A 44504-nucleotide genomic window follows, 5' to 3' on the forward strand; every position below is an offset into this window, starting at 1 on the left:
ACGCCTGTCGGCCTCGCCTTAGGTCCCGACTTACCCAGGGCAGATTAGCTTGACCCTGGAACCCTTGGTTATTCGGCGGACGGGTTTCTCGCCCGTCATTCGCTACTCATGCCTGCATTCTCACTCGTGTGGCCTCCACGGCTGGATCACTCCGCCGCTTCCCTGGCCACACGACGCTCCCCTACCCATCAACACGCTTGGACCGTGGATCCTCAGATGTCACGGCCGGGCAAAGTGTCAATGCCACAGCTTCGGTGGTGTGCTTGAGCCCCGCTACATTGTCGGCGCGGAATCACTTGACCAGTGAGCTATTACGCACTCTTTAAAGGGTGGCTGCTTCTAAGCCAACCTCCTGGTTGTCAATGCAACTCCACATCCTTTCCCACTTAGCACACGCTTAGGGACCTTAGATGGTGGTCTGGGCTGTTTCCCTCTCGACTACGGAGCTTATCCCCCGCAGTCTCACTGCCACGCTCTCACTTACCGGCATTCGGAGTTTGGCTAACGTCAGTAACCTGGTGAGGCCCATTAGCTATCCAGTAGCTCTACCTCCGGTAAGAAACACGTGACGCTGCACCTAAATGCATTTCGGGGAGAACCAGCTATCACGGAGTTTGATTGGCCTTTCACCCCTACCCACAGCTCATCCCCTCAGTTTTCAACCTAAGTGGGTTCGGTCCTCCACGACGTCTTACCGTCGCTTCAACCTGGCCATGGGTAGATCACTCCGCTTCGGGTCTAGACCCAGCGACTAAATCGCCCTATTCGGACTCGCTTTCGCTACGGCTTCCCCACACGGGTTAACCTCGCCACTGAGCACTAACTCGCAGGCTCATTCTTCAAAAGGCACGCTGTCACCCCACAAGGAGGCTCCAACGGATTGTAGGCAAACGGTTTCAGGATCTATTTCACTCCCCTCCCGGGGTACTTTTCACCTTTCCCTCACGGTACTTGTCCGCTATCGGTCACCAGGGAATATTTAGGCTTAGCGGGTGGTCCCGCCAGATTCACACGGGATTTCTCGGGCCCCGTGCTACTTGGGATACTTCTCTGGAGTTCGCGTCATTTCGTCTACGGGGGTCGCACCCTCTGTGCCGGGCCTTTCAATGCCCTTCGACTATAACGCGAATTTTTGACTCCATGTCAGGATGTCAGTCCTGACCGAAAAGTCCCACGACCCCGACCATGCAACGCCTGACAGCTATCACACATGATCGGTTTAGCCTCTTCCGCTTTCGCTCGCCACTACTCACGGAATCGCGGTTGCTTTCTCTTCCTGTGGGTACTGAGATGTTTCACTTCCCCACGTTCCCTCTACCCGCCCTATGTGTTCAGGCGGGAGTGACTGGACTTGCCTCCAGCCGGGTTTCCCCATTCGGAAATCCTCGGATCACAGTCTGGTTATCGACTCCCCGAGGCTTATCGCAGATTCCTACGTCCTTCTTCGGTTCCTGGTGCCAAGGCATCCACCGTTTGCCCTTATAAACTTGAGTTTACAAAGATGCTCGCGTCCACTGTGTAGTTCTCAAGGTACGGGCGGCCCCTCCCCTGTTTCGGTGCCTACCGCTGGTCGCTGTACAACAGCACCGTGCGGCGGTTCATCCGTGGGGAGGGTCCTGGCCGATCTACCGGCCTGAGGTTCAAGCTTTCGCCCGAAGCCCTCAGGACCCAACAACGTGTCAGGCGCCGGCACCCTCTCGATTGCGTTCCACTGTCAGGTCCGAGGACCTGACTTGTACTTGCGACACGAGTCGGTGTCAGCGCCAAATAATCGATGTTCCACCCTTGAGCTCCTGGTGTAGGACATACGCCTACAGACCAGGCTCTGGATCGCTTTCGCGACCAGTGCTCCTTAGAAAGGAGGTGATCCAGCCGCACCTTCCGGTACGGCTACCTTGTTACGACTTAGTCCCAATCGCCAGTCCCACCTTCGACGGCTCCCCCTCAAAGAGTTGGGCCACCGGCTTCGGGTGTTACCGACTTTCGTGACTTGACGGGCGGTGTGTACAAGGCCCGGGAACGTATTCACCGCAGCGTTGCTGATCTGCGATTACTAGCGACTCCGACTTCATGGGGTCGAGTTGCAGACCCCAATCCGAACTGAGACCGGTTTTTTGGGATTCGCTCCACCTCGCGGTTTCGCAGCCCTTTGTACCGGCCATTGTAGCATGCGTGAAGCCCAAGACATAAGGGGCATGATGATTTGACGTCATCCCCACCTTCCTCCGAGTTGACCCCGGCAGTCTCCTATGAGTCCCCACCATTACGTGCTGGCAACATAGAACGAGGGTTGCGCTCGTTGCGGGACTTAACCCAACATCTCACGACACGAGCTGACGACAACCATGCACCACCTGTATGCGAGTGTCCAAAGAGTTCTGCATCTCTGCAGCGTTCTCGCATATGTCAAGCCTTGGTAAGGTTCTTCGCGTTGCATCGAATTAATCCGCATGCTCCGCCGCTTGTGCGGGCCCCCGTCAATTCCTTTGAGTTTTAGCCTTGCGGCCGTACTCCCCAGGCGGGGAACTTAATGCGTTAGCTGCGGCACGGATCTCGTGGAATGAGACCCACACCTAGTTCCCAACGTTTACGGCATGGACTACCAGGGTATCTAATCCTGTTCGCTCCCCATGCTTTCGCTTCTCAGCGTCAGTAGTGGCCCAGAGACCTGCCTTCGCCATCGGTGTTCCTCCTGATATCTGCGCATTTCACCGCTACACCAGGAATTCCAGTCTCCCCTACCACACTCTAGTCTGCCCGTACCCACCGCAAGTCCGAGGTTGAGCCTCGGATTTTCACGGCAGACGCGACAAACCGCCTACAAGCTCTTTACGCCCAATAATTCCGGACAACGCTCGCACCCTACGTATTACCGCGGCTGCTGGCACGTAGTTAGCCGGTGCTTCTTCTGCAGGTACCGTCACTTTCGCTTCTTCCCTGCTGAAAGAGGTTTACAACCCGAAGGCCGTCATCCCTCACGCGGCGTCGCTGCATCAGGCTTTCGCCCATTGTGCAATATTCCCCACTGCTGCCTCCCGTAGGAGTCTGGGCCGTGTCTCAGTCCCAGTGTGGCCGGTCGCCCTCTCAGGCCGGCTACCCGTCGTCGCCTTGGTGAGCCATTACCTCACCAACAAGCTGATAGGCCGCGAGTCCATCCCAGACCGAAAAACTTTCCAGACGATAGCCATGCAGCTTCGTCTCGTATCCGGTATTAGCTCCGGTTTCCCGGGGTTATTCCAGAGTCTGGGGCAGGTTACTCACGTGTTACTCACCCGTTCGCCACTGATCCGGTAGGAGCAAGCTCCCACCATCACCGTTCGACTTGCATGTGTTAAGCACGCCGCCAGCGTTCGTCCTGAGCCAGGATCAAACTCTCCATTGATGTTTAGCTCGTGATCCGAGGACCACGAAACTGTTACCCAAGAAGGGTTGTTTCGCTGACTGAGCAAGAACAACTAGCTATTGCTAGAAATTCATTGTCAACCAAAGGATTTTCGTTCGACGTGACTGCATCCCCAGACCTTTGGCCTGGTTCGCTGCCACCTCGAGACGAGGTAATTGGCATCGATTTTTGACACGCTGTTGAGTTCTCAAGGTTCGGACGCGCACCATCCGCTGACCTTCCGGTCGGCGTTCGGGGCAACCCTTCAAAGTTACTCGCTTCGCTCTTGGGCGTCAAATCCTTGCGCTTCCTGCTGGAAGCGGTGGATTGAGCGCGCTTGGCTCTCCGCGAGGTGTTCCACTGTAGCAGGCTGGCGATGTTCCAAAAACTCAGCGTTTCCAGAAACTCACTAGCCGGCGTCCAGCAGCCCTTCCGGGCCGCCCAGATGCCCTCCGGCGAACCGGATGCTTTTCTGTGGAGCGCCCACTGTAGCAGCCTCTCGGCCCGCCTCTGACCACCCTTGCGGGCGCTCCGGAGCGTCTGGTTTCCCAGGTGCTTTTCGGTGGGATCTGCCCCGGGACCGGCCTACTTCGCGCGAACTTTCGTTCACCGCGGTGGTGTCCGTTCCTCCCTGTCGGGCTGACGTCGAGAACATTAGACGGGGCTTCCCGCAAAACACAAATCCGCAGGTCAGCGACCTGTTGGGGTCACGTGGCGCGGCGGCCGGCGGCCAGGGACTTGCGTCCTCGACGCAGGAGGGCGACGCGTCCGTGCAGGAAGTCGGACTCCTCAAGCACCTGCTCGGGGTCGGCCAGCTTCACGTTGTTGAGCGAGGCGCCGCCGTCACCGATCGCCCGGCGCGCGGCGTTGCGGGAGTCGACCAGACCCACGGCCACGAGGGCATCGGTCACCGACATCCCCACCGAGACCTCTCCCCCGGGCAGCTCCCCCGTGGCGTCACCCAGGGTGCCGGCGTCGAGGGCGGTGACGTCGCCCCTCCCGAAGAGCGCTTCGGAGGCGGCCTGCACCGCTGCGGTGGCCTCCGCGCCGTGCACGAGCGTCGTGACATCGGCCGCCAGGGTCTTCTGGCACTCACGGAGGAACGGCTTCTCGGCCAGCGACTGCTCGAGTCGCGCGATCTCGTCGGCGGTGCGGTCGGTGAACACCTTGAGTAGCTTGACCACCGAGGCGTCCTCGGTGTTGATCCAGTACTGGTAGAACGCGTAGGGGCTGGTCATTTCAGGGTCCAGCCAGATGGCGTTGCCCTCGCTCTTGCCGAACTTGTTGCCGGCCGCATCGGTGAGCAGGGGTGTGGTGAGGAGGTGGACCGACTTCCCCTCCACCCGGTGGATGAGGTCGGAACCGGCGGTGAGGTTGCCCCACTGGTCCTGCCCACCCGTCTGCAGGGTGCAGCCGTAGTCGCGGAAGAGCTGGAGGTAGTCGAGTCCCTGCAGCAGCTGGTAGCTGAACTCCGTGTACGAGATCCCTTCCTCCGAGTTCAGCCGTGCGGCCACCGCGTCCTTCTTGACCATCTGGTTGACGCGGAAGTGCTTGCCGATGTCGCGCAGGAAGTCCAGGGCCGACAGCGGCTCCGTCCAGTCGAGGTTGTTGACGAAGACCGCCGGGTTGTCACCCTCCACCGACAGGAACGGGCGCACCTGCCGCTCGATGTTCGCGACCCACTCGGCCGTCTGTTCCTTGGTCTTGAGGATGCGTTCCGACGACGGACGAGGGTCGCCGATGAGACCCGTCGAACCACCGACCAGGCAGATCACCCGGTGGCCGGCCCGTTGCAGGTGGCGCAGCACGACCAGCTGCACGAGGTTGCCGAAGTGCAGGGACGGAGCGGTGGGGTCGAAGCCGCAGTACGCCGTGATCGGCCCGTCGGCGAGGGCGTCGCGCAGCGCGGACTCGTCGGTGGTCTGGGCCACCAGTCCTCGCCACTGCAGCTCGTCGAGGATGTTGCTCACGGTGGGTCGCTCCTTCGCGTCGCACGTCGTGCCGCGCTGTCGCGGCACGACCACAGCCTGCCCTATGCCCCGTGCCTGCGTGCACGGGACGTGGTTGGTCGATTCGGTGCCGGTCGGTACACCGACACCGTCGGCTCGCCGTCCAGCCAGAACCGCCACGGGTACGCCGCCGCGTCACCGCCTGCTCCCGACACCCCCACGCGCGGGCCGGTGCGGATGGCCCGGGCGGGCGTGGGGCGCGGGGCGGCGTGCAGCGCGACCGGGCCCGCCGGGGCGCACGCGTCGAGACCGGACTGCTCCCCACGCAGCCCGAGGGTGGTCGCGAGCCGGGCCGGCCCCCGCGCCCAGTCGCGTCGGGTCACCCCGGTGCGGCGGGCGGCGGCCACGTCCTCACCCGCCACGACCTCCCCGGCGCGCAGGAGGACTGCGCTGGCCTCCCCCTCCGGGCCACACACCAGGTTGGCGCACCAGTGCATGCCATAGGTGAAGTAGACGTAGAGGTGACCCGCGGCGCCGAACATGACCTCGGTGCGCGGCGTGGGGCCGCGAAAGGCGTGTGACCCCGGGTCGGCCGTCCCGGCATACGCCTCGACCTCGGTGAGCCGGAGCGTGACGCCCGCGTGCGAGATGGTGGCCCCGAGCAGCGCCGGAGCGACGTCGAGGACGTCCTCCGAGAAGAAGTCTCGCTCGAGCCGGTGGCCTAGCTCGACCGACGACGGATCTTGTTGCCCAGCCACACGACGGGATCGTAGTGACGGTCGACGACGCGCTCCTTCAGCGGGATCAGCGCGTTGTCGGTGATCTTGATGTGCTCGGGGCAGACCTCGGTGCAGCACTTGGTGATGTTGCAGTACCCGAGCCCGTGCTCCTCCTTGGCCGCGGGGCGGCGGTCGGCGGTGTCGAGAGGGTGCATGTCGAGCTCGGCCACCCGCATGAGGAATCGCGGTCCGGCGAAGTTGGTCTTGTTGTCCTCGTGGTCACGGACGACGTGGCAGACGTCCTGGCAGAGGAAGCACTCGATGCACTTGCGGAACTCCTGGCTGCGCTCCACGTCGACCTGCTGCATGCGGTAGTCGCCCGGCTGGAGGTCGGCAGGCGGGCTGAACGCCTGCACCTCGCGCGCCTTCTGGTAGTTGAAGGACACGTCGGTCACGAGGTCGCGCATCACGGGGAAGGTGCGCAGCGGCGTCACCGTGATGACCTGCTCCTCCGTGAACGTGCTCATCCGCGTCATGCAGAGCAGCCGTGGCTTGCCGTTGATCTCCGCACTGCAGGAGCCGCACTTGCCGGCCTTGCAGTTCCACCGGACCGCGAGGTCGGGGGTCTGCGTCGCCTGCAGCCGGTGGATGATGTCGAGGACGACCTCGCCCTCGTTGACCTCCACGGTGTAGTCCTCGAGACCGCCCCCCGAGGCGTCCCCGCGCCACACCTTGAACCTGGCGTCGTAGCTCATGACCGGTCGCTCCCGTCGGCGCTGCCCTGCTGGGCGGACGTGCCGCCCGCGTCCAAGCGGGACAGCTCTGGTGCGGTGAGGTACTTGGACAGCTCGGTGCGCTCGAACAGCTCGAGCAGGTCCTGGCGGATCTCGGGGACCGGCCGGCGCTCGAGCTGGACGGCGTCGGACCCGTCGAGCGTGCAGATCAGGTTGACCCCCCTCCACTCAGGGTCCATGCCGGGGAAGTCCTCGCGGGTGTGGCCGCCACGCGACTCCGTGCGCTCGAGGGCGGCCAGGGCGACGCAGCGGCAGACGGCGAGCATGTTGCGCAGGTCGAGGGCCAGGTGCCAGCCGGGGTTGAACTGCCGATGTCCTTCCACCCCAACGGATTTCGCACGCTCGTCGAGGTCGTCGAGCATGTCGAGTGCTTCGCGGACCTCGCCCTCCCGGCGGATGATCCCGACCAGGTCGTTCATCTTCTGCTGGAGCTCCTGGTGAAGCGAGTAGGGGTTCTCCGAGGCGTCGCGGAACGGCGCCAGGGCGGTCTCCGCCGCCTGGTCGACGTCTGCGTCCTGAATCGCGGGACGCGAATCACCAAGCGTTGCAATGTATTCGGATGCACCCACTCCGGCGCGGCGGCCGAAGACCAGCAGGTCGGAGAGGCTGTTGCCGCCGAGCCGGTTGGACCCGTGCATGCCCCCCGCGACCTCGCCCGCGGCATACAGGCCCGGCACGGAGGTGGCCGCGGTGTCGGCGTCGACCTCGACGCCACCCATCACGTAGTGGCAGGTGGGGCCGACCTCCATCGGCTCTGCCGTGATGTCGACGTCAGCCAGCTCCTTGAACTGGTGGTGCATCGACGGCAGCCGCCGCCGGATCTCCTCGGCCGGGAGCCGCGTCGACACGTCGAGGAAGACGCCGCCGTGCGGTGAGCTGCGCCCCTCCTTGACCTCGTTGTTGATGGCGCGGGCGACCTCGTCACGCGGCAGGAGCTCTGGGGGTCGCTTGTTGTTCTCGGGGTCCTTGTACCAGCGGTCCGCCTCCTCCTCGCTGTCGGCGTACTGGCCGCGGAAGACGTCGGGGACGTAGTCGAACATGAAGCGGTTGCCCTCGGAGTTGCGCAGCACTCCCCCGTCGCCGCGCACCGACTCGGTGACGAGGATGCCCTTGACCGACGGCGGCCAGACCATGCCCGTGGGGTGGAACTGGATGAACTCCATGTTGATGAGGGAGGCGCCCGCGCGCAGGGCCAGGGCGTGCCCGTCGCCGGTGTACTCCCAGGAGTTGCTGGTGACCTTGAAGGACTTGCCGATGCCACCCGTGGCCAGGATGACGGCCGGTGCGGAGAAGAGCACGAACCGGCCCGACTCCCGCCAGTAGCCGAACGCGCCGGCCACGGCGCCGTCGGCCTTGAGGATGTCGGTGATGGTCAGCTCGGCGAACACCTTGAGCCGGCCCTCGTAGTCGCCGGTCTCGCGGTGGTCCTCCTGCTGCAGGCTGACGATCTTCTGCTGGAGCGTGCGGATCAGCTCCAGGCCGGTGCGGTCACCGACGTGGGCGAGCCGCGGGTACTCGTGGCCACCGAAGTTGCGCTGGCTGATGCGGCCGTCGGGCGTGCGGTCGAAGAGCGCGCCGTAGGTCTCGAGCTCCCACACCCGCATGGGGGCCTCCTTGGCGTGCAGCTCGGCCATCCGCGGGTTGTTGAGGAACTTGCCCCCGCGCATGGTGTCGCGGAAGTGGGTCTGCCAGTTGTCCTTCTCGTTGGCGTTGCCCATCGAGGCAGCGATACCGCCCTCGGCCATCACGGTGTGGGCCTTGCCGAAGAGGCTCTTGCAGATGATCGCCGTCCGGAGCCCCTGCTCCCTCGCCTCGATCGCTGCACGCAGCCCGGCGCCACCCGCCCCGATGACGATGACGTCGTAGTCGTGCCTCTCGAGGTCGGTCACTCGCACTCCTTGGGTCTGTCGTGGCCCGTGGGCCGGTCACGTGGGCGGGGGGCTAGTTGATGATGCGGAAGTCGCCGATCGTGCCCGCCGAGACGAGGGCGATGTAGGCGTCGGTCACCACGAGGCTGCCGAGCGTCACCCACGCGAACAGCATGTGGCGGGCGTTGAGCTTTCCCACCAGGCCCCACGCCTTGTAGCGCAGCGGGTGCTTGCTGAAGTGGTTGAGCCGGCCGCCGACGATGTTGCGGCAGGAGTGGCAGCCGAGGGTGTAGCACCAGAGCAGCACGACGTTGGCCAGCAGGATGAGCGTGCCGAGACCGAGGCCGAAGCCACCGTCCTTGCCGCGGAACGCGTGCAGCACGTCGTAGGTGTTGATGAGGCTGATGACCACCGCCGCGTAGAAGAAGTAGCGGTGCAGGTTCTGCATGATCAGCGGGAACCGGGTCTCACCGGAGTACTCCCGGTGCGCCTCGGGCACCGCGCAGGCCGACGGCGAGTTCCAGAACGAGCGATAGTAGGCCTTGCGGTAGTAGTAGCAGGTGAGCCGGAAGAGTAGGAGGAACGGCAGCGTCAGCGCCGCGAAGGGGATGAGCGCCGGCCACTCCCCGAACGGCGTGCCGAAGTGGGTCGAGCCCGGCACGCAGGACGTCGACAGGCACGGCGAGTAGAACGGCGTCAGGTAGCCGTAGTCGGCGACGAAGTAGTCCTTCTGCAGGCTGGCCCGCACGAGGCCGTAGAGCAGCCAGGCCGAGAAGCAGACGAACGTGACGAAGGGCTGGAGCCACCAGCGGTCCTCGCGGAGGGTGCGCGCAGCGATGCGGGCCCGACCGGGGGCATGGACGCCTCCGCTGAAGGGGACGTTCGACACCTCAGTGGCCCCGGGAAGGGCCGACGCCCTCGTCCTCGGCATCGGACCACAGCGAGGGGTCGTACTCCTCGTCGGTGATGAAGACGATCTCGCCCGGCCCGCCGGCACGGTCCTGGGAGCCGACCCCGGCTCCGCGCGCCACGAGGTCGACGTCGTCGGCGAGGCGCACCACGTCGTCTCGCAGTCGTTGCACGTCGATGGTGTTGCCGAGCTCCTTCGAGAGCGCGGTCACTGCCCGTCGCAGCCCGGCCACGTGACCTGCAGCCGCTGTGAGGTCGTCGCTGACGCCCATGACACCGTCCCTTCGCAACGCGGATGCGGGTCGCCGGTGACCCGCATCACGAACCTATCGCGTGCTTCCCGAGATTTCTCGGAAGCGGACGGACGGGTATGCCGTCAGCGCACCCGGATCGGTGCGCCCGCCCAGGCGCGGGCCTCGGTGACCGTCGCGGCCACGCGGTCGCGCTGCTCCGCGACGCGGTCCGGGGCGGTGCCACCCCGGGCGTTGCGGGAGGCGAGCGAGCCCTGGACGCTCAGGACGTCGCGGACGCCGGGTGTGAGGTGCTCGGAGATGCCGGCGAGGTCGGCGTCGCTGAGGTCCCACAGCTCGATCCCACGGTCCTCGCACGCTCGCACGCAGGCTCCGGCGACCTCGTGGGCCACGCGGAACGGCACCCCCTCGCGCACCAGCCACTCGGCGATGTCGGTGGCCAGCGAGAAGCCTTGCGGCGCGAGCGAGGCCAGCCGCTCGGTGTCGAAGACCAGGGTGGCCACCATGCCGCTGAACGCCGGCAGCAGGACCTCGAGGGTGTCGACGGCGTCGAACACCGGCTCCTTGTCCTCCTGGAGGTCGCGGTTGTAGGCCAGCGGCAGGGCCTTGAGCGTCGTCAGGAGTCCGGTGAGGTCCCCGACGAGCCGGCCCGCCTTGCCCCGCGCGAGCTCGGCGACGTCCGGGTTCTTCTTCTGCGGCATGATGCTCGACCCGGTCGAGTAGGCGTCGTCGAGCGTGACGAACGAGAACTCCTTGGTCGCCCAGAGCACGACCTCCTCGGCGAGTCGTGAGATGTCGATCGCGGTCATGGCCGCGATGAAGGCGAACTCGGCCACGAAGTCCCGTGACGCGGTGCCGTCGATGGAGTTCTCGACCGACGTGGTGAACCCCAGGTCGGCGGCCACCGCCTCGGGGTCGAGCCCGAGGGACGAGCCCGCGAGGGCACCCGACCCGTAGGGAGAGACCGCCGCACGGACGTCCCAGTCCTGGAGCCGCTGGACGTCGCGCAGGAGCGGCCAGGCGTGGGCGAGCAGGTGGTGGGCGAGGAGCACCGGCTGGGCGTGTTGCAGGTGGGTGCGGCCGGGCATCGGCACGTCGGCGTGGCGGGTGGCCTGGTCGACGAGGGCGTCGACGACGTCGAGCACCAGGCCCGCGACTGAGCGGGCGTGGTCGCGCAGGTACATGCGGAAGAGCGTGGCGATCTGGTCGTTGCGTGAGCGACCGGCCCGCAGCCGCCCTCCGACGTCGGACCCGGCCCGCTCGATCAGGCCGCGCTCGAGGGCGGTGTGGACGTCCTCGTCGTCGTCACCGGGCAGGAAGGCCCCGGACGCGACGTCGTCGGAGAGCGCCGCCAGCCCGGCCAGCATCGCGTCGAGGTTCGCGTCGTCGAGCAGCCCGGCCGCGTGGAGCACCCGGGCGTGGGCGCGCGACCCGGCGATGTCGTACTGCGCCAGGCGCCAGTCGAAGTGGGTCGACTTGCTGAGCGCGGCGAGCGCGTCGGCCGGACCGCCTGCGAAGCGTCCGCCCCAGAGACTGACCTTCTCCTGGCTCCCATCTGGTGTCACAGCCGGGCTCACTCGTTCTCCTCGGTAGTCGGGCTGGCGCGGCCGAGCAGGTCGCCGGCGACCTTGCGGCTCGCGGCTGCGCCGGTGGTGATGACCATGATGGTGTCGTCGCCCGCGATGGTGCCGAGCACCCCGGTCAGTGCGGCGTGGTCGATGGCCGAGGCCAGGTAGTTCGCGGCGCCCGGTGGCGTGCGCAGCACGACCAGGTTGTGCGACGGCTCGGCGGTGACCAGCAGCTCCTCGCACACGCGTCGCAGCCTCGCGGTGAGCGCGGTGCCGTCCGGCGCCGGGCGGGCGGTGCGGTCACCGCCTTCTCCCGGCACGGCATACACGAGGGTGCGCCCGGAGCGCACCTTGACGGCGCCGATCTCGAGGAGGTCCCTCGACAACGTGGCCTGGGTGACGTCGATGCCGTCGTCGGCGAGGAGGTCGAGCAGCTCGTTCTGCGAGCGCACCTCGGTGCGCCCGAGGATCGCGACGATCCGCTGCTGGCGTCCGGTCCTGGTGGCGGCGATGCTCATCCGGCTCAGGCCCCCTCGAGGAGGAAGGACAGCAGCGCCTTCTGCGCGTGCAGGCGGTTCTCCGCCTCGTCCCACACGACCGACTGGGGTCCGTCGATGACCTCGGCCTCGACCTCGAAGCCGCGGTAGGCCGGCAGGCAGTGCAGGAAGATCGCGTCAGGAGCAGCCTTCGCCATGAGGGACTGGGTCACGGCGAACGGTGCGAACGGGCTCTGCGCTCCCTGGCGGTCCCCCTTCTCCCCCTCCATGCCCATCGAGACCCAGGTGTCGGTGACCACCACGTCGACGCCCTCGACCGCGGCGACGGGGTCGTCGGTCACGAGGACCGAGCCACCCTGCGTCGCCGCGAGCTCCCGGGCCCTGGCGAGGATCGCCGCCGCCGGCTGGTGGGCGGCGGGGGTGCCGATGCGCACGTGCATCCCGGCCAGCGCGCACCCCAGCAGGTAGGAGTGGGCCATGTTGTTGGCGCCGTCGCCGACGTAGCCGAGGGTGCGGCCGGCGAGGGTGCCCTTGTGCTCGAGCACGGTGAGGAGGTCGGCGAGGATCTGGCAGGGGTGGAAGTCATCCGTCAGGGCGTTCACGACGGGGACACCGGCATGCGCGGCCATCTCCTCGATCCGGTCCTGGCCGTAGGTGCGCCAGACGACCGCGGCCGACTGCGGGCCGAGGATGCGGGCCGTGTCGGCCACCGACTCGCGGGTGCCGATCTGCGCGAGGTTGCCGTCGACGACGAGCGGGTAGCCGCCCAGGGCGGTGATGGCCCCCGCGAAGGAGACCTGGGTGCGCAGGGTGGGCTTGTCGAACACGACGGAAACGGTGCGCGGACCCTCGAGCGGGCGCCGTGAGAAGGGCGCGGCCTTGAGCTCGACGGCGCGCCGCAGGACCAGGGCCTGCTCCTCGGCCGTCAGGTCGTCGTCGCGCAGGAAGTGTCGGAGGGTCATGACGCGTCCTCGGAGGTGGTCTCGTGGGGGGTGGCGGGGCTCGTGGTGCCGGCGCTCGTGGTGGGGGCGCTCGTGGTGCCGGCGCTGGCGGCGGCCGACGCCGCGTCGAGCAGAGCGGGCAGGGCGTGCACGAAGGAGTCGAGCTCCTCGGTGGTGACGACCAGCGGCGGGGCGAGCCGGAGCGCGTCCGGAGCCACCGGGTTGACGATGAAGCCGGCCTCGCGCGCGAGCGCGGCGACCTGGGCCGCTACGGGCTCGGTCAGGACGATGGCGCGGAGCAGCCCGGCCCCCCTCACCTCAGCCACCAGCGGGTGACCCAGGGCCGTCACCGAGTCGACCAGGTGCTGACCGGCCTCGGCGGCGTGGGCGAGCAGCCCCTGCTCCTCGATGGTGTCGAGCACCGCGAGGCCCGCCGCGGCGGCGAGGGGGTTGCCTCCGAACGTGCTGCCGTGCTGGCCGGCGGTGAGCAGCCCGGCGACCTCGGGGCCGAAGGCGACCAGGGCACCGATCGGCACTCCCCCGCCGAGCCCCTTGGCGAGCGTGATGGCGTCCGGCACGATCCCGGCCTGCTGGAAGGCGAACCACGTGCCGGTGCGGCCGATCCCCGTCTGGATCTCGTCGAGGACGAGCAGGGCGCCGTGCTGCTGCGTGAGCTGGCGGGCGAGCTGCAGGTATGCCGTGCCCGGGCTGAGCACGCCGGCCTCACCTTGCACCGGTTCGAGCACGACGGCAGCGGTCTCGGAGCTGACCGCTGAGCGCAGGGCGGCCTCGTCGCCGAAGGGGACGTGCGTGACGCCGGGGATGAGCGGTTCGAAGGGCTCGCGGTAGGCGAGCTTGTGGGTGAGCGCGAGGGCTCCGGTGGTGCGGCCGTGGAACGCGCCCTCGGCCGCGACGATGCCGCTGCGCCCGGTGCGACGGCTCAGCTTGATGGCGGCCTCGATGGCCTCGGCGCCGGAGTTGGCGAAGAAGACGGCCGAGCCCTGCGGAGCCCCGGCGAGCGCCACGAGCCGTTCGGCCAGCGCGATCTGGCCCTCGGAGGTGAACAGGTTCGAGACGTGGATCGCCTCACCGGCCTGCTTGCTGATGGCAGCGACCAGGGCCGGGTGACCGTGGCCGAGCGCGTTCACCGCGATGCCACCGACCAGGTCGAGGTAGCGGTTGCCGTCGACGTCCCACACGTGGCACCCGCTGCCGTGCGACAGCACCAGGGGTGGCAGCCCGAAGACCCCCATGACCGAACGCTGGTAGCGCTCCAGCAGCTCGTCGTTGCGCGCGCCCATCAGGACTCCTCGTCGGCGACGATCATGGTGCCGATCCCCTCGGAGGTGAAGACCTCGAGGAGCAGCGAGTGGGGTTGACGACCGTCGATCACGTGGGCCTGCGGCACTCCGCCCTGGACCGCCCGGATGCACGCCTCGAGCTTCGGGATCATGCCGGCGTCGACCCGCTCCAGCAGCTCCTGGGCACCCCCGACCGTCAGCGACGACAGCAGCGAGTCACGGTCGGGCCAGTCGGCGTAGACGCCCTCGACGTCGGTGAGCATCACCAGCTTGTGCGCCTTCAACGCCACCGCCAGCGCAGCGGCGGCGGTGTCAGCGTTGATGTTGAGGACCTGGCCGTCCACGTCGAGGTCGGGGGCGACCGTCGACACTACGGGGATCCGGCCGGCGTCGAGGATGTCCTGCACGGCTCCGGGGTTGACCGTCTCGACGTCACCGACCAGGCCGAGGTCGACCTCCTCACCGTCGATGTGGGTGCCGCGACGGCGGGCGCCGAACAGGGCGGCGTCCTCCCCCGACAACCCGACCGCGACCGGGCCGTGCTGGTTGAGCAGGCCGACGAGCTCCCGGCCCACCTGGCCGGTGAGTACCATGCGGACCACGTCCATCACCTCGGGGGTGGTCACCCGCAGGCCGCCGCGGAACTCGCTCTGCAGCCCGAGCCGGTCGAGCATGGCGGCGATCTGTGGGCCGCCACCGTGCACGACGACGGGGCGCAGGCCGGCATACCGGAGGAAGGCCACGTCCTGGGCGAAGGCGGCCTTGAGGTCGTCGTCCACCATCGCGTTGCCGCCGTACTTGACCACGACCAGCGCGCCCCGGAACTGCTCGAGCCACGGCAGCGCCTCGACGAGGGTCTGTGCCTTCCCCTGGGCGACCCGCAGCGCGGCCGCGCCGATGTGCCCGCGGACGGTGTTGGTCGACCGCCGCGCGGGTGCGGCGTCGGACGTGGTGACTGGAGTGCTCATGAGGAGTAGGCCGAGTTCTCGTGGACGTAGTCATGGGTGAGGTCGTTGGTCCAGACCGTGGCCGCTTCGCCGCCGGCGTGCAGGTCGACCACGACGTGCACCTCCCGCGGGGTCAGGTCGACCAGGCTGCGGTCCTCCCCGACTCCCCCGGCGCGGCAGACCTCGACCCCGTTGATGGAGACGTCGAGGGCCTGCGGGTCGAACTCGGCGCCGGTCGTGCCGACCGCGGCCAGCACCCGTCCCCAGTTGGGGTCGTTGCCGAAGACCGCGCACTTGAAGAGGTTGTTGCGCGCGATCGACCGGGCCACCTCGAGGGCGTCGACCTCCGAGGCTGCGGTGCGCACCTCGATGGCGATGTCGTGGTGGGCGCCCTCCGCGTCGGCGATGAGCTGGCGGGCCAGGCTCGCGCAGACCTCGGTCACGGCGTGCGTCAGCTGGTCGGCATCGACCGGCACCCCCGAGGCGCCGGACGCCAGCAGGACCACCGTGTCGTTGGTGGACTGGCAGCCGTCGGAGTCGATCCGGTCGAACGTCACCGCCGTGGCGGCTCGCAGGCTGTCGCTGAGCTGGTCTGCGTCGACGACGGCATCCGTGGTGACGACGACGAGCATCGTCGCGAGGGCCGGCGCGAGCATGCCCGCACCCTTGGCCATCCCGCCGACGGACCAGCCGTCGCGCTCGGCGACCGCCACCTTGTGGACGGTGTCCGTCGTCGTGATCGCGATGGCCGCGTCAGGCCCACCGTCGGCGGACAGCGCGGCGGCCGCGGACTTCACGCCGGCGAGCACCTTGTCCATCGGGAGCAGCTCGCCGATGAGGCCGGTCGAGCAGACCACCACGTCGTGCGAGGAGAGGCCGAGGAGCTCGGCGACCTTCTCTGCCGTCGCGTGCGTGTCGGCGAAGCCCTGAGCGCCGGTGCACGCGTTGGCCCCACCGGAGTTGAGGACGACCGCGTCGACCCGGCCGTCGAGCGACGACTGCCGCGACCACGTCACGGGTGCCGCCTCGACCCGGTTGCTGGTGAAGACCGCCGCAGCGTGGTGGTCGGGTCCGTCGTTGACCACCAGGGCGAGGTCAGGGTTGCCGCTCGCCTTGAGGCCGGCGGTGACCCCCGAGGCGCGGAAGCCGCGGGGCGTGGTCACGCTCACGAGGTCGCCCCACCGAGGCGGGCGGGAGCGGCGGTGTTGCCATCGCGCTTCCAGGTCGCCATCGCCTCGTCGGCGTGCTGGGCCTCGATGAGGATCCAGTCGGTGTCGTAGGTCGACAGGGCGAGGATGCTGATGCCTTGCTTGGCCAGTGGCTCGAGCAGGCCCGAGAGCACCCCCACCGTGGAGAAGTCGAGGGGTCCGGCGATCTCGAAGGCGACCAGCGGACCCTGCACCTTCGTGCCCGACGGCACCGACTCGTAGGCGCACACGATCGAGGTCTCGCTGTCGGTGTACGTGATCGAGGCGAGTGGCCCGGTCCGCCAGTCCCAGGCCGGCTCCTCACCAGCGGGCAGGCGGGCGAAGCCCACCTCCACCGCGTGCCTCATCAGGTGCAGGGGCAGGCTCATGGCGCCACCCCTGCCACCGGAAGTCCGGTCGTCTCGGCCAGGCCGAGCGCGAGGTTCATGCACTGCACCGCAGCACCTGCCGTTCCCTTGGTGAGGTTGTCGACCGCAGCGACCGCGACGACGCGCCCGGCGCGTTCGTCGACGGTGACCTGGACGTGGACGCTGTTGCTCCCGAGCACGCTGGCTGTCGACGGCCACTGGCCTTCGGGGAGCAGGTGGACGAAGGCTTCGTCGGCATAGGACTTCTCCCACGCCTCCCGTATGCCGCGTGCGTCGGCGGGTGCGTCGCCGTCGGCCGAGGACGGCCGCAGGCGGGCGGTGCAGGTGGCCAGGATGCCGCGGGGCATCGGGGCCAGGGTCGGCGTGAACGACACCTGCACGTCGGCCGCACCCGGACCGGCTGCCGCGGTGAGGTTCTGCTCGATCTCGGGGGTGTGCCGGTGGGTGCCGCCGACCCCGTAGGGGGACATCGCGCCCATCACCTCGGCGCCGAGCAGGTGGGGCTTCAGGGACTTCCCTGCGCCCGAGGTCCCGGACGCCGCCACGACGACGACATCGCGCGGGTCCAGCAGACCGGCGGCGAAGCCGGGCGCGAGCGCGAGCGAGACGGCCGTCGGGTAGCACCCGGGCACCGCGACCCTCCGGGTCCCCAGGAGTGCCTCACGCTGGCGGCCACCGCCCACGGGCAGCTCGGGCAGGCCGTAGGCCCACGCACCGGCATACGGGGTGTCGTAGAACGTGGTCCACGCCTGCTCGTCGCGCAGCCGGAAGTCGGCGCCGCAGTCGATGACTGTCACCGAGTCGGGCAGCTGGGCGGCCAGCGCGGCCGAGTGTCCGTGCGGGAGCGCGAGGAAGACGACGTCGTGACCGGCGAGGACCTCGAGGGTCGTGTCCTCGACCACGCGCTCTGCGAGCGGGGTGAGGTGTGGGTGCAGGTCGCCGAGGCGGCGGCCTGCGCTCGACCCCGCCGTCAACGCCCCGATCTCGACGTCGGGGTGGCCGAGCAGGAGCCGCAGGAGCTCTCCCCCGGCGTACCCGCTCGCTCCAGCGACTGCTGCCTTGACCATGTGCATAAACATACACGCTCATGCAGAATCATGCACACCGTCAGTCCCGTGCGCCGGGAACGACTGCTACGGCTCGATGCGCCGCGCCAGCCAGCGCCTCCCCCGCCGCACGAAGGTCGGGACAGCCGAGGTGGTGACGACCTGGTCGCCGATCCGCACGAAGCGCGCCATCTTCTGCCCCGCCGGGTGCCCCCAGTCGCCGAGGTACTCATATCTCCACGGCCCGAAGCTCGCGGCCCACTTGAGGTCGTCCGAGTAGTGCCAGAAGACGTTCTTCTCGTTGAAGAACGGCTTGTCCCGCTTCGAGGGGACCACCAGGTCGATGGGGGTCGACGCCGGTCGCATGAAGAACGTGGCGTAGAACGAGCCGCCCTCACGCATCGACGGCGCGAGGCGGTGCAGGCACAGCCGGATGTGGTTGAGGGACACGTGGGTGAACACCGACTGGGCGATGGCATAGTCGAACGGCACCCCGAAGTCGACGTCGAACCGGTCGTTGGCGCGCAGGTTCGCCACCGGCAGTCGCGCGCGCTGGTCGTCACTGAGCTCCACGTCGTAGCCCGCCTGGATCAGGCTGTGGTTGGCCTCCACGGCGTAGTAGTGCCCGGGGTCGAGGTAGTCGACGAAGTGGCGTCCGGCACGAAACGGTCCACACCCGATGTCGACCACCCGATGGTGCGGCAGCAGGCCCTGGCCGCGCAGGTAGGTCAGCTGGCGCTCGCCGTGGGTGCCCCAGATGCCGCCGATGAAGGCGCGGTGAGCTCCCGCGTCGATCTCCTCGGGCGTGAACTCACGACCCGAGTAGTCCGGCTGCTCGCCGGCGGTCTCCACGCGGTGTTCGATCGTGCCCATGGCGCCTCCTCGTCCGCCGCCACCCTAGTGGGATCCAGGTCAGGACACTCCGTAAAGACGTGGCCATGAACCTATGGTTTCTAGTCATGCCCATCTATGGTGCTGTGACGAAGTCACCCAAGAGGTGCTGACGAGCGGAGTGGAGGGCACAGTGCACCGTCACGTGGCGGCGCTGGCTGCTGTCGCGGCCTTGGTGGTGAGTGGTTGTGATCACGAGCAGAAACCACCGACGCCGAAGCTGTGCCGCGGACTGGTCGACGTCTCGGACTCCGCTGCGTTCGTGCAGTACAGCCTCAGGAAGGACCGGTACTGGGATGTCACCCTGGCGCTGCTCCAGAACCCCTGCGCCTACGCGGTCGACGTCGTAGGGGTGGAGGTCGGCGCAGCGATGGGGGCAACCGGACAGGGGGCGTCGGTTGCACCTCGACCCGATCAGGTCTTCGCCGCTGCAGCGGTGCCGCCGGTCGCCTTGCCTCCGCTGGAGCAGTTCCGGGTGCCCGCTGGCAGCACGGTTCAGGTCGTGGGGAGGTTTGCGGTGAGCGGCGGAGAACCGGTGCACGTCCCGACGGCGACCCTCACCTTCCGCGGTGGCGAACAGACCGGCACGATGACCCTGACGCCCCGGGTGTCACTCTGCACCTGCGGACCTCCCAGCTGAGGTCCCGAGGCCCGAACGCCATCCGAGGACGGCTCGATCAGGTCAGCGGGTCGTCGTCGCCCCAGCGCAGCAGGCCGAGCGTGCGGTCCGACTCGGCCAGGCCCTGGGCCGCCCGCGCCTTCAGCGACGCAGGGGTGTCGACCCCGGCCCGCACCATGCGGCCGTTCCACTCGTCGAGCTCGCCACGGGCGATCGCCAGCAGCAGCTCGGCCACCACGGCGGGCTCGGTCCACTCGGTGCGGTCCCGGTGCGCGTCCATCGCCTCGGTCATGTCGGTGCGCACGACCCCGGGCGCGAGGTCGAACGCCCGGACCCCGCGGTCGGCGTTGAGCCCGGTGGCGGCAGTCAGCCTGGCGAGCGCGCCCTTGCCCACGTTGTAGGCAGTCGCGATGTCGTAGTTGCGGTAGGCCGCCCCGGAGTTGATGTTGACGATGCGCCCCGAACCTGCAGCCACCATGTGCGGCAGCACCGCGCGCGTCATCAGGTAGGGACCCCGGAGGTTGACCTCGATGGTCTCCCACCACTGCTCGGGGTCGCTGTCCAACAGCCCGACCTCGCGGTCGATCACCCCAGCGTTGTTGACCAGCAGGTCGACCCGACCGTGGCGACCGATCACCTCGGCGACCCACCGCTCGACGGCTACGGGATCGGTGACGGGCGCGACCGCGCGCGAACCCCGCTCGACGGCATACCCGGCGTCCTCGAGGGCGGCGGCGAGGTGGTGACCGATGCCCCTCGAGGCACCGGTCACGACCGCGACGGGAGCCGTCACCGCTGGCTCGCGCCCGTGCGGGTCGCGGCTTCCTCGACGGCGCGGTCGCGCAGGGCACTGACCTCGTCGGTGGTGAGGGTGCGGTCGACGGCCCGGAAGGTGAGGCGGTACGCGAGCGACTTGCGGCCGTGGCCCACCTGCTCACCGCGGTAGACGTCGAACAGCACGACCGACTCCAGGCTCTCGCCTGCTCCCGCGCGCAGTGCCGCCTCCACGTCAGCCGCCGGGACCTGTTCGTCGACGACGAGCGCCACGTCGGTGTGCGCCAACGGATAGGTCGACAGGGCCCGCGCGTCCAGCGGGACGCCGGTGGCGGCCACGAGGACGTCGACGTCGAGCTCGCCCGCCACGGTGCGGGGCGGCAGCTCGAGCGCGCTGGTCACCTTGGGGTGCAGCTCACCGGCGTGGCCGACCAGCGTCCCGTCGGCGAGCGCCAGCTGGGCACACCGACCCGGGTGCCAGGGCGCCCGGTCGGCCGCACTGACCACGAGCTCGAGTCCGACCGACCGACCGACGGCCAGGGCCCACGCGACGGCGTCGGCGGCCTCGGCCTGCCGACCCGGTCCCCACGGACCGCCTCGCTCCACCTCACCGGCTGCCGCGTATGCCGCGTGGCGCGGCTGCGCGGGCACGGCACCGAGGATGGCAGCCAGGGTGGCGTCGTCCGGTCGGGTCTCGATACCGGGCACGGGCGCGCTGGTGGGCTCACTGCTGGCGCGCGTGACCAGACCGATCTCGTAGACGGCGACGTCGCGCGACCCGCGCGCGACGTTGCGACGCAGCGTGTCGAGCAGGGTGTCGAGCACCGACGTCCGCATCAGCGGCGCCTCGTCGGACAACGGGTTGACCAGCCGCACGGCCGCCCGACGCTCGTCGTCGGCCGGCAAGGCGAGCCGGTCGAAGAGCGACGGTGCGACGAAGGGGTAGCTCAGCACCTCGACGAGACCCTGGTGGGCCAACGTGGTGGCGATGACGCGACGGATCCGCTGGCTGTGGGTCAGCCCTCGCCCGGCCGCCTTCGGCTGCGGGAGGACCGACGGGATCTGGTCGTAGCCGCGCACCCGCGCGACCTCCTCGACCAGCTCGGGTCCGTTGGTCAGGTCAGGACGCCACGACGGTGGCAGCACCGCGACGTGGCCGCCGGCAGCGGGCTCGTCCGCCGCCTCCACGACCTCGCACCCGATGGCGCGCAGGGTCGAGAGGACCTCGGCCCGCGGGTACTCCAGCCCGATGTAGCGGCTGGGCAGTGACGTGTCGAAGTCGAACGGCTCCGCGGCGACCCGCAGGTCGACGTCGGTGACGCCCTCGTCGGCCGTGCCGCCGCCGTGGACGACGAGCAGGTCGACCGCGAGCTGTGCCGCGGCTGCGGTCACCGCGTGGTCGACCCCGCGCTCGAACCGCTTGGACGCCTCGGTGGTGAGCCGGTGGCGGCGCGACGAGCGGGCGACCGTGATCGGGTCGAAGTGGGCCGCCTCGATGAGGACGTTGGTCGTCGTGCCGGTGACCTCCGACGTCGCACCGCCCATGACGCCGGCGATGGCGAGCGGGGTGTCGGCGCCGTCGACGATCAGCAGGTCCTCGGGGTCGAGGCGCCGCGCGACGTCGTCGAGGGTCGTGAGCTGCTCCCCCGCCCGCGCCCGCCGGGTGCCGACCGACCCGGACAGCGTGTCGAGGTCGAAGGCGTGCAACGGCTGGCCGAGCAGCAGCATCACGTAGTTGGTGACGTCGACGGCCAGCGAGATCGGCCGCATCCCCACCTGGGTCAACCGCTTCTGCATCCAGCGCGGGCTGGCGGCCGTGACGTCGACGCCGCGGACCACCCTCGCCACGTAGCGGTCGCACCCGACTCGACCGCCGAGCGGGGCGTCGTCGGTGAGGTGCACGGCATACCCGTGGTCGTTGGCCTGCGGGACGACGAGGTCGGCGGCGGCGGCCGGGTCGTGGAAGGCCGCGCCCGTCGACAGCGCGTACTCGCGCGCGATGCCGCGCAACGAGAAGCAGTACCCGCGGTCGGGCGTGACGTTGACCTCGACGACCTCGTCGGCCAGGTCGAGCAGTGCGATGGCGTCGTCACCCGGCTTCAGGTCTGCCGCGACCTCCGCACCGAGCAGCTTGGTCAACACGATGATCCCGGAGTGGTCGTCACCGAGGCCGAGCTCGGCCTGGCTGCAGATCATGCCGTGGGAGACGTGGCCATAGGTCTTGCGCGCGGAGATCTCGAAGCCCCCGGGCAGCACCCCTCCGGGGAGGACGCAGACGACGAGGTCACCCACGCCGAAGTTGTGCGCCCCGCACACGATCTCCTGGGGCTTGCCCTCCGTGACCCGCTGGCCGTGCTCACCGACGTCGACGGTGCACCAGTTGATGGTCTTGCCGTTCTTCTGCGGCTCGGGCTCGACGGACAGCACCCGCCCGACGACGATGGGGCCGGAGATGTCGCCACCGTGCAGCCCCTCTTCCTCGAGGCCGACCCGCACGAGGGCGGCAGCGATGTCCTCACCGGTGGCGTCCGAAGGGACGTCGGCGAGCTCGCGCAGCCAGGACACGGGCGCGTGCATCAGATCTCCATTCCGAACTGCTGGGAGAAACGGACGTCTCCCTCGACGATGTCGTGCATGTCCCCGACGTTGTGGCGCAGCATGAGCGAGCGCTCGATGCCCAGGCCGAACGCGAAACCGGTGTAGCGGTCGGTGTCGACACCGGCCGCGCGCAGCACGCGCTGGTTGACCATGCCAGAGCCACCCAGCTCGATCCAGCCGGTGCCACCGCAGGTGCGGCAGCGTTCGCCGTCGAGCGAACCCGAGCCGCCGCAGATCCAGCACCGGCAGTCGATCTCGGCACTGGGCTCGGTGAACGGGAAGTAGTTGGGCCGCAGCCGCGTCACGATGCCCTCGCCGAACAGCCGCTGGACGAACGCCTCGAGGGTGCCCTTGAGGTGGGCCATGGTGATGCCCTCGTCGACGACCAGCCCCTCGAACTGGTGGAAGACCGGCGTGTGCGTGGCGTCGAGGTCGTCGGTGCGGAACACCTTGCCCGGGCACAGGACGTAGATCGGCGGCTCGCGGTCGAGCATCGTGCGGACCTGCACCGGTGAGGTGTGGGTACGCAGCACCAGCCCGGAGCCGGCCGGCTCGACGAAGAAGGTGTCCTGCTCCTGGCGGGCGGGGTGGTCCGCGGGGATGTTGAGGGCGTCGAAGGTCAGCCACTCCGACTCGACCTCGGGACCCTCCGCGATCTCCCAGCCCATCGAGACGAAGATGTCCTCGACCCGCTCGGAGACCAGGCTGATCGGGTGTCTCGCCCCCAGCGGCCGTCGCGGGACGCGCACCGTGAGGTCGACCGTCTCCTCGACGAGGATGCGGCGGTCCCGGTCGGCCTCGAGCTCGGCCTGACGGGCGGCCAGCGCCTGGGACACCTGCCCTCGTGCCTGGCCGACCCGCTTGCCGGCCTCGGCCTTCGCGCTCGGCGGCAGGGCGCCGATCTCGCGGTTGGCCAGCGCGAGCGGGCTCTTCTCCCCCTGGTGGGCCAGCCGGGCGGCCTTGAGCTCGTCGAGCGTGGCGGCCGCGGCGATCGCCTGCTGGGCGTCGGACACGGCCCGGTCGACCTCGGCGGGGTCGAGCGCGGCCACCTCGACGGGGTCGTACTGCTTGTTCGGTCCTGACATCTCTTCCACTCTGCTCGTCTGCTCGTCGGCTCGGCACACTGGCGGCACCGCAGGCGGCGGGCCCACCGGAGGCGGTGCGTCGAAAGTCTATGGGCCGCCGGCCTGCGTCCCGGGGTCCGGGTTCAGCCTTCGGGGGCGAGCGCCGGGTGCGAGAGGTATGCCGCGGGTGCGGCGTGGTGACGCGCGCAGAGGCGTCGCCGAGTGGCCCTCAGTGCAGCGGTGCGACCGCGCCCGAAGGCACGGTAAATCGCTCCAGCTCGCTGCTCACGCCGCCAGCCTGACCGTGTCCGCCTGAACGGCGCAACCCGGTTTCACCGGATGGGCGGCTCAGGAGAGGTAGTCGGGCGGCTCGGACGGCAGGCTGATCCGGAACTGCGCGCCACCGGCGTGGCCGTCCTCCACCTGGACCCGTCCGCCGTGCGCTTCGACCAGTCCCTTGACGACGTAGAGCCCGAGCCCGGTGCTGCCCCGCCCGGAGCCGTGCCAGAACCGGCTGAACACGAGGTGGCGGTGGTCGGAGGCGATGCCCTTGCCCTGGTCGGCGACCAGCAGGTCGACGCCGGCGGCGTGGTGGCCCTTGGCCTCGAGCGCGGCCTGCCCGTCGTCGGAGGAGCGCTGGGCCGCGAGGGTGACCACCCCCTCCCCGTGGCGGAAGGCGTTCTCGATGAGGTTCGACAGGATCTGGTCGAGCCGGTCGGGGTCGGCCCAGACCTCGGGCATCTCGTCGGAGACGTCGATCGCGAACCGGTCGCGTTCGAGCCCGCTGGCCACCGCCCGCTCGACGTGCCGGTGGAAGACGGCCGAGACGTCGATCGGCAGGGGGCGGATCTGGAGCCGCCCGGAGTCGATCCGCGAGACGTCCAACAGCTCGGTGATCAACCGGGTGACACGGTCGGCGTCGGCCTCGATGGTCTCCAGCATCAGCCGCTTCTGGTCGTCGGTGAAGCGGTCCCACCTGCGCAGCAGCGTGGACGAGAAGCCCTTGACCGACGTGAGCGGCGATCGCAGCTCGTGGGCGACCGTCGAGATCACGGCGGCGTTCTCGGCCTCGGCGCGTCGGCGGTAGGTCGCGTCGCGCATGAGGATGTTGACCCGGTTCACCGGCTGGCTGCGCCCGGGCCGCAGGTACTTGGCGGTGACCAGCACCTCACGACCGTTGTGCCGGAGCATGAGGAGCTTCTCGCGGTGACCAGTGCGGATCAGCAGCCCACCCCACGGGTTGGTGACGGTCCACCAGGACGAGCCGTCGCTGTCCTGGAGATCGACCGCCTCGCGGATGTCAGCACCGACGAGCTCCTCCCGAGGACGCCCGAGGATGCGGGTCGCACGAGTGTTCACGAACAGGATGCGACCGTCGCCATCCGCAGCGACCAGGCCGTCCGGGATCAGCTCGGCGGCAACACCGGCGGACTCGTTGTCCATCAGCATGCCGGGCTGGAAGTCCATGCCGCCGACCTTAACGGTTGTGTGCTGCCGCAGACGCGTAGAGGCACACCGTGGCGGCCATGGCGAGGTTGAGCGACTCGGCCTTGCCGTAGATCGGGACGCGGACGACCTCGTCGCACAGGTCGCGCACCTCGGGCGCCAGGCCCCAGGCCTCGTTCCCCATCACCCAGGCGTGGGCCGGTGCCAGGTCGACGTCGGGCAGCAGGACCGCGCCCGCTCCGTCGGCCGCGAGGACCCTGATCCCGGCCGCTCGAAGACGGCTCACGGTCTCGTCGGTCGGCAGGCCGGTCACCAGCGGCAGGTGGAACAGCGAGCCGGCTGTCGACCGCACCACCTTGGGCGAGTGCACGTCGACCGACGCGTCGCTCACGAGCACCGCGTCGGCACCGGCTGCGTCGGCGCCGCGGATGACCGTGCCCGCGTTGCCCGGGTCGCGCACGTTGGTGAGCAGCACCAGCAGGCGAGGCCCGGTCGCGAGCACCTCGTCGAGGGTGGCGGTCGTCGTGGTGCAGACCGCCGCCAGCCCCTGTGGGGTGGGCGTGTCGCACATCGCGGCGAGCACCTCGTCGCTGACCTCGTGCAGGTAGAGCCCGGCCTGGGTCGCCGCCTCGACGATGTCGGCATGGCGGGTCCACGCCTGCCCCGTGAGGTAGAGGTCCACGACCCGCTCGGGGTGGTGGAGGACCGCCTCACGCACCGACTGCGGCCCCTCCGCGAGGAACCGTCCGGTCCGCAGACGCACTGAGCGCCGGGACAGTGCCTTCACCGACTTCACCCGCTCGGCCCCTGGGTTGGTCATCACAGACCTGCTGAACAGAGGTGGCTCGCGGTGGGTCGGCGGGGGCATGTCCCGGCGCTCGGAGTTGCTTGGTCGATCAGGCCGACGCGGCCGCGGTCTCCGTGGTCGCCGGCACGTTCGCGCGGGCGATCTCGACGAGGGCGCTGAAGGCAGCCTCGTCGCTGACGGCGAGCTCGGCCAGCATGCGACGGTCGACCTCGATCTCCGCGGCCTTGAGGCCCTGGATGAACCGGTTGTAGGTCATGCCATTCGCGCGGGCCCCGGCGTTGATGCGCTGGATCCACAGGCGACGGAAGTCACCCTTGCGGGCGCGACGGTCACGGTAGGCGTACCCGAGGGAGTGGGTGACCTGCTCCTTGGCCTTGCGGTAGAGCCGCGAACGCTGTCCGCGGTAACCGCTGGCGCGCTCGAGGACGACCCGGCGCTTCTTCTGGGCGTTGACCGCCCGCTTCACGCGTGCCACGTGAGTTCTCCTTGCTGTGTAGGTCTAGCGTCCGGAACTGCTGTGCTGAGCCCGGCTGTGCTGGTGGGGTGGGCTCGGCTCAGCGGCCGAGAAGCTTCTTGACCTTCTTGGCGTCCGGCTTGGACACCTCGACGTCGTTCGCGATCGAGCGGGTGTACTTCGAGGACTTGTGCTCGAGGTAGTGGCGGCCGTTGGTCTGCTCGCGCATGACCTTGCCGCTGCCGGTGATCTTGAACCGCTTCTTGGCACCGGAGTGCGTCTTCATCTTCGGCATGGCTGCCGATCTCCTTGCTGTCGATGCGCTCGCCTGATGAGGCGACCGACTGTTCGGTGGTTCGTGCGTCTGTTCGGTCGTGCGGGTGGTGCTCAGGCCTGGTCGGCCGTGGCCTCCGCTGCCGCAGGGGCTGCGTCGGGGGTGGTCTGCTCGGGGCTCTGCTCCGGGGCCTGCTCCGGGGCCTGCTCAGGGGCTGCGGACTGCTCCGCACCGGTGGCCGGCTCGTGCGAGGTCCGTGCGCGGCGCTGCTCTGCCATCGCCTCGGACTTCTTCTTCGTCGGGGCCAGCACCATGATCATGTTGCGGCCGTCCTGCTTGGGGGCCGACTCCACGGTGCCCAGCTCCAGCACGTCCTCCGCGAGGCGCTGCAGGAGGCGGAACCCGAGCTCGGGACGCGACTGCTCGCGTCCGCGGAACATGATCGTCACCTTGACCTTGTCGCCGCCCTTGAGGAACCGCTCGACGTGGCCCTTCTTGGTGCCGTAGTCGTGCGGGTCGATCTTGGGGCGGAGCTTGATCTCCTTGATGACCGTGTTGACCTGGTTCTTGCGCGCTTCGCGAGCCTTCAGTGCCGCCTCGTACTTGAACTTGCCGAAGTCCATGAGCTTGGCGACGGGAGGCTTGGCCATCGGGGCGACCTCGACGAGGTCGAGGTCTGCCTCGGCGGCCAGACGCAGCGCGTCTTCGACGCGCACGATGCCGACCTGTTCTCCGTTGGGGCCAACCAACCGCACTTCGGGTACCCGAATGCGGTCGTTGATGCGAGGTTCGCTGATGTTGGTGCTCCTCTGTGGGAAGTTCACTGCCGTGAAGGTACGTCTGCTGATGTCACCGTCGGCCGCTGCAACGAAGAAAGGCTCCCCGTCGCCGTTGCGCGGGAAGCCTCACCTGTCCGTCACTGGCCTCCGAGGGGAGGTATGCCGCGTGGCTTGCGCCCGCGGCATACGCCTCGGTGACCCCGTGGACCCGGCAACCGTGAGGTTGACGCGGGTGGAAGCAGGTGCTGCTTCACTTGCACACCGCGCCCGCTGCTGGGCGACCCTCTCAGGTCACCCGACGATGGACACGGCCGGTCGATCTGAAAGGCTACCAGCGTGAGCACCGAATCTCCCAATCCCGCCGCAGCCGCCGATCACGACGTCGTCGCAGGTCACGAGCAGGCCACCCGGGACATCGCCGAGGTGCCGGCCGTCGAGGTCATCACCACCGCCGCCATCCACCTGATGAGCGCCGCAGCGGTCAAGTGTGGGCTCGCCGAGGGACCCGACGCGGCCGACCAGCTCGACCTCGACGAGGCCCGGCGACTGATCTCGGCGCTCGCCGGGCTGGTGACGGCCAGCGCCCCCGACCTGGGCAGCCAGCACGCCGCTCCGCTGCGCGATGGGCTGAAGTCACTGCAGCTGGCGTTCCGCGAGGCCTCGGTCATCCAGGACCCGCCCGGGCAGGGGCCCGGCGAGAAGCTCACCGGCTCCGTCGTCTGACCGGCGTCACCGACCCTGGTCAGCCCTGGTCGCGCACCGTCGTCGACCGGGGACCTCGGCCCGACGGCCTAGCGGGATCAGGCGTCGGCCGTGGCGCGCACGCGGTTCGCGGCCCGACGCTCGCTCGCCCGGCCGGAGGTGGCCACCGCGCCCACCAGGGCGACCAGCAGCCCGGCACCAGCCACGACGAGGAACCCTGCCTGCCAACCGCGGTGGTCGATGGCGAACCCGGCGAGCGGCGCGCCCAGCGCCATGCCGCCGGTCATGAACGAGCCGTGCCAGCCCATCGCCTCGCCGCGGGCCGACCCCGGCACGACGCGACTGACCTGGTCGACGGTGGCCGTGATGGTCGGGGCGCAGAAGAGGCCCGCGACGAACGACAGGACCGCCAGCGACCCGACGCCCATGGCGAAGGCCATCGGCGCACTGACCAGGGCCAGCCCGCCGAGCAGCCAGAAGGCGGACACCGACTTCTGCAGGCCGCCGTAGACCAGGCCGCCCAACAGCGAGCCGAAGCCCCACACGGCGAGGACCCACCCGATCGACGGCTGGGCGTCGAAGTCGCGCAGGGCGGCGACGATCGCGATGTCGGTGCCACCGAGGACGAGGGTGGTCGCGGCCGCAGCCAGGCAAATCACCAGGAACCGCGCCCGGAACCACTCCGAACGCACGACCCGCGGCACCTCGGCGCTGACCCCTTCGTCGTCCACCGGGGCCTCGGCCTCGTCGTGCAGCACCGGGTTGGCGAACCACAGGAGCACCCCGGCCAGCACGCCCAGCATCTCGATGGCGAACAGGACCCACTGGGTGGGCCACACGGTCGCGGCCCAGACGCCGGCGGCCGGTCCGACCATGAAGGACAGCTCGACCGCGACGGAGTCGAGCGAGATCGCGGTGCGGCGATCGTCCTCGTCGACGGCGGCGATGACGGCCTGCCGGATGATCGAGAACGACGGGATCACGAACAGCCCCGCCAGCGCGGCGAGCGCGAGCAGCCACCAGTAGGAGACGAACGGGGCGATCGACCAGCAGACCGCGGCCACGACGATCGACGGCACGACCACCCGGCGCAGGCCCCGACGGTCGAGCAGCTTGCCGCGCCACGGACCGCTGACCGCGATGGCGATGGTCGCCGCGGCCGACACCAGCCCCGCCGCGGCATACGGCCGACCCAGGTGGCTGACGACGTGGAGGGTCAGCACCACGCCACCGGCGAAGATCGGCATGCGCACCAGGAAGCCCAGCACCAGCGCCTGTCGCAGGGCGGCACTGGCGAGGACGCGACGGTAACGGGCGTTGGCGAGCAGCACCCACCTACTGTCGCACCAGCCACCGACACCGGCCAAACCAGTTTTGGTCATGTCATGGTGCTCCTGTCAGTGAACACAGTGGTCCTGTCAGTCACGGCGGTAGGTTCGTCGCCGTGACGATCTACCACCTCGCCGAGCCCACGCACTGGGCGGCCGCCGTCGCCACGGGCTCCTACGCGCAGTCGACCCGCGGTCGGACCATGCAGGAGGAAGGGTTCATCCACTGCTCGTCGGACCAGCAGTGGCCCGTGGTGCGCCGGGCCTACTACGGCGACCTCACCGGCCCGTTGCTGCTGCTCGAGATCGACGAGACCCGGCTCACCGAGCCGCCCGTCGTCGAGGTCGGCAACCCGCAGACCGGTGAGACCTTCCCCCACCTGTATGCCGCCCTGCCGGTCGATGCCGTCGTGCGCGTCACCGAGCTGCCGCCACCGCACGACGAATGAGGCCTCCGAGGACCCGCGCCTCAGGAGATCGCGAAGGCCAGTCCGTCGATGCGAGCGCGGATCTCGCCGTCGGTCGCCAGCCGCTCGCCGACCGCCGTCGCGACGGCTTGGACCGCGGCCGAGTCCAGGCCGGGCCGCAGGGTCAGCGAGATCCGCAGGACCCCCTCGCCCGGGGCGCCGGGACCGATCTCGTGGGACACCACCGCATCCTGCTCACGCACGGCCGCTGCCACCGATCGCCGGACCACCTCGTCCTCGTGGGCGGGCAGCCACTCGCGTTGCTGGGCCAGCGCCCAGACCATGCTGGGTCGCAGGGCGACCGTGGCGGGTCCGGCGACGTCGACGACCATCACGTCGCACCGCTCGCTGACCGCCGCCTGGCCGGCGCGGGCCGCAGTGACCGGCACGGGGCGGGCCTGGGGGTCCCAGGCCGCGATGGCGGCCATCGAGGAGAAGACCGGCAGGGCACGGGTGCCATCCGGGGCCACGAGGGTCACGGCGGCCAGGTCGGTCTGCTTCTCGACGGTGAGCGCACCAGTGGAGTGCTCCCCCGAGGTGTCGACCGAGACGGGCTCGGCCACGATGGGCACGAGCAGCCGTGCGGCGCCGAGCGCAGCCATCAGCGCGACCTCGTCACCCGGGTCGGCGAGGGCGCCCCTCAGCGCGGGGTCGGCCGCACCGGTGTCGCCGTCGAAGCCGGTGCTGGTGAGCTCCCTGCCCCCGAACGGGGTGCCCGCCGAGTCCTGCTGGCCGCTCCCACTCACGGCCGGCCCGCCACGTCGAGGGCGTCGGGCAGGGTGAACGCCCCGCGGTAGAGCGCGGACCCGATGATCGCACCCTCGACGCCCTGCGGCACCAGCCCCCGGATGGCCTCGATGTCGGCGAGCGTCGAGACGCCACCGGACGCCACGACCGGGCGGTCGGTGCGCGCACAGACGTCGCGGAGCAGGTCGAGGTTCGGGCCCTTGAGCATCCCGTCCTTGTTGACGTCGGTGACGACGTAGCGGGCGCAGCCCTCGCGGTCCAGCCGGTCGAGGGTCTCCCACAGGTCGCCGCCGTCCTTGGTCCAGCCCCGCGCGGCGAGCGTCGTGCCCCGCACGTCGAGCCCCACGGCGACGCGGTCACCGTGCTCGGCGATGGCGCGGGCGGTCCACTCCGGGTCCTCGAGTGCCGCCGTCCCGAGGTTGACCCTGCGGCACCCGGTGGCCAGAGCCGCGTCGAGGGACTCGGCGTCCCGGATCCCGCCACTCATCTCCACCCGGATGTCGAGCCGGCCCACGATGTCGGCGAGCAGGTCCCGGTTGGAGCCCCGCCCGAACGCCGCGTCCAGGTCGACGAGGTGCAGCCACTCGGCGCCCTGCTCCTGCCAGGCGAGCGCGGCCTCCCACGGGTCGCCGAACTCTCCGCCGCTGCCCGCCACGCCCTGGACGAGCTGGACGGCGCGGCCGCCCTGGACGTCGACGGCGGGCAGGAGCTCGAGCCGGGGGGCGCTCATGGGGTGTCCTCGGTGGGTGGCGTGGCTGGGGTGGGTGGTGTGGACTCGACCACGGGAACAGTGGGCTCGACGAGGGGCGCCGCGTCCTCCAGGGGCGGCTCCGCCGCGTCGTGGTGGCGGCCCTGCAGGTAGAGGTAGCCGCCGACGACGAGCAGGGCCAGCAGCACCAGACCGATCCGTACCGGCCACGACGCGTCGAGCAGCAGGGTCACCACCAGCGTGCCGAGCGCGGCACCGACCGTCGTCGCGACCTTCGGCCGGGTGCGTCGACGGGTGGTGGCGGTCGGGCGTCGGCGTCGCGCCGTGCTCGTGGCCCTGCGGGTGGTGGCCCGGCGGGCGGTCGCCTTGCGGGCGGTCGACTTCTTGGCGGTCTTCGCCGCGTTGGTGGACTTCCTCGTGGAACTCACAGCGATCGCACCCAGTTCTCGAGCAGGGACAGGCCGGCATCCCCGGACTTCTCGGGGTGGAACTGCGTCGCGCTCAGCGGACCGTTCTCGACCGCTGCGACGAAGCGGCCACCGTGGTCGGCCCAGGTGACCTTGGGCGCGACGGCGGCGAAGGCACCACGGGGCTCCTCCAAGGTCCAGGCCTGCACGGCATACGAGTGGACGAAGTAGAAGCGCTCGGACTCGACGCCCGCGAAGAGGGTGGAGCCGGCGGCGACGTCGACGTCGGACCAGCCCATGTGGGGCACCACCTCCGCCTGCAGTCGGGACACCGACCCCGGCCACTCCCCCAGTCCCTCCTGGGGGGAGCCGCTCGGCTCGTCGGAGCCGTCGAACAGCACCTGCATGCCGACACAGACGCCGAGCACCGGTCGGCCGCCCGAGAGCCGCAGGTCGATCACGGCGGGACCGTCGGCAGCGCGCAGGCCGGCCATGCAGGCGTGGAAGTTGCCGACCCCGGGCACGAACAGCCCGTCCGCCGCCAGCGCGGTCGACCGCTCGCCGGTCAGCTCGACGTCGGCGCCGACGTGCTCGAGCGCGCGCACCGCCGACCTGACGTTGCCGCTGCCGTAGTCGAAGACGACCACCCGGCTCATGAGTTCTCCTCCAGCTCTGAACGATGACGGGCCTGTTCGGCCATCCGGGCGTCGAAACGGGCCACCGACTGGGCGGTCGGCGCCACCACCTGGCCGCGCAACCCGACCTTGGGGCCGACGAGGTCGGAGCCGGGGAGTCCCAGCGCCGAGAGCAGGTCGGTGATGATCACGTCAGCGCGCCCGTCGCGGCCGCCCACGACCTCGGCCACCGCGCGGGGGTCCCCGCTGCGTCCCGCGGCGGCGAGGAGGTCGGAGGGTCGGGCCAGCTCGAGTCCGGGCGCCCGGACCAGCCCGGCCCCGGGCTCCCAGACGAGCCACCGGACGGCGGCCCGCCAGCCGGGACCCTGGACGGTGACGACTGCGCGCCCGTCGATGGTGAAGAACCCGAGGGCACTGCGCAGGCGCCGTGGGACCGGCCGCGCCGCGAGCACCGTGACGGCGTCGTCGTAGGGCGGCTCCGCGCGCGAGGACGACTCGATCGGCAGCACGGCGGTCCAGGGTCCGAGCGGGATGACCTGGCAGGCCACCAACCCTCGGCGCACCCACGTCGACACCGGCCCGGTCTCGCCGCTCACCAGGAGCAGTCCGCGCGCCTCCTGCGCGGGCTGCCACGGCGCGCTCACGTGGAGAGGCTGCCCTTCGCGCTGGGTATGCCGCTGACCCGGGGGTCGCGCGCGACGGCCGCACGCAGGGCCCGCGCCACCGCCTTGAACTGGGCCTCGACGATGTGGTGGGGGTCGCGCCCGGACAGCACGCGCACGTGCAGCGCGATCCCGGCCCGACCGGCGAAGGACTCCCAGACGTGGCGGGTGAGCGACCCGACATAGGTGCCGCCGATCACGACGTAGGCCTGGCCCTCGGGCTCACCGGTGTGCACGACATAGGGGCGCCCGGCCACGTCGACGACCGCCTGCACCAGGGCCTCGTCGAGCGGGACCGTCGCGTCGCCGAAGCGGGAGATGCCGCGCTTGTCACCCAGCGCCTCGCGCAGGGCGTCGCCGAGCACGATCGCGACGTCCTCGACCGTGTGGTGCGCGTCGACGTGCACGTCACCGGTCGCCTTGACCCGGAGGTCGATCAGCGAGTGCTTGGCCAGCGAGGCGAGCATGTGGTCGTAGAAGGGCACGCCGGTCGAGATGTCGGACTGTCCCGTGCCGTCGAGGTTGAGCTCCAGCTCCACGCTGGACTCCGACGTGGCGCGGCTCAACGAGACGGTGCGGTCACCGGCCCGGGTGTCGCGGGTCACTGCCTCTGGCGTCCCGGCCTCGTGCGTCACGGCGCGCTCCTGTCCTGCTCAGGTCGGGCGACCCGCGCCATGGCGGCGAGGAACGCACCGGTCTCGGCCGGGGTCCCGGCCGTGACACGAAGATAGTGGGGTATCCCCACGTCGCGGACCAGTACTCCCCGGTCCAGCAGTGCCCGCCACGTCTGCGCGGCGTCGTCGAGCCCCCCGAACAGGACGAAGTTGGCGTCACTGGCGACCGGGTCGAGCCCTAGCCGCGCCAGCTCCACCACGATCCGGTCGCGCTGCTCCTTGATGACCTCGACGGTCGCGAGCATCTCGGGCGCGTGCCGCAGCGCGGCCAGCGCGATCGCCTGCGTGGGAGCCGACAGGTGGTAGGGCAGCCGCACGAGTCGGAGGGCGTCGACCAGGGCAGGGTGGGCGGCGAGGTAGCCGAGCCGCCCTCCCGCGAACGCGAACGCCTTGCTCATGGTCCGGGTGACGACGAGCCTTGGGCGGCCCTCGAGCAGGGTCAGCGCGCTGGGCGTGCCCGGGCGGGCGAACTCCTCGTAGGCCTCGTCGACGACCACGACGGCACGCTCGGCCGCGGCATACACGGCCTCGACGACGTCGAGGCCCAGGGCGGTGCCGGTGGGGTTGTTCGGTGAGCAGAGGAAGACGACGTGCGGGTCGTGGGCGCGCACCTGGGCGACCGCGGACTCGACCGTCAGGTCGAAGGGCGTGCCGCCGGCTCCGCGCAGCCCGTCGACCCAGGTGCTGCCGACCGAGCCGCTGATGATCGGGTGCATGGAGTAGGCCGGGGTGAAGCCGAGCGCCGTGCGCCCGGGGCCACCGAACGCCAGGACCACGTGCTGCAACACCTCGTTGGAGCCGTTGCCGGCCCAGACCTGCGCCGCGTCGACCGCGGTGCCCGAGGATGACAGGTATGCCGCGAGGGCAGTCCGCAGCTCGGTGAACTCACGGTCGGGGTAGCGGTTCAGGTCGGCCGCGACCGCCGCGACCGCAGCGGTGATCTCGGCCACGACGGACGGCGGGACCGGGTAGGAGTTCTCGTTGGTGTTGAGCCGGACGGGCACATCGAGCTGCGGTGCGCCGTAAGGCTTTTCGCCTCGAAGATCGTCACGGAGCAGCGCTGTGATGCCGCCGTCCTCGGGGGGCTGGGCCATGGTCGGGTCAGCCCTGCCCGAAGCGGACCTGGACCGCCTCGCCGTGGGCCGGGAGGTCCTCGGCCTGCGCCAGCGTGACCACGTGGTGGGCCACCTCCTCCAGCGCTGCCTCGGAGTAGGTGACGACGTGCACTCCGCGCAGGAACGACTGCACCGACAGCCCACTGCTGTGGCAGGCGCAGCCGCCGGTGGGGAGGACGTGGTTGGACCCGGCGACGTAGTCACCCAGGCTGACCGGCGAGTGCGGTCCGACGAAGATCGCGCCGGCGTTGCGCACCCGGTCGCTGACTGCGGCGGCGTCGGCCACCTGCAGCTCGAGGTGCTCGGCGGCGTAGGCGTTGACGACCGCCAGGCCGGCGTCGAGGTCGTCGACCAGCACGATGCCCGACTGCGGGCCGGTGAGCGCCTCGCGGACCCGCTCGGAGTGCTTGGTGTTGGCCACCCGGTCCTCGAGGTCGGCGCGCACGGCGTCGGCGAGCACCACCGAGTCGGTCACGAGCACCGAGGCGGCCTGGGGGTCGTGCTCCGCCTGGGACACCAGGTCGGCCGAGACGTGGGCGGGCACCGCGGTGTCGTCGGCGAGGATCGCGATCTCGGTCGGTCCGGCCTCGGAGTCGATGCCGATGACGCCCTTGAGGTAGCGCTTGGCCGCGGCGACGTAGATGTTGCCCGGTCCGGTGACCAGGCTGACCGGCTCGCACACCACGGGTGCACCGCTCGGGTCGGACTCGTCCTCGAACCCGAAGGCGAAGGCCGCGACGGCCTGGGCACCGCCGACGGCATACACCTCCTCGACACCCAGCAACGCGCAGGCGGCGAGGACGGTCGGGTGCGGGTAGCCGGTGAAGACGCCGGAGTTGTCGCGCTGGGGCGGGCTGGCCACGGCCAGCGAGCCGACCCCGGCGATCTGGGCCGGGACGACGTTCATGACGACGCTGGAGGGGTAGACCGCGCGGCCACCCGGGACATAGAGACCGACCCGGTCGACCGGCACCCAGCGCTCGCTGACCTCGCCACCGGGCACGACGGTGGTGGTCGTGGTGGAGCGCCGCTGGTCCTCGTGCACGAGGCGCACGCGCCGGATCGCCTCGTCGAGCGCGGCGCGCACCTGCGGGTCGAGGTCCTCGAGGGCGGCCGTCAGCACGTCGGCCGGCACCCGCAGGCTGGTCGGACGGACGCCGTCGAACCGCTCCCCCAGCTCGTAGAGGGCCGGGGCGCCTCGATGACGGACGTCCTCACAGATCGGCCGGACCGTCTCGACGGCCGCAGCGACGTCGAACTCGGCACGGGGCAGCAGGTGGCGCAGCTCGCGGACGCCCAGCTCCTGTCCGCGCAGGTCGATCGTGGAGAGCATGCGGCAAGTCTAGGTGGGGCACGTGGGGCGTCCCGGTGCGGTCTCAGCCCCCGGTCTCGCGCTCCCCGGGGCGGCCGGAGCCCGACACGGTCTGCGGCGTGGCCGCGTCGACCACACCGGGGCTGGGCACGAAGGCGACCTGGACCGGCGCGCCCTGCTCCATGGCCGAGGGCGCGCCGGGCGCCACGGGTGAGACCGGCGTCGCGGGTGCGACCCCCTCCGCCGACTCCTCATCGGTGGTGAAGGTCGCCTCCAGGCTGCCGGCCAGCTCGTCCTTGGGCCACCGCGCGGCCAGCAGGACGAGGACTCCCAAGGTCACCACCGCACAGATGCCGACCGAGGCCGCTGGGGTGGTCCGCTCGGAGATCCAGCCGGCGAACAGGAAGCACGCACCCGTCACGCCGACCGACAGCGCGCCGGCGAGCCCGAAGACCCTGCCGCGCATGGCCGTGGGGACGAGCAGGGTGAAGGCCGCCTGCAGCGGCAACATGTAGCACTGAAGGGCACCGCAGACGAACCACGCAGCCCAGACCAGCGGCAGTGGCGGTTCGAAGATCGTCGCGAGGAGCGGCAGCGGGGTCAGCAGGGCGAGGCGGAGCACGAGCGAGGACTGGCGCTCCGCGGGGAGCCGACCGATGAGCAGCAAGCCGACCACGGCACCGAGGATCGGTGAGGCCATCAGCAGGCCGCCCCAGGTCGACGACGTGCTGTGCTGCGCGGCATACGGCAGGGCCACGGCTTCCGGCGCGGCGATCGCCAGCGCGCTCGCCAGCGACAGCCCCAACATCGACAGCAGGACCCGGCTGGCGCGGATCTGGCGCCAGCCCTGGCGCAGGTCGGCCAGCATGCTGAGCAGCGGGGCGTCGTCGGGCACGACGACGGACTTGGGCGGCTTCACGAGGGTCAGGATCGCAGCGCCCACGATGAACGTCAGCAGGTCGAGCAGGAGCGCCTTGGTGTCACCCATCAGGCTCACGACGGCACCACCGATGGCCAGCCCGATGGCCTGGTTCACTTGCGCCGCAAGGGTGCTCAGCCCGAAGGCGCGGGTGTAGAGGCGTCGGTCGGGGAAGATGTCGGTGAGCAGCATCTGGCTGGCGGTGACCGCGGGGCCACCGACGAACTCGATCACGGCCACCAGCGTCAGGACCAGCACGAAGGACTGGGTCGTAGCCACCACGAGGATGAGGACGCCGACCAGCAGGGCTCGGATCAGGTGACTGCCGATGAGGCAGATCCGTGGGGGTATCCGGTCACAGATCGGCGAGAGGAGGGCCCGGCCCAGCACGCTCGGCACCAGCGAGACCGCGAAGGTCGCCGCCGTGGCGAGCGCCGATCCGGTCCACTCGAAGACGACCGCCGCGACCGTGATGCGGGCGATGTAGTCGCCCCACGTGGACAGCGTCGCGACCGCGAAAACGGGTAGGAAGACAGGCGTGCGGAGCACCTCGGCGAACGAGGGCACCGCGACGGAGTCGTCCCTGCCGGTGGCCATGCGCCGACCGTACCTTCCTAGGCGGAACCGTAAAAGTTGAACTCTGTCACGGTACGCGCATGTCGGGCTGCCCGCCGGTAGGTCTCGGCAAGATCTGCTCCGCTCCCGGGCTCTCCCCCGAGGATGCGGCTCACGCCGTCGGCCACCCGCAGGTCCGACGGGACGCTCTCCACCGGGCGACCCCGGTAGAGCACCGAGGCGTTGCGCAGGCGCGACGCGAACGACCAGGCGTCGCGCAGGGCCGAGGCCTGGTCGGCCGCGATCAGCCCGGCCTCCTCCGCGGCGTCCAGCGCCGGAAGGGTGCTCGTGGTCCGGAGCGCCGGGACGGCGTGGGCGTGTCGCATCTGGATGAGCTGGACGGTCCACTCGACGTCGGACAGGCCACCGCGTCCGAGCTTGAAGTGGCTCTTGGGGTCGGCGCCCCGGGGCAGCCGCTCGGCCTCCATGCGGGCCTTGAGCGTCCGGATCTCCCTGACCTGCGGCTCGGTGAGACCGGCCTCGGGCCACCGCAACGGGTCGATCAGCGCGACGAACCGCTGTCCCAGGTCGAGGTCACCGGCCAGCGGGTTGGCGCGCAGCAACGCCTGGGACTCCCAGGTGAGCGACCAGCGTCCGTAGTAGGCGCGGTAGCTGCCCAGGCTGCGGACGAGGGGTCCGCTCTTGCCCTCGGGTCGCAGGTCGGCGTCCAGGCCCAGCTGCGGGTCGGGGCCTGCCGAGGAGAGCAGACGACGCAGCTCCTGCACCGTCTCGAGGGCCTGCTCCTGCGCCGCGGCCTCGTTCGCGCCCTCGTGAGGGTCGTGCACGAAGAGCACGTCGGCGTCGGAGCCATAGGCCATCTCGCCGCCCCCGAGCCGGCCCATGCCGACCACGAGGATGTCGGTGACGAGCGAGCCGTGCTCGGACTCCACGGCCTGGATCGCGACCTGCAGCGCGGTCTCGACGAGGGCTGCGGTCAGGTCGGTGAGCGCTGCACCCACGCCGGCCAGGTCGAGGCTGCCGGCCAGGTCGGCCACGGCGATGCGGAAGAGCTCCTGTCGCCGGATGCTGCGCGCCGCTCGCACTGCCTTGTCGGGGTCGGACTGTCGTCCGGCTGCCGCGCTCATCCGGCGGACGAGGTCCTCACGCGAGATGGGGGTGAGGCCCCCGGCGTCGCCGAGGATCGCGACCGACTCCGGCGCGCCGACGAGGAGGTCCGCGGCATACCGGCTGCGGGCGAGGGTGTGCGCGAGCCGCTCCGCGGCCGAGCCCTCGTCGCGCAGGAGGCGCAGGTACCAGTGCGTCGAGCCGAGCTCCTCGCTCACCTTGCGGAACGCGAGCAGCCCACCGTCGGGGTCGGCCTCGTCGGCGAACCAGCCGAGCATCACCGGGAGCAGGGTGCGCTGGATGGACGCGCGGCGGCTCACGCCCGCGGTCAGCACCTCGAGGTGACGCATGGCGCCGGCCGGGTCGCGGAAGCCGAGGGCGGCCAGCCGCTCCCTGGCGGCCTCGGGAGCCAGCCGAGCGTCGCTCGAGCTGAGCCGGGCCACCGCGGCCAGCAGCGGTCGGTAGAAGAGTCGCTCGTGGATCCGTCGGACCTCGCGGGCCTGCTGCTGCCACTGCGTGACGACTGCCTTCGCGGCGTCGGAGCGGTGCCCGAGCGCCCGGCCCAGGCGGCGCAGGTCGCTGTCGGCGGTCGGCATGAGGTGGGTGCGCCGCAGGCGGAACAGCTGGATGCGGTGCTCGAGGGTCCGCAACAACCGGTAGGAGGCGTCGAGGGTGGCCGCGTCGTCGCGACCGACGTAGCCGCCGCGCGCGAGGGCGTCCAGCGCCTCCAAGGTGGTGCCCGAGCGCAGCGAGTCGTCGGAGCGACCGTGCACCAGCTGGAGCAGCTGCACGCTGAACTCGACGTCACGCAGCCCACCGGGACCCAGCTTGAGCTGGCGCGCGGCCTCACCGGACGGCACGTGCTGCTCCACGCGGCGACGCATCGCCTGGACGTCCTCGACGAAGTTGTCGCGCGACGCCGCGCGCCAGACGAGCGGGTTGACGGCCGCGATGTAGGCCGCGCCGAGCTCGCGGTCACCGGCCACCGGACGGGCCTTGAGCAGCGCCTGGAACTCCCAGGTCTTCGCCCAGCGCTCGTAGTAGGCGCGGTGGCTGTCGATGGTCCGCACCAGGGGGCCGTTCTTGCCCTCCGGACGCAGGGCCGCGTCGACCGGCCACAGCGTGCCCTGACCGGTGCTGGTCGAGCAGGCGCGCATGAGGTGGGTCGCCAGACCGGTGGCCGCCGCGATGGCGCTGGCCTCGTCGACGCCCTCACGGGGCTCGGCGACGAAGATGACGTCGACATCACTGACGTAGTTGAGCTCGCGGCCACCGGTCTTGCCCATGCCGATGACGGCGAAGTCGCAGAGCTCGGCCTGCTCCCTCAGCTCGGCGCGGGCGATGACCAGCGCCGCCTCGAGCGCCGCCTCGGCCAGGTCGGCCAGCGCGGCCGCCGCCTCGGGAAGCGCCCGCTCGGGCTCCCCCGACGTGAGGTCCAGGGCCGCGATCGCGAGCAGCTGGCGTCGATAGCCGATCCGCAGGGCGTCGTATGCCGTGTGCGCGCCGGGCGCGCGCACCGCGGCCACGAGCTCCTCGACGCGTTCGGTCGGCGTCAGTGGGCGGGCCTGCGCCACGCTGCTCCAGTGCTCGGGGTGGGCCACGAGGTGGTCGCCGAGCGCCGTCGAGGCCCCGAGCACCGCCAGCAGCCGATCTCGCGCGGGTCCGCGATGGCGCAGGGCCGCGACCAGACCGGCCACCTGGGCGCCGACGCCGGACTCGTCGTCGCGGCGACGGGGGGCGGAGGCCCGCAACGACTCCATCAGCCTGACCAGGCTGAGGAGGGCGAGGTCGGGGTCGGCCACGACGCCGAGGGCGTCGGGCAGGCCATCGCTGAAGAGGTCGTCGAGCGGGTCGACGAGACCGGCCAGGGCAGGGTCACCGAGCAGCTGGACGGCGCGCGGCGGGTCGGCGAACCCGAGTCGGGCCAGGGTGGCCGTCTGCGAGACAAGGCGGCCGGAGGTCACCGGGTCAGCCTAGTTGCTGCCGTCGGGCCACTCGGGCCTACGCCCACGTCGCTGACCGACGGTTGCCCCGCGGTGGCCCAGCTGACCTGCACGGAGGCGTACCCCGGCGATGCCGTCAGAGGCCGGGGAGGTAGCGCTCGAGCTCGAACCGGGTGATCTCGCCGCGGTAGTCGTCCCACTCGGCCCGCTTGTTGCGCAGGAAGAAGTCGAAGACGTGCTCACCCAGGGTGTCGGCGACGAGCTCGCTCTTCTCCATCACACGGATGGCCTCGTAGAGCGAGGTGGGCAGCGGCTCGATGCCCATCGCCTGGCGCTCCGACGAGGTCAGGCCCCAGACGTCGTCCTCGGTCTCGGCGGGCAGGTCGTAGTCCTCCTCGATGCCCTTCAGCCCGGCCGACAGCATCAGCGCGAAGGCGAGGTAGGGGTTGCAGGCCGCGTCGAGGGTGCGGACCTCCACCCGACTGCTCTGGCCCTTGGCCGGCTTGTACATCGGGACGCGCACCATCGCGGAGCGGTTGTTGTGGCCCCAGGTCAGGTGGGCCGGAGCCTCACCACCACCCCAGAGGCGCTTGTAGGAGTTGACCCACTGGTTGGTCACGGCGGTGATCTCGGCGCCGTGCCGCAGCAGTCCGGCGATGAACTGCCGGCCGACCTTGCTCAGCTGGTAGGGGGCGCCGGCCTCGTAGAAGGCGTTGCTGTCGCCGTCGAACAGCGACATGTGGGTGTGCATGCCGGAGCCCGGGTGCTCGGAGAAGGGCTTGGGCATGAAGGAGGCGAAGATGCCCTGCTCGAGGGCGACCTCCTTGATGACGGTGCGGAAGGTCATGATGTTGTCGGCCGTCGAGAGGGCGTCGGCGTAGCGCAGGTCGATCTCGTTCTGACCGGGGCCGCCCTCGTGGTGGCTGAACTCCACCGAGATGCCCATCGACTCGAGCATGGTGATCGCCGCGCGCCGGAAGTCGTGGCCGGTGCCGTGCGGGACGTGGTCGAAGTAGCCCGCCTGGTCGACCGGCTCGGGGTGCTCCCCCGGCTTGAACCCGGCCTTGAGCAGGTAGAACTCGATCTCGGGGTGGGTGTAGAAGGTGAAGCCCAGGTCGCTGGCCCGCCCCAGCGCCCGCTGCAGGACATGGCGCGGGTCGGCGTGGCTCGGTGAGCCGTCGGGCAGGGTGATGTCGCAGAACATCCGGGCCGTCCCCGGGTTGTCACCGCGCCACGGGAGCACCTGGAACGTCGCCGGGTCGGGCTTGGCCAGCATGTCCGCCTCGTAGACCCGCGCGAAGCCCTCGATGGCCGAGCCGTCGAAGCCGATGCCCTCGGCGAAGGCCCCCTCCAGCTCGGCGGGGGCGACGGCGACGGACTTGAGGGTCCCCAGCACATCGGTGAACCACAACCGCACGAAGCGGATGTCGCGCTCCTCGATGGTGCGAAGGACGAACTCCTGCTGACGATCCATGTGTCGGATCTTGCCCTAGTTGTGTTTCCCCGGCGTTACGTGCCACGCGGGGAGACCGTGCTCAACACCCTCTTCGTATGCCGCGGGCCCCTTCTCCGCCGGATCCTTCCCCGAGAGCGGCATCGGCGGATGGTCGGTGGGCCCGTCCCGGCCCGGCTCGAACGGGCTGCTCCCCTCACCAAATGCGGGACAGATGAACGCTTTGCCTCTCCTAGAGCTCCCAGACGTCTACCTTCGGGACGTGGACTTCGAGGGAGACGAGCTGCTGTGGATCAACAACGCCTTGGCCGAGGTCCTTGGTGGGCCCGCAGCCATCGAGGAGTGGGAGTTCCACACCCGGATCGGTGGCAACCGCGATGATGTGACGGCTCTGCTCCAGAAGGTGAACGAGGAGATTGGTGCTCTTCGTCGGGCCGACCCCGAGTGGTAGCGCCGACCACGAATGGGGCATGCGCCCTGTCCGCGGCATGAGCGTGCGGCGGGATCGGGACACGGCTGAGCACCAACTCCGCCCGGACCGCCGTCCCGCTCACACCCGTTCGACGCGGTCGGCCTGTGGTCCTCGATCGCTCTGTCGCACCTGGTACCTGACCCGATCGCCCTGGTACAGCGCCTCGGCGCCTCTGAGGACCGACACGTGCACGAACAGGTCCGCGCCACCCGCGTCCGGGGTGATGAACCCGAACCCCCGCTCCGCGTCGTAGCGCGCGACCACTCCTTCGCCGCCGCGCGCCGGGACGTCGGATGCCTCCCGGTGTCCCGACCGAGCGCGGGTCGTCGACGTCGCGGGTGCGCCCCGCGGTGTCGAGCTGCGCGCGAGGCGCACGTCGCGAGCCTGCGGACCCTTCTCGCTCACGACGATGTCGTACGTCACCCGGTCCCCCTCGTCCAGCCCGGGGAGCCCGTCGGCCAGCTCCCGGACGTGGACGAAGACATCGGGGCCGCCCGACTCGGGGGTGATGAACCCGAAGCCCTTGTCGCCGTCGTACCACGACACGGTGCCGTTTGCCCCATCGGATGCCACGGCCTGCTGGGCGGCCTGGGCTCCCAAGGGGAGCAGATGGTCAGCCTGCGGTCCCTTCTCCCCGTCGACGACGAGGAACGCCACCCGCTGCCCCTGCGAGACCACGCCACCCCCCACGATGGCCGAACTGTGCACGAAGATCTCGGCAGCACCGCCGTCGGCCGTGATGAAGCCGTACCCCTTGGCAGGCTCGTACCAGGACACGGTGCCGAGCACGCCCAGCGGTGTGTCGGCGGCCCTGTCAGCCGTGACCCGGACGCGGCGTGCCTGCGGGCCGCGGTCCCCTTCGCCGATCTCGAACTCGACCACCTGCCCCTCCCGGAGCAGCTTCATCGCGTCGTCGCTGACGATCTCGGACGCATGCACGTACAGGTCCTCTGCCTCCTGCCCGAGGGCGATGAAGCCGAACCCCCGGTCGGCATCGAACCAGCGGACGGTTCCCTCGGTCACGGCTGACTCCTTGTCGAAGCTACGGTCGGTGTTCCCCCCAGTGTCCCCGACGGGACTGCGACCAGCGCCCGGCGCCAGACGGTGCTCGCACCGTCGTGGCAAGTGCCCAACGGCGACATCCACGGCGCCCGGTGCCGCGCCGACAGCGGCAGATGAGCGCGGTTTGGACAGGGTGGTCAGGCATCGGATTGCGCCGATAGGTCTCAGGTAGCGGTGACGTGCTCACCGATGCGCTCTCCTCGATCCGCACCCGCCAGTCGTCCAACAGTCGTCGAAGGTCACCGGCATCGAAGCCCCGCGTGGCGGCAAGGACGAAACGCAGTCGTTGAGTGCCTCGGTGAAGAGTCGCCAGTCCGGTCCCAGATCGACATCGATCTGGCCGTCTTCGCGCCTATTGAACCGAGCCTCCATGGACGGCACTATCTCATCCGCCCATCGGTAGATCCGGTTGACCGTGCGTGGCGCGCACCCGTCGACGGGAAGGCGGGAGGTCAGGCGGCTTGGTGGCCGTGGCGGTCCAGGGGTCGGGTGGTGTGGGTGCGGCCGTCGGGGGCGGTCCAGGTGCAGACGCCGAGCTTGTCCATGGTGACCTGCCAGCCGGCGTGGTGCTTGAACCCGTGGTGGGTGGCGCACAGGGTCTGCAGGTTGGTGACGGTGGTCGGCCCGTCGGGATGTCGGACCACGTGGTCGAGCTGGCAGCGTCTGGCGGCGGTGGCGCAGCCGGGGAACCGGCAGGTGCCGTCCCGGGATCGGACGGCTCGCGCGGTGGCGGCGCCGGGGCGGTAGGTGCGCGGGTCCTGC

At 70.1% G+C, this 44504-nt stretch carries 41 protein-coding genes and 2 rRNA genes (1 of these 43 running past the window's edge); 4 read left to right on the forward strand and 39 right to left on the reverse strand.

The window, feature by feature from the left end:
* The 17 genes from AC1DWJ_RS03245 to AC1DWJ_RS03325 form a co-directional block, all read right to left on the reverse strand.
* A 23S ribosomal RNA gene (locus AC1DWJ_RS03245) occupies positions 1 to 1493 on the reverse strand; it reaches 1621 nt to the left of the window's first position.
* A gap of 363 nt (positions 1494 to 1856) precedes the next feature.
* Positions 1857 to 3382: ribosomal RNA gene (locus tag AC1DWJ_RS03250) — 16S ribosomal RNA — on the reverse strand.
* The 16S and 23S rRNA genes sit together here, the layout of an rRNA operon.
* Positions 3383 to 4089: 707 nt before the next feature.
* Positions 4090 to 5352: a tyrosine--tRNA ligase gene (gene tyrS, locus AC1DWJ_RS03255; protein WP_457255610.1), complete on the reverse strand. Its 1263-nt coding sequence runs from the start codon at positions 5350 to 5352 to the stop codon at positions 4090 to 4092.
* 62 nt (positions 5353 to 5414) lie between these two features.
* A complete protein-coding gene (locus AC1DWJ_RS03260) occupies positions 5415 to 6089 on the reverse strand; it encodes a DNA-3-methyladenine glycosylase (RefSeq protein ID WP_457255557.1) in 675 nt (224 codons plus the stop codon).
* On the reverse strand, positions 6053 to 6805 hold the full coding sequence (locus AC1DWJ_RS03265; RefSeq protein WP_457255558.1) for a succinate dehydrogenase/fumarate reductase iron-sulfur subunit: 753 nt from the start codon (positions 6803 to 6805) through the stop codon (positions 6053 to 6055). Before AC1DWJ_RS03265 ends, AC1DWJ_RS03260 begins: the two co-directional genes overlap by 37 nt.
* Positions 6802 to 8733 carry a fumarate reductase/succinate dehydrogenase flavoprotein subunit gene (locus AC1DWJ_RS03270; RefSeq protein ID WP_457255559.1) on the reverse strand — a complete coding sequence of 644 codons (1932 nt, stop codon included), beginning with the start codon at positions 8731 to 8733 and terminating at the stop codon, positions 6802 to 6804. Before AC1DWJ_RS03270 ends, AC1DWJ_RS03265 begins: the two co-directional genes overlap by 4 nt.
* A gap of 52 nt (positions 8734 to 8785) precedes the next feature.
* Positions 8786 to 9601 (reverse strand): hypothetical protein, encoded by an 816-nt coding sequence (locus AC1DWJ_RS03275; RefSeq protein WP_457255560.1) that lies wholly within the window; start codon positions 9599 to 9601, stop codon positions 8786 to 8788.
* Between the two features lies 1 nt (position 9602).
* Positions 9603 to 9893 (reverse strand): hypothetical protein, encoded by a 291-nt coding sequence (locus AC1DWJ_RS03280; RefSeq protein WP_457255561.1) that lies wholly within the window; start codon positions 9891 to 9893, stop codon positions 9603 to 9605.
* Positions 9894 to 9997: 104 nt separating this feature from the next.
* Positions 9998 to 11449 carry an argininosuccinate lyase gene (gene argH / locus AC1DWJ_RS03285; protein WP_457255562.1) on the reverse strand — a complete coding sequence of 484 codons (1452 nt, stop codon included), beginning with the start codon at positions 11447 to 11449 and terminating at the stop codon, positions 9998 to 10000.
* Positions 11446 to 11958 (reverse strand): arginine repressor, encoded by a 513-nt coding sequence (locus AC1DWJ_RS03290; RefSeq protein ID WP_457255563.1) that lies wholly within the window; start codon positions 11956 to 11958, stop codon positions 11446 to 11448. The genes argH and AC1DWJ_RS03290 overlap by 4 nt, the downstream gene beginning before the upstream one ends.
* 5 nt (positions 11959 to 11963) lie before the next feature.
* The gene (argF, locus tag AC1DWJ_RS03295; protein WP_457255564.1) at positions 11964 to 12899 is read right to left on the reverse strand and encodes an ornithine carbamoyltransferase; all 936 of its coding nucleotides are present in this window, start codon (positions 12897 to 12899) and stop codon (positions 11964 to 11966) included.
* Positions 12896 to 14179: an acetylornithine transaminase gene (locus AC1DWJ_RS03300; protein ID WP_477619958.1), complete on the reverse strand. Its 1284-nt coding sequence runs from the start codon at positions 14177 to 14179 to the stop codon at positions 12896 to 12898. The genes argF and AC1DWJ_RS03300 overlap by 4 nt, the downstream gene beginning before the upstream one ends.
* Positions 14179 to 15147 (reverse strand): acetylglutamate kinase, encoded by a 969-nt coding sequence (argB, locus tag AC1DWJ_RS03305; protein WP_457255566.1) that lies wholly within the window; start codon positions 15145 to 15147, stop codon positions 14179 to 14181. The genes AC1DWJ_RS03300 and argB overlap by 1 nt, the downstream gene beginning before the upstream one ends.
* On the reverse strand, positions 15144 to 16295 hold the full coding sequence (argJ, locus tag AC1DWJ_RS03310) for a bifunctional glutamate N-acetyltransferase/amino-acid acetyltransferase ArgJ (RefSeq protein WP_457255567.1): 1152 nt from the start codon (positions 16293 to 16295) through the stop codon (positions 15144 to 15146). Before argJ ends, argB begins: the two co-directional genes overlap by 4 nt.
* Entirely contained in the window at positions 16292 to 16702 is a 411-nt protein-coding gene (locus AC1DWJ_RS03315; protein ID WP_457255568.1) for an ACT domain-containing protein, read from the reverse strand. Before AC1DWJ_RS03315 ends, argJ begins: the two co-directional genes overlap by 4 nt.
* On the reverse strand, positions 16699 to 17769 hold the full coding sequence (argC, locus tag AC1DWJ_RS03320; RefSeq protein ID WP_457255569.1) for an N-acetyl-gamma-glutamyl-phosphate reductase: 1071 nt from the start codon (positions 17767 to 17769) through the stop codon (positions 16699 to 16701). Before argC ends, AC1DWJ_RS03315 begins: the two co-directional genes overlap by 4 nt.
* 66 nt (positions 17770 to 17835) lie before the next feature.
* Positions 17836 to 18621, reverse strand: coding sequence for a class I SAM-dependent methyltransferase (locus tag AC1DWJ_RS03325; protein ID WP_457255570.1), 786 nt, complete (start codon positions 18619 to 18621; stop codon positions 17836 to 17838).
* Positions 18622 to 18772: 151 nt separating this feature from the next.
* On the opposite strand from AC1DWJ_RS03325, the gene AC1DWJ_RS03330 reads away from it, so the two are divergent.
* Positions 18773 to 19279: a hypothetical protein gene (locus tag AC1DWJ_RS03330; protein ID WP_457255571.1), complete on the forward strand. Its 507-nt coding sequence runs from the start codon at positions 18773 to 18775 to the stop codon at positions 19277 to 19279.
* A 37-nt stretch (positions 19280 to 19316) separates the two neighbouring features.
* Here the strand turns inward: AC1DWJ_RS03330 and AC1DWJ_RS03335 are convergent, their stop codons facing one another.
* The 8 genes from AC1DWJ_RS03335 to infC all read right to left on the reverse strand — a co-directional run bounded on the left by AC1DWJ_RS03335 (position 19317) and on the right by infC (position 27473).
* Positions 19317 to 20051, reverse strand: coding sequence for an SDR family NAD(P)-dependent oxidoreductase (locus AC1DWJ_RS03335; RefSeq protein ID WP_477619959.1), 735 nt, complete (start codon positions 20049 to 20051; stop codon positions 19317 to 19319).
* Positions 20048 to 22609, reverse strand: a complete 2562-nt coding sequence (gene pheT / locus AC1DWJ_RS03340) for a phenylalanine--tRNA ligase subunit beta (protein WP_477619961.1) — start codon at positions 22607 to 22609, stop codon at positions 20048 to 20050. Before pheT ends, AC1DWJ_RS03335 begins: the two co-directional genes overlap by 4 nt.
* Positions 22609 to 23715: a phenylalanine--tRNA ligase subunit alpha gene (gene pheS, locus AC1DWJ_RS03345; protein WP_477619962.1), complete on the reverse strand. Its 1107-nt coding sequence runs from the start codon at positions 23713 to 23715 to the stop codon at positions 22609 to 22611. Before pheS ends, pheT begins: the two co-directional genes overlap by 1 nt.
* 327 nt (positions 23716 to 24042) lie before the next feature.
* Positions 24043 to 25161 (reverse strand): sensor histidine kinase, encoded by a 1119-nt coding sequence (locus tag AC1DWJ_RS03350; protein ID WP_457255575.1) that lies wholly within the window; start codon positions 25159 to 25161, stop codon positions 24043 to 24045.
* A gap of 10 nt (positions 25162 to 25171) precedes the next feature.
* The gene (locus AC1DWJ_RS03355) at positions 25172 to 25963 is read right to left on the reverse strand and encodes a TrmH family RNA methyltransferase (RefSeq protein WP_477619963.1); all 792 of its coding nucleotides are present in this window, start codon (positions 25961 to 25963) and stop codon (positions 25172 to 25174) included.
* A 73-nt stretch (positions 25964 to 26036) separates the two neighbouring features.
* Positions 26037 to 26423, reverse strand: a complete 387-nt coding sequence (gene rplT / locus AC1DWJ_RS03360; protein ID WP_457255577.1) for a 50S ribosomal protein L20 — start codon at positions 26421 to 26423, stop codon at positions 26037 to 26039.
* 79 nt (positions 26424 to 26502) lie between these two features.
* Entirely contained in the window at positions 26503 to 26697 is a 195-nt protein-coding gene (gene rpmI / locus AC1DWJ_RS03365; protein WP_457255578.1) for a 50S ribosomal protein L35, read from the reverse strand.
* A 92-nt stretch (positions 26698 to 26789) separates the two neighbouring features.
* Entirely contained in the window at positions 26790 to 27473 is a 684-nt protein-coding gene (infC, locus tag AC1DWJ_RS03370; protein ID WP_457255611.1) for a translation initiation factor IF-3, read from the reverse strand.
* 318 nt (positions 27474 to 27791) lie between these two features.
* On the opposite strand from infC, the gene AC1DWJ_RS03375 reads away from it, so the two are divergent.
* On the forward strand, positions 27792 to 28178 hold the full coding sequence (locus AC1DWJ_RS03375) for a DUF1844 domain-containing protein (protein WP_457255579.1): 387 nt from the start codon (positions 27792 to 27794) through the stop codon (positions 28176 to 28178).
* 77 nt (positions 28179 to 28255) lie between these two features.
* Here AC1DWJ_RS03375 and AC1DWJ_RS03380 read toward each other — a convergent pair whose 3' ends face one another.
* Entirely contained in the window at positions 28256 to 29539 is a 1284-nt protein-coding gene (locus AC1DWJ_RS03380; protein WP_477619964.1) for an MFS transporter, read from the reverse strand.
* Positions 29540 to 29601: 62 nt separating this feature from the next.
* Here AC1DWJ_RS03380 and AC1DWJ_RS03385 point away from each other — a divergent pair, with 62 nt between their 5' ends.
* Positions 29602 to 29934 carry a DUF952 domain-containing protein gene (locus AC1DWJ_RS03385; RefSeq protein ID WP_457255581.1) on the forward strand — a complete coding sequence of 111 codons (333 nt, stop codon included), beginning with the start codon at positions 29602 to 29604 and terminating at the stop codon, positions 29932 to 29934.
* Between the two features lie 20 nt (positions 29935 to 29954).
* Here AC1DWJ_RS03385 and AC1DWJ_RS03390 read toward each other — a convergent pair whose 3' ends face one another.
* The 11 genes from AC1DWJ_RS03390 to AC1DWJ_RS03440 all read right to left on the reverse strand — a co-directional run bounded on the left by AC1DWJ_RS03390 (position 29955) and on the right by AC1DWJ_RS03440 (position 42229).
* Positions 29955 to 30698, reverse strand: a complete 744-nt coding sequence (locus AC1DWJ_RS03390; RefSeq protein WP_457255582.1) for an SseB family protein — start codon at positions 30696 to 30698, stop codon at positions 29955 to 29957.
* Positions 30695 to 31429, reverse strand: a complete 735-nt coding sequence (gene priA / locus AC1DWJ_RS03395; RefSeq protein WP_457255583.1) for a bifunctional 1-(5-phosphoribosyl)-5-((5-phosphoribosylamino)methylideneamino)imidazole-4-carboxamide isomerase/phosphoribosylanthranilate isomerase PriA — start codon at positions 31427 to 31429, stop codon at positions 30695 to 30697. The genes AC1DWJ_RS03390 and priA overlap by 4 nt, the downstream gene beginning before the upstream one ends.
* Positions 31426 to 31836, reverse strand: a complete 411-nt coding sequence (locus AC1DWJ_RS03400; RefSeq protein WP_477619965.1) for a hypothetical protein — start codon at positions 31834 to 31836, stop codon at positions 31426 to 31428. The genes priA and AC1DWJ_RS03400 overlap by 4 nt, the downstream gene beginning before the upstream one ends.
* Positions 31833 to 32471 (reverse strand): imidazole glycerol phosphate synthase subunit HisH, encoded by a 639-nt coding sequence (gene hisH, locus AC1DWJ_RS03405; protein ID WP_477619966.1) that lies wholly within the window; start codon positions 32469 to 32471, stop codon positions 31833 to 31835. Before hisH ends, AC1DWJ_RS03400 begins: the two co-directional genes overlap by 4 nt.
* A complete protein-coding gene (locus AC1DWJ_RS03410) occupies positions 32468 to 33094 on the reverse strand; it encodes a hypothetical protein (RefSeq protein ID WP_477619967.1) in 627 nt (208 codons plus the stop codon). Before AC1DWJ_RS03410 ends, hisH begins: the two co-directional genes overlap by 4 nt.
* Positions 33091 to 33717, reverse strand: a complete 627-nt coding sequence (gene hisB, locus AC1DWJ_RS03415; protein ID WP_477619982.1) for an imidazoleglycerol-phosphate dehydratase HisB — start codon at positions 33715 to 33717, stop codon at positions 33091 to 33093. The genes AC1DWJ_RS03410 and hisB overlap by 4 nt, the downstream gene beginning before the upstream one ends.
* A gap of 26 nt (positions 33718 to 33743) precedes the next feature.
* Positions 33744 to 34880 carry a histidinol-phosphate transaminase gene (locus tag AC1DWJ_RS03420; protein ID WP_477619968.1) on the reverse strand — a complete coding sequence of 379 codons (1137 nt, stop codon included), beginning with the start codon at positions 34878 to 34880 and terminating at the stop codon, positions 33744 to 33746.
* A 7-nt stretch (positions 34881 to 34887) separates the two neighbouring features.
* Positions 34888 to 36234: a histidinol dehydrogenase gene (gene hisD / locus AC1DWJ_RS03425; protein ID WP_477619969.1), complete on the reverse strand. Its 1347-nt coding sequence runs from the start codon at positions 36232 to 36234 to the stop codon at positions 34888 to 34890.
* A gap of 43 nt (positions 36235 to 36277) precedes the next feature.
* Positions 36278 to 37729: an MFS transporter gene (locus tag AC1DWJ_RS03430; protein ID WP_477619970.1), complete on the reverse strand. Its 1452-nt coding sequence runs from the start codon at positions 37727 to 37729 to the stop codon at positions 36278 to 36280.
* A gap of 17 nt (positions 37730 to 37746) precedes the next feature.
* Positions 37747 to 40776 carry a bifunctional [glutamine synthetase] adenylyltransferase/[glutamine synthetase]-adenylyl-L-tyrosine phosphorylase gene (locus tag AC1DWJ_RS03435; RefSeq protein WP_477619971.1) on the reverse strand — a complete coding sequence of 1010 codons (3030 nt, stop codon included), beginning with the start codon at positions 40774 to 40776 and terminating at the stop codon, positions 37747 to 37749.
* Positions 40777 to 40891: 115 nt separating this feature from the next.
* Entirely contained in the window at positions 40892 to 42229 is a 1338-nt protein-coding gene (locus AC1DWJ_RS03440; RefSeq protein WP_457255591.1) for a glutamine synthetase family protein, read from the reverse strand.
* A gap of 241 nt (positions 42230 to 42470) precedes the next feature.
* Between AC1DWJ_RS03440 and AC1DWJ_RS03445 the strand changes: the two genes are divergently transcribed.
* Entirely contained in the window at positions 42471 to 42659 is a 189-nt protein-coding gene (locus AC1DWJ_RS03445; protein WP_457255592.1) for a hypothetical protein, read from the forward strand.
* Between the two features lie 99 nt (positions 42660 to 42758).
* Here the strand turns inward: AC1DWJ_RS03445 and AC1DWJ_RS03450 are convergent, their stop codons facing one another.
* Positions 42759 to 43703 carry a cold-shock protein gene (locus AC1DWJ_RS03450; RefSeq protein ID WP_457255593.1) on the reverse strand — a complete coding sequence of 315 codons (945 nt, stop codon included), beginning with the start codon at positions 43701 to 43703 and terminating at the stop codon, positions 42759 to 42761.
* 491 nt (positions 43704 to 44194) lie between these two features.
* On the reverse strand, positions 44195 to 44504 hold a 310-nt coding region (locus AC1DWJ_RS03455; RefSeq protein ID WP_477619972.1), incomplete at its 5' end, for an HNH endonuclease signature motif containing protein.

It is taken from the genome of Pedococcus sp. P2_D7 (assembly GCF_056404295.1).

Coding starts and splice junctions, on each gene's coding strand:
- AC1DWJ_RS03265 (WP_457255558.1), bottom strand. CDS start 6,805: ATGAGCTACGACGCCAGGTTCAAGGTGTGGCGCGGGGACGCCTCGGGG.
- AC1DWJ_RS03280 (WP_457255561.1), bottom strand. CDS start 9,893: ATGGGCGTCAGCGACGACCTCACAGCGGCTGCAGGTCACGTGGCCGGG.
- AC1DWJ_RS03290 (WP_457255563.1), bottom strand. CDS start 11,958: ATGAGCATCGCCGCCACCAGGACCGGACGCCAGCAGCGGATCGTCGCG.
- argF (WP_457255564.1), bottom strand. CDS start 12,899: ATGACCCTCCGACACTTCCTGCGCGACGACGACCTGACGGCCGAGGAG.
- AC1DWJ_RS03300 (WP_477619958.1), bottom strand. CDS start 14,179: ATGGGCGCGCGCAACGACGAGCTGCTGGAGCGCTACCAGCGTTCGGTC.
- argB (WP_457255566.1), bottom strand. CDS start 15,147: ATGAGCACTCCAGTCACCACGTCCGACGCCGCACCCGCGCGGCGGTCG.
- AC1DWJ_RS03315 (WP_457255568.1), bottom strand. CDS start 16,702: ATGAGCCTGCCCCTGCACCTGATGAGGCACGCGGTGGAGGTGGGCTTC.
- argC (WP_457255569.1), bottom strand. CDS start 17,769: ATGGTCAAGGCAGCAGTCGCTGGAGCGAGCGGGTACGCCGGGGGAGAG.
- AC1DWJ_RS03325 (WP_457255570.1), bottom strand. CDS start 18,621: ATGGGCACGATCGAACACCGCGTGGAGACCGCCGGCGAGCAGCCGGAC.
- pheT (WP_477619961.1), bottom strand. CDS start 22,609: ATGCACGCGCCCGTGTCCTGGCTGCGCGAGCTCGCCGACGTCCCTTCG.
- pheS (WP_477619962.1), bottom strand. CDS start 23,715: ATGTCAGGACCGAACAAGCAGTACGACCCCGTCGAGGTGGCCGCGCTC.
- AC1DWJ_RS03350 (WP_457255575.1), bottom strand. CDS start 25,161: ATGGACTTCCAGCCCGGCATGCTGATGGACAACGAGTCCGCCGGTGTT.
- rpmI (WP_457255578.1), bottom strand. CDS start 26,697: ATGCCGAAGATGAAGACGCACTCCGGTGCCAAGAAGCGGTTCAAGATC.
- AC1DWJ_RS03380 (WP_477619964.1), bottom strand. CDS start 29,539: ATGACCAAAACTGGTTTGGCCGGTGTCGGTGGCTGGTGCGACAGTAGG.
- priA (WP_457255583.1), bottom strand. CDS start 31,429: ATGAGCGCCCCCCGGCTCGAGCTCCTGCCCGCCGTCGACGTCCAGGGC.
- hisH (WP_477619966.1), bottom strand. CDS start 32,471: ATGAGCCGGGTGGTCGTCTTCGACTACGGCAGCGGCAACGTCAGGTCG.
- AC1DWJ_RS03420 (WP_477619968.1), bottom strand. CDS start 34,880: ATGGCCCAGCCCCCCGAGGACGGCGGCATCACAGCGCTGCTCCGTGAC.
- hisD (WP_477619969.1), bottom strand. CDS start 36,234: ATGCTCTCCACGATCGACCTGCGCGGACAGGAGCTGGGCGTCCGCGAG.
- AC1DWJ_RS03430 (WP_477619970.1), bottom strand. CDS start 37,729: ATGGCCACCGGCAGGGACGACTCCGTCGCGGTGCCCTCGTTCGCCGAG.
- AC1DWJ_RS03440 (WP_457255591.1), bottom strand. CDS start 42,229: ATGGATCGTCAGCAGGAGTTCGTCCTTCGCACCATCGAGGAGCGCGAC.